This window comes from Bosea sp. PAMC 26642 (assembly GCF_001562255.1).
Lineage (GTDB): Bacteria > Pseudomonadota > Alphaproteobacteria > Rhizobiales > Beijerinckiaceae > Allobosea.
In genome coordinates this window covers 3,814,459-3,870,450 of sequence record NZ_CP014301.1, presented here as the reverse complement: position 1 = coordinate 3,870,450, position 55,992 = coordinate 3,814,459, and the positions used below count along the sequence as shown (strand labels likewise).

51 protein-coding genes (2 of these 51 cut by a window edge) are annotated in these 55,992 nt (G+C 64.9%); 34 read left to right on the top strand and 17 right to left on the bottom strand.

The genetic code is table 11. From position 1 onward, the window contains the following. The 4 genes from AXW83_RS18630 to AXW83_RS18615 form a co-directional block, all read left to right on the top strand. Nucleotides 1-884, top strand: the 3' portion of a protein-coding gene (locus AXW83_RS18630) for a heme/hemin ABC transporter substrate-binding protein (protein ID WP_082767235.1). The gene continues 73 nt to the left of window position 1, outside the view; the window shows 884 of its 957 coding nt (coding positions 74-957); the start codon falls outside the window, past its left edge; the stop codon is at nucleotides 882-884. 26 nt (nucleotides 885-910) lie between these two features. After that, nucleotides 911-1,990 (top strand): FecCD family ABC transporter permease, encoded by a 1,080-nt coding sequence (locus AXW83_RS18625; RefSeq protein ID WP_066620801.1) that lies wholly within the window; start codon nucleotides 911-913, stop codon nucleotides 1,988-1,990. A gap of 43 nt (nucleotides 1,991-2,033) precedes the next feature. Further along, the gene (locus AXW83_RS18620) at nucleotides 2,034-2,897 is read left to right on the top strand and encodes a heme ABC transporter ATP-binding protein (protein ID WP_236841713.1); all 864 of its coding nucleotides are present in this window, start codon (nucleotides 2,034-2,036) and stop codon (nucleotides 2,895-2,897) included. 153 nt (nucleotides 2,898-3,050) lie between these two features. Next, nucleotides 3,051-3,578 carry a L,D-transpeptidase gene (locus tag AXW83_RS18615; RefSeq protein ID WP_066620795.1) on the top strand — a complete coding sequence of 176 codons (528 nt, stop codon included), beginning with the start codon at nucleotides 3,051-3,053 and terminating at the stop codon, nucleotides 3,576-3,578. Between the two features lie 10 nt (nucleotides 3,579-3,588). Here AXW83_RS18615 and AXW83_RS18610 read toward each other — a convergent pair whose 3' ends face one another. Next, entirely contained in the window at nucleotides 3,589-4,536 is a 948-nt protein-coding gene (locus AXW83_RS18610; protein ID WP_066615831.1) for an NAD(P)-dependent oxidoreductase, read from the bottom strand. Between the two features lie 214 nt (nucleotides 4,537-4,750). Between AXW83_RS18610 and AXW83_RS18605 the strand changes: the two genes are divergently transcribed. After that, a complete protein-coding gene (locus tag AXW83_RS18605) occupies nucleotides 4,751-5,068 on the top strand; it encodes a DUF2853 family protein (RefSeq protein WP_066615829.1) in 318 nt (105 codons plus the stop codon). Nucleotides 5,069-5,132: 64 nt separating this feature from the next. Here AXW83_RS18605 and AXW83_RS18600 read toward each other — a convergent pair whose 3' ends face one another. Further along, a complete protein-coding gene (locus AXW83_RS18600; RefSeq protein WP_066615826.1) occupies nucleotides 5,133-6,437 on the bottom strand; it encodes a class I SAM-dependent methyltransferase in 1,305 nt (434 codons plus the stop codon). A 146-nt stretch (nucleotides 6,438-6,583) separates the two neighbouring features. On the opposite strand from AXW83_RS18600, the gene AXW83_RS18595 reads away from it, so the two are divergent. After that, nucleotides 6,584-6,952: a type II toxin-antitoxin system RelE/ParE family toxin gene (locus AXW83_RS18595; protein WP_066620792.1), complete on the top strand. Its 369-nt coding sequence runs from the start codon at nucleotides 6,584-6,586 to the stop codon at nucleotides 6,950-6,952. A 44-nt stretch (nucleotides 6,953-6,996) separates the two neighbouring features. After that, entirely contained in the window at nucleotides 6,997-7,290 is a 294-nt protein-coding gene (locus AXW83_RS18590) for a helix-turn-helix domain-containing protein (RefSeq protein WP_236841712.1), read from the top strand. Between the two features lie 39 nt (nucleotides 7,291-7,329). On the opposite strand, the gene AXW83_RS18585 is transcribed toward AXW83_RS18590, so the two are convergent. Beyond that, nucleotides 7,330-7,551 (bottom strand): DUF1674 domain-containing protein, encoded by a 222-nt coding sequence (locus tag AXW83_RS18585; RefSeq protein ID WP_066620789.1) that lies wholly within the window; start codon nucleotides 7,549-7,551, stop codon nucleotides 7,330-7,332. 107 nt (nucleotides 7,552-7,658) lie between these two features. On the opposite strand from AXW83_RS18585, the gene htpX reads away from it, so the two are divergent. The 6 genes from htpX to AXW83_RS18555 all read left to right on the top strand — a co-directional run bounded on the left by htpX (nucleotide 7,659) and on the right by AXW83_RS18555 (nucleotide 14,218). Next, the gene (htpX, locus tag AXW83_RS18580; protein WP_066615821.1) at nucleotides 7,659-8,585 is read left to right on the top strand and encodes a zinc metalloprotease HtpX; all 927 of its coding nucleotides are present in this window, start codon (nucleotides 7,659-7,661) and stop codon (nucleotides 8,583-8,585) included. Nucleotide 8,586: 1 nt separating this feature from the next. Then, nucleotides 8,587-9,963: an RsmB/NOP family class I SAM-dependent RNA methyltransferase gene (locus AXW83_RS18575; RefSeq protein ID WP_066615819.1), complete on the top strand. Its 1,377-nt coding sequence runs from the start codon at nucleotides 8,587-8,589 to the stop codon at nucleotides 9,961-9,963. A gap of 138 nt (nucleotides 9,964-10,101) precedes the next feature. Beyond that, the gene (locus AXW83_RS18570) at nucleotides 10,102-11,769 is read left to right on the top strand and encodes a heparinase II/III family protein (protein WP_066615816.1); all 1,668 of its coding nucleotides are present in this window, start codon (nucleotides 10,102-10,104) and stop codon (nucleotides 11,767-11,769) included. 92 nt (nucleotides 11,770-11,861) lie between these two features. After that, nucleotides 11,862-13,454 (top strand): bifunctional phosphoribosylaminoimidazolecarboxamide formyltransferase/IMP cyclohydrolase, encoded by a 1,593-nt coding sequence (purH, locus tag AXW83_RS18565; RefSeq protein WP_066615814.1) that lies wholly within the window; start codon nucleotides 11,862-11,864, stop codon nucleotides 13,452-13,454. A gap of 21 nt (nucleotides 13,455-13,475) precedes the next feature. After that, nucleotides 13,476-13,754 (top strand): hypothetical protein, encoded by a 279-nt coding sequence (locus AXW83_RS18560; RefSeq protein ID WP_066615812.1) that lies wholly within the window; start codon nucleotides 13,476-13,478, stop codon nucleotides 13,752-13,754. Beyond that, nucleotides 13,751-14,218: a YbaK/EbsC family protein gene (locus tag AXW83_RS18555; protein ID WP_066615810.1), complete on the top strand. Its 468-nt coding sequence runs from the start codon at nucleotides 13,751-13,753 to the stop codon at nucleotides 14,216-14,218. Before AXW83_RS18560 ends, AXW83_RS18555 begins: the two co-directional genes overlap by 4 nt. A gap of 175 nt (nucleotides 14,219-14,393) precedes the next feature. Here the strand turns inward: AXW83_RS18555 and AXW83_RS18550 are convergent, their stop codons facing one another. After that, on the bottom strand, nucleotides 14,394-15,206 hold the full coding sequence (locus AXW83_RS18550) for a DUF72 domain-containing protein (protein ID WP_066615809.1): 813 nt from the start codon (nucleotides 15,204-15,206) through the stop codon (nucleotides 14,394-14,396). A 310-nt stretch (nucleotides 15,207-15,516) separates the two neighbouring features. Here AXW83_RS18550 and AXW83_RS18545 point away from each other — a divergent pair, with 310 nt between their 5' ends. Next, entirely contained in the window at nucleotides 15,517-16,545 is a 1,029-nt protein-coding gene (locus tag AXW83_RS18545; protein ID WP_156640175.1) for a hypothetical protein, read from the top strand. Between the two features lie 130 nt (nucleotides 16,546-16,675). Here AXW83_RS18545 and AXW83_RS18540 read toward each other — a convergent pair whose 3' ends face one another. The 3 genes from AXW83_RS18540 to AXW83_RS18530 all read right to left on the bottom strand — a co-directional run bounded on the left by AXW83_RS18540 (nucleotide 16,676) and on the right by AXW83_RS18530 (nucleotide 21,833). Next, entirely contained in the window at nucleotides 16,676-19,072 is a 2,397-nt protein-coding gene (locus AXW83_RS18540) for a GH12 family glycosyl hydrolase domain-containing protein (protein WP_066615805.1), read from the bottom strand. A gap of 236 nt (nucleotides 19,073-19,308) precedes the next feature. Beyond that, nucleotides 19,309-20,592, bottom strand: coding sequence for an O-antigen ligase family protein (locus AXW83_RS18535; RefSeq protein ID WP_066615803.1), 1,284 nt, complete (start codon nucleotides 20,590-20,592; stop codon nucleotides 19,309-19,311). A gap of 143 nt (nucleotides 20,593-20,735) precedes the next feature. Beyond that, the gene (locus tag AXW83_RS18530; RefSeq protein ID WP_168166121.1) at nucleotides 20,736-21,833 is read right to left on the bottom strand and encodes a GNVR domain-containing protein; all 1,098 of its coding nucleotides are present in this window, start codon (nucleotides 21,831-21,833) and stop codon (nucleotides 20,736-20,738) included. A gap of 1,172 nt (nucleotides 21,834-23,005) precedes the next feature. Here AXW83_RS18530 and AXW83_RS18525 point away from each other — a divergent pair. The 5 genes from AXW83_RS18525 to AXW83_RS18505 all read left to right on the top strand — a co-directional run bounded on the left by AXW83_RS18525 (nucleotide 23,006) and on the right by AXW83_RS18505 (nucleotide 30,226). After that, nucleotides 23,006-24,124: a glycosyltransferase gene (locus AXW83_RS18525; protein ID WP_082767230.1), complete on the top strand. Its 1,119-nt coding sequence runs from the start codon at nucleotides 23,006-23,008 to the stop codon at nucleotides 24,122-24,124. Nucleotides 24,125-24,283: 159 nt separating this feature from the next. Beyond that, nucleotides 24,284-25,663, top strand: coding sequence for an MATE family efflux transporter (locus AXW83_RS18520; RefSeq protein ID WP_156640173.1), 1,380 nt, complete (start codon nucleotides 24,284-24,286; stop codon nucleotides 25,661-25,663). Next, nucleotides 25,660-26,679: a glycosyltransferase family 2 protein gene (locus AXW83_RS18515; protein WP_066615795.1), complete on the top strand. Its 1,020-nt coding sequence runs from the start codon at nucleotides 25,660-25,662 to the stop codon at nucleotides 26,677-26,679. Before AXW83_RS18520 ends, AXW83_RS18515 begins: the two co-directional genes overlap by 4 nt. A 380-nt stretch (nucleotides 26,680-27,059) precedes the next feature. Beyond that, nucleotides 27,060-27,824, top strand: a complete 765-nt coding sequence (locus AXW83_RS18510) for a WecB/TagA/CpsF family glycosyltransferase (RefSeq protein WP_236841711.1) — start codon at nucleotides 27,060-27,062, stop codon at nucleotides 27,822-27,824. 110 nt (nucleotides 27,825-27,934) lie between these two features. After that, nucleotides 27,935-30,226, top strand: coding sequence for a beta propeller repeat protein (locus AXW83_RS18505; protein ID WP_066620783.1), 2,292 nt, complete (start codon nucleotides 27,935-27,937; stop codon nucleotides 30,224-30,226). 86 nt (nucleotides 30,227-30,312) lie between these two features. Here the strand turns inward: AXW83_RS18505 and paoC are convergent, their stop codons facing one another. The 6 genes from paoC to AXW83_RS18475 form a co-directional block, all read right to left on the bottom strand. Next, the gene (gene paoC, locus AXW83_RS18500) at nucleotides 30,313-32,520 is read right to left on the bottom strand and encodes an aldehyde oxidoreductase molybdenum-binding subunit PaoC (protein WP_066615793.1); all 2,208 of its coding nucleotides are present in this window, start codon (nucleotides 32,518-32,520) and stop codon (nucleotides 30,313-30,315) included. A 3-nt stretch (nucleotides 32,521-32,523) separates the two neighbouring features. Continuing rightward, the gene (locus tag AXW83_RS18495) at nucleotides 32,524-33,474 is read right to left on the bottom strand and encodes an FAD binding domain-containing protein (protein WP_066615791.1); all 951 of its coding nucleotides are present in this window, start codon (nucleotides 33,472-33,474) and stop codon (nucleotides 32,524-32,526) included. Further along, nucleotides 33,471-34,106, bottom strand: a complete 636-nt coding sequence (gene paoA / locus AXW83_RS18490; protein WP_066620780.1) for an aldehyde dehydrogenase iron-sulfur subunit PaoA — start codon at nucleotides 34,104-34,106, stop codon at nucleotides 33,471-33,473. Before paoA ends, AXW83_RS18495 begins: the two co-directional genes overlap by 4 nt. 204 nt (nucleotides 34,107-34,310) lie before the next feature. Then, a complete protein-coding gene (locus AXW83_RS18485; RefSeq protein WP_066615790.1) occupies nucleotides 34,311-35,543 on the bottom strand; it encodes an SAM-dependent methyltransferase in 1,233 nt (410 codons plus the stop codon). Continuing rightward, a complete protein-coding gene (locus AXW83_RS18480) occupies nucleotides 35,540-36,343 on the bottom strand; it encodes a DUF1365 domain-containing protein (RefSeq protein ID WP_066615788.1) in 804 nt (267 codons plus the stop codon). Before AXW83_RS18480 ends, AXW83_RS18485 begins: the two co-directional genes overlap by 4 nt. Continuing rightward, nucleotides 36,340-37,677 carry an NAD(P)/FAD-dependent oxidoreductase gene (locus tag AXW83_RS18475; protein WP_210179718.1) on the bottom strand — a complete coding sequence of 446 codons (1,338 nt, stop codon included), beginning with the start codon at nucleotides 37,675-37,677 and terminating at the stop codon, nucleotides 36,340-36,342. The genes AXW83_RS18480 and AXW83_RS18475 overlap by 4 nt, the downstream gene beginning before the upstream one ends. 145 nt (nucleotides 37,678-37,822) lie before the next feature. Between AXW83_RS18475 and AXW83_RS18470 the strand changes: the two genes are divergently transcribed. The 6 genes from AXW83_RS18470 (at nucleotide 37,823) to AXW83_RS18445 (ending at nucleotide 41,916) form a co-directional block, all read left to right on the top strand. After that, entirely contained in the window at nucleotides 37,823-38,425 is a 603-nt protein-coding gene (locus AXW83_RS18470) for a hypothetical protein (protein ID WP_236841710.1), read from the top strand. Nucleotides 38,426-38,453: 28 nt separating this feature from the next. After that, nucleotides 38,454-38,822 carry a DUF2147 domain-containing protein gene (locus AXW83_RS18465; RefSeq protein WP_066620776.1) on the top strand — a complete coding sequence of 123 codons (369 nt, stop codon included), beginning with the start codon at nucleotides 38,454-38,456 and terminating at the stop codon, nucleotides 38,820-38,822. A gap of 109 nt (nucleotides 38,823-38,931) precedes the next feature. Beyond that, on the top strand, nucleotides 38,932-39,474 hold the full coding sequence (locus tag AXW83_RS18460) for a sigma-70 family RNA polymerase sigma factor (protein WP_236841709.1): 543 nt from the start codon (nucleotides 38,932-38,934) through the stop codon (nucleotides 39,472-39,474). Beyond that, on the top strand, nucleotides 39,471-40,094 hold the full coding sequence (locus tag AXW83_RS18455) for a ChrR family anti-sigma-E factor (RefSeq protein WP_066615784.1): 624 nt from the start codon (nucleotides 39,471-39,473) through the stop codon (nucleotides 40,092-40,094). Before AXW83_RS18460 ends, AXW83_RS18455 begins: the two co-directional genes overlap by 4 nt. Further along, nucleotides 40,091-40,894, top strand: coding sequence for a DUF1295 domain-containing protein (locus tag AXW83_RS18450; protein WP_066615782.1), 804 nt, complete (start codon nucleotides 40,091-40,093; stop codon nucleotides 40,892-40,894). Before AXW83_RS18455 ends, AXW83_RS18450 begins: the two co-directional genes overlap by 4 nt. Continuing rightward, nucleotides 40,891-41,916, top strand: a complete 1,026-nt coding sequence (locus AXW83_RS18445) for an SAM-dependent methyltransferase (RefSeq protein ID WP_066615780.1) — start codon at nucleotides 40,891-40,893, stop codon at nucleotides 41,914-41,916. Before AXW83_RS18450 ends, AXW83_RS18445 begins: the two co-directional genes overlap by 4 nt. Nucleotides 41,917-41,926: 10 nt before the next feature. On the opposite strand, the gene AXW83_RS18440 is transcribed toward AXW83_RS18445, so the two are convergent. Beyond that, the gene (locus AXW83_RS18440) at nucleotides 41,927-42,340 is read right to left on the bottom strand and encodes a DUF2177 family protein (protein ID WP_082767522.1); all 414 of its coding nucleotides are present in this window, start codon (nucleotides 42,338-42,340) and stop codon (nucleotides 41,927-41,929) included. A 296-nt stretch (nucleotides 42,341-42,636) separates the two neighbouring features. Here AXW83_RS18440 and AXW83_RS18435 point away from each other — a divergent pair, with 296 nt between their 5' ends. Continuing rightward, nucleotides 42,637-45,117, top strand: coding sequence for a methyl-accepting chemotaxis protein (locus AXW83_RS18435; RefSeq protein WP_066615777.1), 2,481 nt, complete (start codon nucleotides 42,637-42,639; stop codon nucleotides 45,115-45,117). Between the two features lie 273 nt (nucleotides 45,118-45,390). Then, nucleotides 45,391-45,912, top strand: coding sequence for a hypothetical protein (locus tag AXW83_RS18430; RefSeq protein ID WP_066615775.1), 522 nt, complete (start codon nucleotides 45,391-45,393; stop codon nucleotides 45,910-45,912). Here AXW83_RS18430 and AXW83_RS18425 read toward each other — a convergent pair. Beyond that, the gene (locus AXW83_RS18425) at nucleotides 45,862-46,707 is read right to left on the bottom strand and encodes a hypothetical protein (RefSeq protein WP_066615774.1); all 846 of its coding nucleotides are present in this window, start codon (nucleotides 46,705-46,707) and stop codon (nucleotides 45,862-45,864) included. The genes AXW83_RS18430 and AXW83_RS18425 overlap by 51 nt on opposite strands. A gap of 482 nt (nucleotides 46,708-47,189) precedes the next feature. On the opposite strand from AXW83_RS18425, the gene AXW83_RS18420 reads away from it, so the two are divergent. The 6 genes from AXW83_RS18420 to AXW83_RS18395 all read left to right on the top strand — a co-directional run bounded on the left by AXW83_RS18420 (nucleotide 47,190) and on the right by AXW83_RS18395 (nucleotide 53,809). Beyond that, nucleotides 47,190-49,397, top strand: coding sequence for a mechanosensitive ion channel domain-containing protein (locus AXW83_RS18420; RefSeq protein WP_168166120.1), 2,208 nt, complete (start codon nucleotides 47,190-47,192; stop codon nucleotides 49,395-49,397). A 14-nt stretch (nucleotides 49,398-49,411) separates the two neighbouring features. After that, entirely contained in the window at nucleotides 49,412-50,575 is a 1,164-nt protein-coding gene (locus tag AXW83_RS18415; RefSeq protein ID WP_066615769.1) for an alpha/beta hydrolase, read from the top strand. 38 nt (nucleotides 50,576-50,613) lie between these two features. After that, nucleotides 50,614-51,057, top strand: coding sequence for a hypothetical protein (locus tag AXW83_RS18410; RefSeq protein WP_066615767.1), 444 nt, complete (start codon nucleotides 50,614-50,616; stop codon nucleotides 51,055-51,057). Between the two features lie 68 nt (nucleotides 51,058-51,125). After that, entirely contained in the window at nucleotides 51,126-51,668 is a 543-nt protein-coding gene (locus AXW83_RS18405; RefSeq protein ID WP_066615763.1) for a transporter suffix domain-containing protein, read from the top strand. Then, entirely contained in the window at nucleotides 51,658-52,773 is a 1,116-nt protein-coding gene (locus AXW83_RS18400) for an HlyD family secretion protein (RefSeq protein WP_066615761.1), read from the top strand. Before AXW83_RS18405 ends, AXW83_RS18400 begins: the two co-directional genes overlap by 11 nt. Then, nucleotides 52,763-53,809, top strand: coding sequence for a DUF2955 domain-containing protein (locus AXW83_RS18395; protein WP_066615759.1), 1,047 nt, complete (start codon nucleotides 52,763-52,765; stop codon nucleotides 53,807-53,809). The genes AXW83_RS18400 and AXW83_RS18395 overlap by 11 nt, the downstream gene beginning before the upstream one ends. Here AXW83_RS18395 and AXW83_RS18390 read toward each other — a convergent pair. Together AXW83_RS18390 and obgE are read right to left on the bottom strand one after the other, a co-directional pair. Continuing rightward, nucleotides 53,782-54,114 carry a hypothetical protein gene (locus tag AXW83_RS18390; protein ID WP_066615757.1) on the bottom strand — a complete coding sequence of 111 codons (333 nt, stop codon included), beginning with the start codon at nucleotides 54,112-54,114 and terminating at the stop codon, nucleotides 53,782-53,784. The genes AXW83_RS18395 and AXW83_RS18390 overlap by 28 nt on opposite strands. A 78-nt stretch (nucleotides 54,115-54,192) precedes the next feature. After that, complete coding sequence (gene obgE, locus AXW83_RS18385) at nucleotides 54,193-55,236, bottom strand: GTPase ObgE (RefSeq protein ID WP_066615754.1); 1,044 nt, start codon at nucleotides 55,234-55,236, stop codon at nucleotides 54,193-54,195. Between the two features lie 209 nt (nucleotides 55,237-55,445). Here obgE and AXW83_RS18380 point away from each other — a divergent pair, with 209 nt between their 5' ends. Beyond that, nucleotides 55,446-55,992, top strand: partial view of a hypothetical protein gene (locus AXW83_RS18380; RefSeq protein ID WP_066615752.1) — the start only. 632 nt of this gene lie beyond the right edge of the window; 547 of the gene's 1,179 nt are visible here — the first part of the coding sequence; the start codon lies at nucleotides 55,446-55,448; its stop codon lies off the right edge, out of view.

Below are 55,992 nucleotides of genomic sequence, written 5' to 3'. Positions count from 1 at the left end.
GGCTGAGCCTGCTTGCGGTTGCCGGTCTCGTCGCGCCGTCGGCCGTCATCACCCGCGCCGTCGCGCAGACGCCCGACCGCATCGTCGCGGCCGGCGGCGTGATCACCGAGGTTCTCTATGCGCTTGGCCTGCAGGATCGCATCGTCGGTGTCGACACGACCAGCCAGTTCCCGATCGACGCCCTGCGCGACAAGGCCAGCATCGGCTATGTGCGCGCCTTGTCGGCCGAGGGCGTGATCTCGCTCAAGCCCTCGCTGGTCATCGCCATCCAGAGCGCCGGTCCGCCGGATGCGATCTCCCTGCTGAGCGAGGCCGGCGTGAAGCTCGCCCGAATCCCGGAGGACCTGACGCCTGAGGGCATCGCGTCCAAGATCGAGGCGATCGGCACGCTTGCGGGCGCCGCCGAGCCGGCGCGGCGCCTCGCCGCCCAGACGACCGAACGCTTCGACGAGCTGGCGCGCCTGCGCGACGGGCTCAGGACACGCCGCCGCGTCCTCTTCGTGCTGTCGCTGCAGAACGGCCGCGTCATGGTCGGCGGCCGCAACAGCACGGCCGATGCCATCATCGGTCTCGCCGGCGGGATCAATGTCGCCAGCGCGATCGAGGGCTACAAGCCGATGACCGACGAGGCGATCATCGAGGCGGCTCCTGACATCGTCCTGATGATGCGCAACAGCGGCAGCCCCAACACGACGCCGGACGTGATGTTCGCCATGCCGGCCTTCTCGTCGACGCCGGCTGCGAGCCGCAAGGCACTCGTCGCCATGGACGGACTCTATCTGCTCGGATTCGGCCCGCGCGCGCCCCTGGCGGCCCGCGACCTGATGGCGGCGATCTATCCCGACGCCGCGATCCCGCCTTTGAAGACAGCCGCCATCCCGTGATGCTCGCCGCCAATCCTGATGCTGCAATGGCGTCCGCCGCGCTTGCCGCTTTCGTGGCGGGCCGCCGGCGGCGGGCCATGCTGGCCGTTGGCTGCCTCGTCCTGCTCTGCCTGGCGCTCGCTGTGATCGCGATCGGCCAGGGCGCGGTCGCGATCGCGCCGCAGCGCGTCGTCGCGATCCTGAGCGCGAGACTGACAGGCGATCCAGCGCTGCTCGAAGGGCGCGACGCCCTGGTCGTTCTCAATATCCGGCTGCCGCGCGTCCTGCTCGGTCTGCTGGTCGGCGCCTCGCTCGCGGTCTCGGGCGCACTCATGCAGGGGCTGTTCCGCAACCCGCTCGCGGATCCTGGCCTCGTCGGCGTCTCCTCCGGGGCAGGCTTGGCGGCGGCGGCGACGATCGTGCTCGGCGACCGGCTCCTCGCAGGCACGGCGATAAAGCTGCCCTTCGCGCTCCTGCCTGTCGGCGCTTTCTGCGGCGGCCTGATCTCGACACTGATCCTCTATCTCATCGCGACCCGCCAGGGCCGCACCTCGGTTGCTACCATGCTGCTGGCGGGCGTCGCGCTCGGCGCGCTGGCGGGCGCCCTGACCGGCCTTCTCGCCTACCTCTCAGATGATCGCCAACTGCGCGACCTGACCTTCTGGTCGCTCGGCAGCCTCGGCGGCGCGAGCTGGACCAAGCTCTCCGTCGTCGCCCCCATCGTTTTGCCGATGCTGCTCGCAATGCCGCTTCTGGCGCGCGGGCTCAACGGCCTGATGCTGGGCGAGGCCGAAGCCTGGCATCTCGGCCTGCCGGTCCAGCGCATCAAGGCGCTGGCCATCCTGCTGGTGGCGCTTGCCGTCGGCGCGAGCGTCGCCTCGGCCGGCGTGATCGGCTTCGTCGGCATCGTGGTGCCGCATCTGATCCGGCTCGCCATCGGCCCCGACCACCGCCTGCTGCTGCCGCTCGCGGCGGTGGGCGGCGCGACCCTGCTCGTCGGTGCCGATATCGTCGCGCGGCTCATGGTGGCACCGGCCGAACTCCCGCTCGGCATCGTCACGGCAGCGATCGGCGCGCCCTTCTTTCTGTGGCTGCTGCTGCGACGCTCGACGGCGCTCGATGTCTGAGATCGGCCCAAATCCCACGAGCCGTCATCCTGAGGAGGCCGCTTTGGCGGCCGTTTTGGAGGATGAGGACTCGAATGAGAAGGATCAGGAGATCAATCCAATCGTCTCGGCGCGCGGTCTCGGTTTCATGGCGGGCGGGCGGGCGCTCGTCGCGGAGGCCTCGCTCGACCTGATGCCGGGCAGCGTCACGGTCCTGGTCGGCCCCAACGGCGCCGGCAAATCGAGCTTGCTGAAACTCATGACCGGCGAGGCCAAGCCGTCCGCTGGCACGATCGCGATCGAGGGGGAGCCGCTCCACGCCGTACCGCCCTGGAGCCTTGCCTGCCGTCGCGCGGTGATGGCGCAGCACGCGCGGCTCGCCTTTCCCTTCAGCGTCTATGAGGTGGCACGGCTGGGGGTCGATGGCATCGGCCGGGCTTTGCCAAAGGCGCGCCGCGAGGCGGTGGTCGCCGACGGTCTTGCCGCCGCGGGCGTCCTCGACCTGGCGCCCCGGCCTTACCAGACGCTGTCGGGCGGTGAGCAGCAGCGCGTCCAGTTCGCCCGCGTGCTCTGTCAGCTCGAGGCTGGCCGCAGCGTGAGTGCGCGTCAGGCGTTGTTCCTCGACGAGCCGATCGCGAGTCTCGACCTCTGCCATCAGCTGGCTTTGCTCGACATGGCCAGGACCGTCGCCGCGCGCGGGGTCGCGGTGCTGATCGTGCTGCACGACCTCAACCTCGCCGTGACCTTCGCCGATACGCTGGTGGTGATGGATCAGGGCCGCATCGTCGCCAAGGGTGCGCCGTCCGAGACGCTGAGCGACAGACTGCTCGCCGACGTTTTCAAGGTCGGCCTCAGTCTCGGCCGCGCCCCGGCACATGGCCTGCCCTTCCTGTTGCCGCAGCAGCACCGGGAACGCCCGTCGGCTTGACCGCCTCCACATGACTGGCACGGGCGCTGGCTGCGCCCTGGGGCGGTTTACCCGCGATTCATCCTGAATCGGCGCTTCACCATATCGCTCAACCGCGGCTTCATCCCGCCGGCGCGAGATTCCCGCAACCATTCCATGCGGGAGACCATCGCAATGAGACGCCATGCCCCGATCGGGTTGCTCTTCGCCGCAGCGCTTGCGCTGTTTGCTGCGGCCTTCGTGAGCCATCCCGTGCTGGCCCGCGAACTGGTCGAGACCCTCGATCCGCGCTGGCAGCCGGGAATGATCGTGATCCGGACGGCCGAGCGCCGGCTCTATTTCGTCAATGCGCCGGGCACGGCGATCCGCTACCAGATCGCCGTCGGCAAGTCCGGCAAGCAGTGGCGCGGCGTGAAATACGTCGAGGAACTGCAGGTCGAGCCGGCCTGGAGCCCACCGGCTTCGGTGAAGCGCGACAAGCCGTCCTTGCCCGATCTCATTCCCGGCGGTTCGCCGCGCAACCCGATGGGCGCCCGCGTGATCGGGCTCGGACCGGGCGGCGAATACGCGATCCACGGAACCAACATGCCCGGAACCATCGGGTCGGCCGCGTCCTATGGCTGCTTCCGGATGCACAACCAGGACGTGATCGATCTCTACGAGCGCGTCCGCATGGGAACGCCGGTCGTGGTTCTGCCCTGACGGCACCGGTTCACAGCGGCACGCCGGAGGGCAACGGCTTCCCGGAGAAGAACGCGGCGAGGTTGCGCAGCAGGAGGTCCTGCTGGGCAAGCTGAGCGCTGTCGGCCATGGCGGCGATGTGAGGGGTCAGGACCGCGTTGTCGAGCGCCTTGAGGCGGTCGGGAACGTTGGGCTCGCTCTCATAGACGTCGAGGCCCGCCCCGGCGATCGTGCCGGTTTCGAGCGCGTCGCACAGAGCCTGCTCGTCGATGGCGAGGCCACGCGAGATGTTGACGACATGGCCTGCCGGTCCAAGCGCCCGCAGCACGCCGGCATCGACAGCGTGGCGGGTCTCGGCACTCGCCCTGACGGCGACCAGCAGAACATCCGCCCATTCGGCAAGCCCGAGCAGGCTGCCCTGGTAGAGGTAGGGCAGCTCCGAACGCTGCGAGCGGTTGTGGTAGCCGATCTCCATGCCGAAGGCCGTGGCGAGCTTCGCGATCCGGGCTCCGATGGCGCCGAGTCCGTAGATGCCGAGCCGGCGGCCGCCGAGGCCAGGCGCGATGGGCATACGTTCGATGGCGTTGCTTCTCCAGCGACCGGCCCGGATGAAGCGGTCGCCCGCGCCGATCTTGCGGACGCTCGCCAGCATCAGGCCCATGGCGAATTCCGCCACCGCGTCCGCATTGGCATCGGCGGCGTTGCTGAGCAGGATGCCGCGCGTCTTCACATATCCCTGGTCGACACCTTCGATACCGGTGCCGTAGCAGGCGATGAGCCCAAGATTCGGCAGGGCATCGATCAGCGCGCGGTCCGTGCGCCAGCCTCCGACCGTCAACAGAGCGCGGGCATCGCCTGCCGCCGGAGGCAGCGCATCGGGTGCCGGATGGTCCATGGGCCCCAGTACCTCGTAATGCTCGCGCAACCGCGCGACGAGCGCCGCGGGCATCGGGGGAGCCATCACAATTGTCGGCTTCATGGCTCGTCTTGTCCTGCCTTAGGTGCTGCATCGCAGCATTTTCGACCGAAGGGCTCAACCCGCAGGCCTGCGGAGGCGGCATCCCGCTCGCGCATCGCGGAAAAAGCCAACCGGCTGTCCCTCGCCTCTCGCCTGCGACAAAAAAGCGCGTTAACGTTTCGTTGCGGTATCACACACGCCCAGCGCGAAACGCCGGGCACAAGAGGGGCTACAGATGGATCATCTCGCCGACGTCAAGAAATTCGCCAGGAAGCCGCTGAACGAGGCCGCCTTCGCCGGAATGTCGAAATCCTATGCGCTCGTCATGGGCAAGCCCGACACACGCTACGTCGCCTGCTCTGACGCTGCCGAGCTCGAACGTGTCCGCGAGAATTTCCTGAAGAAGAAACTCGGCCTGAAATCCGCCGACCTCGATGCCTCCATCAAGGCGATCTGCGAGCATATGAAGGCAGACAACACCAAGTCGCGCCTGACCTTCTATTACCTGCTGGCGGAGCATTACGGAAAGCTGGACCTCTTCGTGAAGAAGTGAGGCAAGGCAGTCGGCAACAGGCAGTCGGAACAGCAAGGCACCCCGACTGCCGATCGCCCACTCCCTACTGCCCATACAGATCCGCACGCGTCAGCGGCAGTTCGGACGCACCCTTGCGGCGCTTGGAAACCAGGGTCTGGTTGACGAGCGCCCCGCCGCGCTCGAAGGCAAGCGAACACCCGGCAAGATAGAGCAGCCACATCCGCGTGCGCTCGGGGCCGATCTCGGCCTCGGCTTCGATCTGGCGTGCGTTCAGCCGCTCCCACCACAACCGCGTCGTGCGGCGGTAATGCTCGCGCCAGCCCTCGACATCGTGCACCTCGAAGCCGTTCCGCTCGAGATTGGCGATCGACATGCCCAGATGATCGAGCTCGCCGCCCGGAAAGATGTAGCGCACCAGCGCCCGGTACTCCGCCGGCATCCGGTTGAAGGCCTTGTCGGTCTTCTTCGCCCGGCGCGAGATGCAATGGTGCAGATAGAGACCGCGCGGCCGCAGCAGCCGGTTGACCGCTCGAAAATAGGTCGGATGGTTGGCGATGCCGACATGCTCGAACATGCCGATCGACGAGATTTTGTCGAATTCGCCCTCCATCAGGGTGAAGTCCTTGAGATGCAGCGTGACGCGGTCCTGCAGCCCGAGCCGCGCGACCTTCTCTCGTGCCAGAGCGAGCTGTTCCTCGGCCAGCGTCACGCCATGCGCCTCGACGCCGTAATGCTGCGCGGCATGGCAGACCAGCGCACCCCAGCCGCAGCCGATATCGAGGAAGCGATCGCCCGGCTTGAGCCGCAGTTTCCGGCAGATCATGTCGAGCTTGTCGCGTTGCGCCCGCTCGAGATCATCGTGATCCTCGGTAAAATAGGCGCAGGTGTAGGCCATCTCCGCATCGAGGAAGAGCCGGTAGAAGGCGTTCGAGACGTCGTAGTGATAGGCAATATTGGCCTTGTTGGTCGCGGGCGCGCCATCGCGCGCGATCTCGTCGCCCTTGATATGAGCGACCGCGCTCGGCGCCGTGCCTGGCGCAAACAGGAAGCGCCGGGCGACCTCGAAAACTGCGGCCTTCGGGATCGTCCGCGCCAGCCGGCCGATTTTGCCCTCCGGCCGCGCCGCCGCCAGATCGAAGATCGAGCCATTGAGCAGGGCAAGCCTGTCGGTGACGTGCAGGTTCAGCAGCGTGTCGAGTTTCGGCTTGCGCAGCAGGGCTGCGACGACGCCCGCATCGCGGATCGCGATGGCGAGCCCGTTCTCTGGCCAGTCAGCCGGCACGGACGAGCCGTCCCAGAGCCGGAAGCCGAGCCTGAGCCCGAGCTTGCGGTGCGCCTCGTCCAGAAGCCGCCGCAGCGCGGCAAGGCGCTTGTCGTCTCGGTTCATTTGTGAAGGTCCCGCGCGTGTCACGCCGTGTTTGGCGGCAGGACGAAATCTTGGCAACAGGTTTGGCCATCAGCTCCTGGACACACGGAGCAAGACGGCCTTGCCGAATTATATCCGTTTAGGTATGTTACATCATGCCTTCGGGAATGGATCGCTTCGCCGAAAGGCCCCTGCATTGGGTAGGTTCATCCAAAGCGGATTTCACCGCCTTTCCCGACATGGTCAAGAGCAGCATGGGTTACGCGCTGGGTGTTGCCCAACTTGGTGGAAGGCATCCGCACGCGAAGCCTTGGAAAGGCGAAGGGCCTGGTATTCTGGAGATCGTCGAACGCAACGACGGCAATGCGTACAGGGCCATCTACGCGGTCCGCTTCGAGGATGCGATCTACGTGCTTCATGCCTTTCAGAAGAAGAGCCCGACCGGGATCAAGACGGCACGGGCAGATGTCGAGATCGTTCGGGAGCGCTTGAAAAGAGCCCGCCTAGATTACGAAACCAAAGGCAGTCGGACATGACAGATCGTGACATGACCCATGATGTGACCCATGGTACCGGCAACGTGTTTGCCGATATCGGCTTGCCCGACGCCGCAGACCGGCAAACCAAGACCAGGCTGGCGATGATCCTCAACGGCATCCTGCAGGATCGGAAGCTTAAGCAGGCCGAAGCTGCACGGCTACTGGATGTTCCCCAGCCGAAAATCTCCGCGCTGGTGAACTACCGGCTCGACGGCTTCTCGGTCGAGAAGCTCATGGCCTATCTGACCTCGCTCGATCAGGACGTGGAAATCAGGATCCAGCCAAGCCACGCAAAGACCGGATCGGGGCGAATATCGGTGTTGGCCGGCAGCTGAAATCCAGCCAGACGTCGCAGGCTATCACAGACACTGCCCTTAAAAATCGCTCGCGATTCCCTTCACCTCCCAATCGTCGTAGCGCACTGGCTCCAGCCCCCCTCGCCCATTGATCTCGCGCTCCCTGGTGGCGGCCTCGGCACGGGCGTCGATGGCCGCGCGCCGGGCCTGCGCCTCCGCCAAGGCACGTTGTGCAGGCGGCGTAAGTGGCCTCGCGGCCGCAGGATCGGCCTCTGGCTCGAAAGGGGTTTTGCTCGACATCGGCAGCAGGCTCTCTTGCAGGATCGACATGCACTTCACCACATAAGGCGGAAATCGGCGTTTCGGGAGGGTACGAGCCGCTGATCGGACGATAAAAGGGGAGCTTTATGAACTACATCCGCACCGGCATGCTGATGGCCGGTCTCACCGCGCTCTTCGGCGTGGTCGGCTACCTGCTGGGCGGCGCGAGCGGCATGCTGGTGGCGCTGGCGATCGCGGCTGCGACCAACCTGTTCAGTTACTGGAACTCCGACCGGCTGGCGCTCGCCGCCCATAACGCACAGGAGGTCGACGCCTCGACCGCGCCGGAACTCTACGGCATGGTCCGCGATCTCGCGGCGCGCGCCGACATGCCGATGCCGCGCGTCTATCTGATCCAGGAAGACCAGCCCAACGCCTTCGCCACGGGCCGCAACCCGAAGAACGCGGCGGTCGCGGCGACCACAGGCATCATGCGCACGCTGAGCTATGAGGAGCTGTCGGGCGTGATGGCGCATGAGCTCGCCCACATCAAGAACCACGACACGCTGACCATGACGATCACCGCGACCATGGCGGGCGCGATCTCGTCGCTGACCACGTTCGGCATGTTCTTCGGCTCGCGCGAGAACCGCCCGAATTTCATCATCCAGATCCTGATATCGGTGCTGGCGCCGCTCGCCGCCATGGTGATCCAGATGGCGATCTCACGCTCGCGGGAATACGAGGCCGACAGGCTGGGCGGCGAAATCGCGGGCAATCCGGTCTGGCTGGCGGATGCTCTGGCCAAGATCGCGGGCGCCGTCGCGCATATTCCAAACGAGACGGCGGAGGCGAAGCCTGCTACGGCGCACATGTTCATCATCAATCCCCTGAGCGGACGCGGCATGGATTCCCTGTTTTCGACCCACCCCGATACGGCCAATCGCATCGCGGCCCTGATGGAGCAGGCCCGCGCCATGGGCGTCGGCCAGACTCCGGCCAGCGGCGGGTTCACCTCTCAGGCCGGTCAGGGCCCATGGGACGGCAACCGCCAGTCCGGCCCCTGGGGTTGAGATGACGGATCAGGAACACAAAGCCGGCGCTCAGAGTGACGCGCAGCCGCAGAAGGCCGAGAATGTGCCGGGCCTGCCCGCGCGCCGGCTCGCCGCCACCCTCATCGACGAGGTGCTGAAGGCGCGCCTCGCGCTTGACGAAACCTATGAGCGGCTTGCGCCAAGCTTCGGGCTCGATGCAGCAGATGCGGCCCTGGCCCGCGCCATCGCGATCACCGCCTTCCGCCGGCTCGGCACCATCCAGCACGCGATCAATGCGCGGCTGGAGCGCGGCAGCCCACGCAATTCCGGCCCGTTCGAGCCGATCCTGGTCGCGGCAGCAGCCCAGATCCTGTTTCTCGACGTACCCGACCACGCCGCCGTCGATCTCGCCATCCGCCATCTGCACGAGGATGCGCGCTCGTCGCGCTATGTCTCGCTCGGCAACGCCCTGCTGCGCCGGCTCGCCCGCGAGCGCGACGCCATCCTGGGCGAGGCGCTCGACCCCTTCCTTGACACGCCGGAATGGCTCGGCGAAAGCTGGATCGCGCGCTACGGCGCCGAGACCGCCGCCGCCATCGCCGTCACCCATCGCGACGAGCCGCCGCTCGACATCAGCGTCAAGGACGATGTCGAAGGCTGGGCGGAACGCCTCGGCGGGCTCCTCCTGCCGACGGGCTCCATCCGCCTGCGCGAGCGCGAGAGCATCACCGGCCTGCCCGGCTTCGACAAGGGCGCCTGGTGGGTTCAGGATGCGGCCGCCGCCCTCCCCGTGCGGCTGCTCGCGCCCAAACCCGGCGAACGCATCGCCGACCTTTGCGCCGCGCCCGGCGGCAAGACCGCGCAGATCGCCGCCAGCGGCGCGCATGTCACGGCGGTCGATCGCTCCGGCCCGCGCCTGCGCCGGCTGAAGGCCAATCTGGAGCGGCTGGGACTTGCAGCCGAGATCGTCACGCAGGACGCCGTCGCCTGGCAGGAGAAGGGGGGCGACGCCCTCTCCTTCGACGCGGTCCTGCTCGACGCACCCTGCAGCGCGACGGGCACGATCCGCCGCCATCCCGACGTCGCTTGGACCAAGACGCCGGAGGACCGTGACAAGCTCGTCGCCCTGCAGGCGAGGCTGCTGGAATCGGCGGGCCGGCTCGTCAGGCCCGGTGGACGCCTCGTCTACTGCACCTGTTCGCTCGAACCGGAGGAAGGCGAGCAGCAGGTCGCGACCTTCCTCTCCGAAAATCCCGGCTTCGCCCGCGCCGCCGTCACGTCCGACGAGATCGGCGGCCTGACCGAGGCCATCGACGACCAGGGCGATCTGCGCACGCTGCCGCACCAGCTCCGGGGCGAAACGCCACGGCTTTCGGGATATGCCGGATTTTACGCAAGTCGCCTTGTCAGGCTATGACGAAGCCGGGATTCGCAGCGCCTGATGACGGCCTGTGCATGGACGGGGCAAACGGAACCATTGAGCGGCTGGTCTGAGCGAACTGGACTTGCCCAGGCTGCGATCGGGCGCGCAACGCGCCGGACGCGGGGCCAGCTCGTGGGTGCCGCGCGCCGGCTGTGGCCGTTCGGTCGTCCCCATGCGACGCGCCTGCTCTTCGCACCGCATGATCTGCGTACGGCCGACCCGACGACGGCCACCGATATCTATTCCGGTTATTTCGCCTTCGCCGGGCGCACTCTCAAGACGCATGGCGAATCGCCCTTCGAGAGCGAGCCGCCGAGCGAGGCCTGGGCCGAGGCGCTCTACGGCTTCGGCTGGCTGCGCCATATGCGCGCCGCCGACACCGCCATCGCCCGCGCCAATGCCCGCGCACTGGTCGAGGACTTCATCACCCGCCGCCGCGACCGCACCGAGATCGCCCGCCGGCCGGCCGTTGCGGGGCGGCGGCTGATCTCGTTCCTGTCGCACTCGCCCCTGCTGCTGGAAGGCGCCGACCACGCCTTCTACGAGCGCTTCCTGCGCCACGTTGCCCGTCTGATGGACAAGCAGATCCTGGCTCTGGCCGGCGCCGTCGAGGGTGTCGCGCGGCTGCAATGCCTGACGGCCGTCACCTTCGCTGCCATCTGCCTCGACGGGCAGGAGCGTAGGCGCCGGCGCTTTGAACTCGCTTTGTCGGACGAACTCGACCAGCAGATCCTGCCCGATGGCGGCCATCTCAGCCGCAACCCGCGCGTCCTGATCGAATTGCTGCTCGATCTCCTGCCTTTGCGCGAAACCTTCGGCGCACGCGGACTGGAGCCGCCGCGCGGCGTGATCATGGCGATCGAGCGGATCATGCCGCATCTGCGGCTGTTCCGGCACGGCGATGGGGCGCTGGCCCTGTTCAACGGCATGGGCATCACCCCGCCGGACCTGATGGCGACGCTGGCGGCCTATGACGATGCCCGCGCCCGCCCGATCGCGCAGGCTGGCTATTCGGGCTACAGCCGCCTCGTCGGCGACCGCAGCATTCTTGTGGTTGATGCGGGCGCTTCGCCGCGCGGCGCCCATTCGGCCGAGGCCCATGCCGGCTGCCTCGCCTTCGAGTTCTCCAGCGGCCGAGAGCGCATCATCGTCAACTGCGGCGCCAGCCGCTACGGCCCGCCGGAGCTTCGGCTGGCGACGCGCAGCACGGCGGCACATTCCACCGTCACCCTTGCTGAGCGGTCGAGCGCGAGCTTCGGCCTCGTGCTCGGCGAGAGGCGCATCATCGCGGGACCGTCGGATGTCCGGATCGCCCGCCAGGACACCGAAACCGGCCAAGAATGGGTCGCAAGTCATGACGGCTATCGCCGCAGCCTCGGCGCGGTCCATACCCGCCGCCTGCAACTCGCCAATGACGGGGCGACGCTGACCGGCGAGGATGAGATCACACTTGCACGCACAGCAGAGCGCCTGCCGGCCGTGGCGCGCTTCCATCTGCATCCGGGTGTCCGGCCGAGCCTGATCCGCGAGGGCGAGGGCGCACTGCTCGCTCTGCCGTCCGGGGAGATCTGGGCGTTCGAGGCCGCGGGCCTGCCCGTCGTGATCGAGGAGAGCATCTTTCTCGCCTCGGCCGATGGTCGTCACCGCAGCGAGCAGATCAGCATCAGCTTCGACGCGGTCGCGACGCCGCAAATATCCTGGCGGCTGTCGCGCCTCAGTGCCGCGACGCCGCGCGGCACACGCGCCCAAGCCGCCCCGCACGAGGCTGAACTGCCGCTGGAACCGCCCGCCGAAGCTTAACGGCCCGGCGTCTGCAATCTTTGCTTTGCGCAACGCAGCATGATAGCCCGCCCGCGACCGCCTTTCCGTTTTCAAGCCCGGACCTGTTCCAGATGCCGACAGAGCTTCGCCGCGTCGAACGCGCGCTCCTTTCCGTTTCAGACAAAAGCGGCCTGATCGAGTTCGCCCGCGCGCTCGACAAGCTGGGTATCGCACTCGTCTCGACCGGCGGCACAGCCAGGGCGATCGCCGAGGCGGGGCTTGCCGTAACCGACGTCTCCGACCTCACGGGCTTCCCCGAGATGATGGATGGCCGCGTCAAGACGCTGCATCCCAAGGTCCATGGCGGGCTCCTGGCGATCCGCTCCCATCCCGAGCACCAGGCCTCGATGATCGGCCACGGCATCGCCCCGATCGACCTTCTCGTCGTCAATCTCTATCCCTTCGAGGCGACGGTCGCCGCCGGCAAAGGCTATGACGATTGCATCGAGAACATCGACATCGGCGGTCCGGCGATGATCCGCGCCGCCGCCAAGAACCATCAGGACGTCGCCGTCGTGGTCGAGCCGTCCGACTATGCCGCCGTCCTGTCCGAGCTCCAGGCCCAGAAGGGCGCGACGACGCTGACGCTGCGGCGCAAGCTGGCGCAGAAGGCCTATGCCCGTACCGCAGCCTATGACGCGGCGATCTCGAACTGGTTCGCGGGCGAGCTTGGTGAGACGGCCCCGGCCTATCGCGCGCTCGGCGGCACATTGGCCGAGCCGCTGCGCTATGGCGAAAACCCGCATCAATGGGCCGCCTTCTACCGCACGCCGGAGCAGCGGCCGGGCGTCGCCACGGCGCGGCAGGTGCAGGGCAAGCAACTCTCCTACAACAACATCAACGACACCGACGCCGCCTTCGAATGCGTCTCGGAGTTCGATCCGACCGGTCCGGCAGCTTGTGCCATCATCAAGCACGCCAACCCGTGCGGCGTCGCGACGGGCGCCGATCTCGGCGAGGCCTATGCGAGAGCGCTGGCGTGCGATCCCGTCTCGGCCTTCGGCGGCATCATCGCCTTCAACAGGACGCTCGATGGGCCGACCGCTCGCGAGATCGTCAAGATCCTGACCGAAGTGATCATCGCGCCCGATGCCGACGAGGAGGCTATCGCGGTGATCGCGGGGAAGAAGAACCTGCGCCTGCTCCTGACCGGCGGCTTGTCCGACCCGCGCGCGACAGGCCTGTCCTTGCGCACCGTCTCCGGCGGATTCCTCGCCCAGGCCCGCGACAACGCGGTCGTGGACGACATGGAGCTAAACGTCGTGACGAAGCGCCAGCCGAGCGAGGCCGAGCTTGCCGATCTGCGCTTCGCCTTCCGCGTCGCAAAGCACGTCAAGTCGAACGCCATCGTCTATGTGAAGGACGGCGCCACCGTCGGCATCGGCGCCGGCCAGATGAGCCGTGTCGATTCCTCGCGCATCGCCGCCTGGAAGGCCGGCGAAGCCGCCAAGGCTCTGGGATCGACGCAGAGCCTCGCAAGGGGCTCGGTCGTGGCCTCCGACGCCTTCTTCCCCTTCGCCGACGGCCTGCTGGCCGCAGCCGAGGCCGGCGCCACCGCCGTGATCCAGCCCGGCGGCTCGATGCGCGACGACGAGGTCATCAAGGCCGCCGACGAGGCTGGCCTCGCCATGGTCTTCACGGGCCACCGACATTTCCGGCATTGAGTCATCCAGGGAGATGATGGCATGCACACGATCAAGGTCATCGGCGGCGGTTTCGCTTTGCTCGGGCTGCTCCTGGTGCTGATGCCGCGCTTGTCGATCTCGGGCGCCGATCCGATCGCCTTCGCGGTGAAGGTCTTCATCCCGCTCTGGCTGGTCGCCACGTTGATCAACCTCTGGGTCGGCGTCAGCAAGGCCGGCTACACGGTCGCGGAGGAGGCGCCGATCGGGCTCGTCGTCTTCGGCGTCCCGGCCATCGCCGCGCTGCTGATCCTCTGGATCGTCGGCAGGACAGCCGGATGAGCCTGGACTCGGTGCGCGCCTTCTTCGCCGAAAAGGCGCCGGACATCGCCATCATCGAGACGGAAGGCAGCAGTGCCACGGTCGCGCTGGCGGCTGAAGCCCATGGCGTCGAGCCTGCACGCATCGCCAAGACGCTGTCGCTAAGGATCGGCGATCGCGTCGTGCTGCTGGTCGCGCGCGGCGACGCCCGGCTCGACAACAAAAAGGCCAAGGCCGCTTTCGGCGGGAAGCCGCGTATGCTCGATCTGGAAGAAGTCGTTACGATCACCGGCCATCCGGTTGGCGGTGTCTGCCCCTTCGGACTGGCTGCGCCGCTGTCCGTGTACTGCGACGTCTCGCTCAAGGCCTTCGACGAGGTCGTCCCCGCTGCAGGCTCGACGCAGAGCGCCGTCCGCATCAGCCCGGAGCGCATGGCCGCGCTGACCAATGCCGAATGGGTCGATGCCTGCCAGGACATCGCCTGACGCCACCTCCGTCATTCCGGGGCGACCCGCAGGGTCGAGCCCGGAACCCATAAGCACCGGTGATGCGGAGAAGAGCGCCCGCGCCGTGCGCCTTCTCTCCGGTTGGCAGTGTTTATGGATTCCGGGCTCTTGGCTGCGCCAAGCCCCGGAATGACAGTGGTTGTTCCAGCAGTGATCAGCCCTTGCCGCCGACCCGCTCGATGAGCGCCATGGCAGCTGCCGGATTGCGCACCTTGTCGCCGCTGATGACATAGAGAAAGACGTCCCGCGCAGCCTTGCCGGGTTGGGGCGGCACGACCGTATCGAGACCCTCGGGCGTTCCACCAGAGGCCCAGTTCCGGGCACGCTTCGCCCAGAGATCGAGCGCGGCATCGGAATAGCCGTTTGGCTCAGCCTCCTTCGCACCCATGATCCGGGCATAGACAAAAGGCGCCGTGACATCGGCGATCTGGGTGTAGTGCGAGTCTGCCGCCGTTATCGAAGCGGCGCCGTAGTCGCGCAGCAGCGCGATGAAATCGGGCGAGCGGAAGCTGTCGTGCCGGACCTCGACGGCATGGCGGATCGCGATGCCGTCGACCGTCTTGGGAAGGAGGTTCAGGAAGGCCTCGAAATCGGCCGGATCGAACTTTTTCGTACCCATGAACTGCCAGTTGATCGGCCCGAGCTTCTCCTTCAGCTCGGTCACGCCGCCCGTGAAGAACTTTTCGATAGAGGGGCCAGCTTCGGCTAGCACGCGCCGATTGGTGATGTAGCGCGAGCCCTTCAACGCGAAGACGAAGTTATCGGGCGTCTCGGCACGCCATTTCGCGAAACTCTCGGGCTTCTGGGAGCCGTAATAGGTGCCGTTGATCTCGATCGAGCTCAGCTTGCCGGAGGCATATTCGAGCTCGCGCTTCTGCGGCAGCCCGTCTGGATAGAACGCGCCGCGCCACGGCTCGAACACCCAGCCGCCGACACCGATATGGATCTTGCCAGAATTGGCGCTCATCGCATGTCCCCGTGGTCGTGGCAAAGGCTGTGGATCTTATCGCCGCTTCGGCTCGGGGAGACCACCCGATTTCGGTTTCTGCAGGAAGGTCGCGACAATCAGAGTCAGCAGGTGTGCGTGGCGCGACGCGAGGACGCCGACAGCGTATGCAACGTTCCATTGCCACCACAGGTGGTTGACTCAGGACACCTTGGTGCCGATAAAACCTCCCCAAGACCCCGTCAAATTGTTAACCACGAATTCCCCTGCGTAGATCGACAGATACACTAAAGTAAGGCTTGGCGCTTACCTGTGCCTCCATTGTATTGACATGCCACGCCCGCAGCGGACTGAACTGATGAACGCATTTGTGGCGGGGACGACGATACGCGTCCAGCGATCCACTTTCATGAAAGTCGACAGGCGCAAATGGGATCTGTTTGCCCAGGCGTGCGACGCTTCGTTCAAATGCTCCGCCTATAATTTCGGGGCAAACCTCACACAGTTCCTGTTCGGCAAGCGCCAGTTCTTCGTATTCTATGCCTGCAATGACGGCTTCGAAACCAAGGTCGGGCAGTGCGCGCTTCGTTTTTTCGACGGCGCATACCATTTCGAGGACCGGTTGCAGCTTCTCCCCGACTTCGACGACTACTGGACGGCATGTATGCGGGCCTTGCTGTCGCAGATCGGAAGCGGACGTTTCCATTACGGCTCTCTGTGGAGCATGGATCGGGACCGGCTAGGCCAGTTGGAGCCCATCGAGGGCACCCGGCTCATCGACGCGACCCGCTTCCGGATGCAGTATGTCGATTTCTCCACTACGGAAGACTGGGACGCCTACGCTCGCTCGCTGCACAAGAACGTGCAGCGGAATTTGAAGAAGGCGGCGTTGGAAAATCCTGATGTCCGGATCGACATCCGTCGCGGTCCGTCTGCCATCGGCCTGCTCAACCGGTCCAATGCCGTCCGGAAATTGCTGTTCGCCGCGAAAGGAATGGCGTTCTCGAAGTCGAGCGCGCTGGTTCGTGGCACTTTCAGGATCCTGACCTTCCGGCACTATTCGGTGAATGCTGCGGTGATGACCGGTACCAAGGTTGTCGGTGTCTTCTCCGGGACGCAGTTCGGCAGGTCGATGTTTTATATCGACGGCGGTTCGTTGCCCGGCAATCGCGGCCTGTCATGGACGCTGCTGATCGCGATGATCAGGATGGCTTATACCGCCGCCCCCACAGGTTTCTTCGTCTTCGGCTATGAAATCGAGGGCAGCACGGAAGCCAAGGAACTGATCTGGTCGCGCCAGCAATGCAACATTGTCGAGCGGCCATCGAGCCTCTTCGAGTTCGCCTACAAGATCCCGTAGCCCCGATGGCCGGCGCCTTGGCTATGACCGCTCCGCCGAACGCGCGTGCCCGGCGGCGCCTTTGCATTCCGCTCCGCCAACGCGGACGACCGCGTTCGCAGGGGCACCTTCCAGAAAGGCACCGGCGCCATCAAATCACGAAGAAATCCGTATTCGTGATGTGAGGGTGGTTCTCGAGAACGGCGAACTGGACCGGCTGATATTGGCTTCCCGAGCCGTCCTTGTCGTAATAAAGCTTGCCGGTCGATTCATCGTAGACGATTTTCTGGGCTGCGGTCACGGCGGCAGTACCCGCGCGAAACGCGCCGGCCGCCAGAGTCCCCGACGGCAGACCGGCAAAGATCAGGTCATCCAGACCGATCTTGTCGTTGGCGGACTGGAAATCCGTGATCTTGTCGATGTTCGATCCGCCGACCTTCGTATTGAAGACGAAGGTGTCGTAGCCGCCGCCGCCCGTCATCGTGTCGGCGAAGGCACTGCCGGCGAGCGCGTTGTTGTACTGCGAACCGCGCAGCGTCACGCCCGCATTGGAGCCCGATGCATCCACGTCTTCGAAGCCCATGACATAGGCCGAACCGCCGGGAACCATGCTGCTCCAGAAATTCCCAAGCTCGACCGTCGCCGCCTTTTTGAGCACGAGGGTGTCGACGCCTGCGTCGCCGGAAACGACGACATCCGCGGCATCATAGACGATGCGATCGTTGCCGGCCCCGCCATAGAGGTAGTCTGCCTGGCCGCCGCCGACCAGCAGGTCGTCGCCGTCTCCGCCCCGCAGTGTATCGGCAAAGGCGCTTCCGGTGAGCGTATTGTTGGATTGCGAGCCGTTCAGCGTCACTGCCCCGGTCGAACCGGACGCATCGACGCTTTCGAAATTCTTGACATAGGCCGAACCGGTCGGGACCTGACTGCTGGTTGAATTGCCCAGCTCGACGGTCGCGCGCTCGTTCAGGACGAGAGTGTCGTGCCCTGCGCCTCCGTCCACGAGCGCTGCCTTAGAGCTGTACGCGACCCGGTCGTCGCCGGTGGGAGCCGGGGTCGTCGGTGGCACCTCCGGAATCGGCGGTGGCGTCACCGATGGGGAAATGTCGGTGAAGGTCGTGCCGGCGCCGGTCACGCTCATCAGCGTCTCGTGGCCATTCGCTCCATAGGTCTGGACCTTCAGATCCAGATTGTTGATCGTCAGCGATCCGGTGCCGGCAACGACCTCCGCGCCCAGTTCGACGGACGCCACATATTCATTGGCCGAGACGATCCCGAGGCTTTGCAGCTTGTCGAAGATCCCGCCGATATCCATCTCGCCGCGAGGCAGGTCCTTGTCCAGAATAACGGCCGTATAGGTCCAGGCGTTGCTGTGGGAAACGTAGATCTTCCCGGTCACGTCGCCATTCTGGTAAGTTCCGACGAGGTCGCCATAGGGCGGCAGGCCACCCTTGTGGACCCAGATCATGACCTCGTTGGTGACCGTGCTCGGGCCGCCATTGGGGACGTTGGTCAGCCAGATGTCGAAGGACACGTTGAAGCCGTCGGTGTTCCCCTGATAGCTGACGTCGTAATCGGCCTTGAAATCCGACAGGGCGCTGACCTTGACGGGAAAGACCCCCGCCACGTCCGTGACCTTCTTGCCGCCGCTCATAGGAGCGGGGCCGAAAATGACCTCCGGATAGGCCAGGATCGGCCGATAGGCATCGGTCGACAACGGAAACGACCAGTTGAAGGTCGTCTTCGCCGTCAGGTCCGAAGCGGTGTACGAGCTGTCGATGGAGTAGTCCTTGCCGTAGACCAGCGTCCCCGGGTTCCAGACGTTGTTGAGGACATACCAGCCTTTCGCGCTGTAGGCGGCGCCTGGCCCGGTCAATTGCGAGTATCCCGACGGCAGAGGAGCCGCGTCGGGCTTCATTCCGAAATCATTGGCGGCGAGTGTCGACAGCGCGACGTCGCGGACGACGAGCTTCTCGCCATTGGCGAAGCTGAACACGACATCGGACCCGGACTGGGCCGCGAGCGACTTCAATTGGCTGAAGCTCGAAACCCCGTAATTGTTCAATTGAATGACGTCGTGGCCGGGCTTGAAATTCATGATGGCGTCGGAGCCGTTTCCGGCCGTGACGCGGAAGAGATCCGCTCCGCTTCCGCCGACGAGGACGTCGTCTCCGCCCAGACCGTCGAGGGTTGCTGCAACCGTTCCTGCAACGATGACATTGTTGAGCGCATTGCCCGTGCCGGAATTCGCGCCGGGGGAGTTCAAGAACAGGTTTTCGATATTGTCGGGAAGCTTCACCGCACCCCAATAGCGGCTGTCGATCGTGTCGGTCCCTTGGCCGGCCAATTCGACCATCGCCGGTCGATCATCCCACAGCACATAGGTATCGTCACCCGCTCCGCCGATGAGCTTGTCGTATCCCAAGCCATGGAAGATGTCGTTCCCCGCGCTGCCAAGCTGCGTCTCGCTGCCGGTGCTGCTCGACGGCCAGTTGTTGGTTGGCCCGGATGTCTTGAGCTGAAGGCCCTTGGCATTGATATACGCCATGCGCTGTATTCCCCCCGAAGATCGAGTCATCCTCCTGACCGAACTGATGGTATGAGCCGCTAATGTGAAGTCTTGGTAAACGCTACCTTGCCACCTTACGTTAGAGAAGGTGGTTGTTGCGGGCGCTTGCCGGTTTGATGGGCAGCGACGCACAGGCGCTGGGCAATCCGGCGCGCGGGTAGGCAAGGCGGCAGGGACGGGGGATCTGCTTGCGGCGAGTCGCGAGCTCAAGCGGCTCAGGCCGCGGGCATCTCGTCGCTCGCTTTCGTCATGCCGATCAGGGCGACGGTCAAGACGAGGTAGAACTGCAGGAACGAATCCCTGTCGAGAATGGTCGATTCCGTCAAATTATGGCAGGCGCAGAAGATCAGCGACGCGATGAGAAGCGATCCACGCTCCTTCGAAACAGTCTGATTGGCCAGCAACGAGAACAGGGGCTGGACGACCAGGACATAGGATACGGCTATCGCGCCGGGCAGGCCGATCTGCGCCGCGATGTCGAGATAGCCGTTATGTCCGCTCGCGACCAGGGCAAGCCAGCTTCCGCTCTTAATATAGCGATAGACCGGGCTGTCCTCTCCGACGTTCCAGAACGCGCCATAGCCCGAACCGAGGAGCCAGTTGTCAGAAATATAGGCGCCCATGACGAGCCATATCTGCGACCGTCCGGTCAGGGTATCCTCGCGACGGAGCGGAGCGATCAACTCTTCCCAGTGGAAGGTCGCGTAGGCGAAGGCTGCGAAGGCGATCAGGACGATCAAGAAGATCGTCACGGCCCAATAGCGCCGGTTGTACCCGCGGTAACCCCACCCGACGAGGAGGGACAGCCCGACCAGGCCGAGCGAGGTCTTCGAACCGGTCTGCACCAGGAAAAAAGCTGTCGCGGCGATGATGACGAGGCTCAGCTTGGCCGACACGTTCCTGGTGTCGAACAGGAAGAGGATGATCGTGATGGCGCAGACCGCTCCGGTGGCGTTCTTCTCCGGAAACACGCCGCGCCAGCCGCCGATCAGACTCGGATCGCCGCCGGGCTCGAACTGGTGCACGCCGATCTGCGGAAACAGGGCGACCGCCAGGTAATTGGCCACCAGCGTCGCGACGAGAATAAGCCGCAGATATTTGAAGATCTGCGCCGCATCCATGCCCCTGGCGGCAATGAACACTCCGCATATGATCAGGGTCGTCAGCGTCAACCGGCGGACCGCGATGCTCGGATCGACGGCCCAGAACACGCTCGCCCAGCACCATAGCAGGACGAGGCCGAGACCCAGCGGAAGCATCCGGAGCTTCCTGAAGTCGTGAAAGCCGCCCGCTGCATAGAGCATGACGAGGAAGGCCGAGAGATATCCCAACTGCCGCGCCGAATTCCCGCCTCCGGTCAGTGGCGCTCCTGTGGACACCGTCACCAGGGGAGCCGTGACGACCATGGCCGCCGTGACCGCGAAGGCGGCTCCAAACAAGCCAACGCGCGGCAGCCACTCCGGACGGCTCGCCGAACTGATATCGGCGCGTTGGTTCATGACACCGGCCCGGTAGGGCGGAGGCGCTTCGCCGCGTGAAGCGAACCGTGACCCGTCATGCCGGTATCATCGCATGTCTCCATCGCGGGATCGCCTGCTTCCTCGATGGCACTTTCCGCTACTTCGCGGGCAGCGAAGTTGGACTAGGCCTGCCGCGACGATACCTGACCCGGCCCTCTGTCGCGCGCCACCGCCATGGATGCCACGAGCGAGGGCCGATGCAGGACGGGTCGTGCGCCGGCCGGCTGGTCGTTGGCAACAGGCGCAGGCGTCGCGCTTTGGGAGCGGCGCTCCACCAGCGGAGCGGTGGAGTCCGCGCTCAGGCTCTCGATCAGGAGCGTCACGGCGAGACCGAGGATCGTGCCGAACACAAGTCCAAGAGCGGCAAAGATGGGCCCGTTGGGGAACACCGCCTGCAGGGGCACGAGCGATCCCTGGATGACGCGCACATTGGACAGCTTCGCCGACCTCAGATCAGATTCGATCTGCTCTTCGACTGTTCGCTTGGCGTAAATTTCGGCGTTGTATGTCGCCAATGCGACATCCCGCTTCAAGCGCTCGAACTCGGTCTGGCTCGCGGCAAGTGCGGCGAGTTCACCATTGATCTTGGCAACCTCGGCCTCCTGCTGGGTTTGCATGTCCCTGATGCCGGCTAGATCGGAGTTCAGCTTGAAAAGGGCGGCAATGCCGTCCTGATAGACCTTGATCATCAGCAAGGGCGGCTCGCCTTCGATCGACCCCCCGCGCGATGGGCTTCTCGGAACCGGTCCGACAAGAGCCTTGCCCCCGAGGCTATCGACGAGGGTAGAGACGAAGGGTGACTGCGTGACGGGCTTCAGCAGCCGCAATTGGGCGGTCAGAGCCGCGGCCTGACCCTGTTTTTCGGCTAGCTGGCCGCGCGTCGCACTCAACGCTGCGGCGAGTTCGCTCGAACGCCGCAGCAGCAGCGTCCGCTGATCGTCGACCGAATAGGTCATCTGCTTGGTCACGAACGTATGAAACAATGCCGACTGGCGCTCGACCTCCGCGTCGAAGCGGCTCGTCTGGACCCGAAAGAAGTCGACCGCGCCCGGCCGATCGAGCAGCTTGATCTGACGCTCGATGAAGGACTGGGCAAGGGCGTTGGCGAACTGCGCCGAGACCACCGGATCGCGATGGCGAAACACGATCTTGAGAACTTCGGAATTAGGTTCGGTCCGCACCGAGACCGATTTGCTCAGCTGCGCCGCCGCCTTGTCCATATCCGAGATGATCGGCCCGTCATTCGCCTCTTCGCCCCGAACGAGAGCCCGGATCTTGCCTCCGACCCCCTTCAGCAGCCCCGAAGACTCGGCGATCTGGAGTTTCTCGAGGCCGACCCGCTCGATTGCCGGTCGAATGACCTCCTCGCTCTCCGCAATACGCGCGAGCGAAATCATCGTTTCCGCCGGCGCCCTCGCAGTGGCCAATCGATCGGTTCCCGCTTGGCCGACCAGCAGCGACGTCGACGATTCGTAGACGGGCGGAATCAGAAAATACGCGACGATGAAGAGCGCGAGACCACAGACCAGAGTGCTTGAAAAAGCCGCCTTATGCTTCCAGGCAGCACCGACGACGGTCCCTAGCGAGGGATCCAAGGCTCTGAAACGGGGCATTCTTGACTCGCAGATCCCGGATTGATGCGCCGATCGCCAAGCTCATGATCGAACTGGAAATCACGCCATTTCGACGACGAACGCACCGTATCGCAAACCACCTCGAACTGTAAAGGAAACCCCCGGCGAATGTCGGCCAAGGCCGGTTGGAATCCTGATGTATATTGAAGTATAGCCAATATATTTAGCAGTTTTCAAAATATATGTGATTTTTAAATTGATTAATTAGATTAATATTCGAGGGTATTGGAAATTTCGGACGAATCCGTCGGATTTTAACCACGGCGGGTGCCAGAAGACGAAAGCAAAGTTGCCGAATTTGGATTCCATATGATTTCAATACTGAAATCTGACGCTTTGCCCGACGAGCATCGATTGTCCTGACAGCGCGCACCGCCCGTCACATGCGAGTGCGGTTCAACGTCGCAGACCCTTCGTGGTTACCGAATTCTTCATGGTTTTCGGGACAGGCGTTTTCCCGATTGAAACGGCAGGTCGAGCGCGAATGGACGATCTGAAGCCCGCGCAGGCGATGTCGGAACGGACGGCCAGCGACGGGACGCGCTCCATCACGCCATTTTCCCGGCTCTGTCTAACAGAGCCTTTCGAAGGGACGACCATAGATCGATGTATATGCCTCCCCGTGAGTAAAGGGTGAGCCTCTGGACAAATTAGATCGAGAATGGCAGCCTGCAAGGCACCATTTTCTCCAAAAGAGACCGCGCGAAGCGGGCAGTAGATATGAGCGCTAGTATCATCATATATTTTCAGATCGAAGAATGACCGACAGTACTTCATCTATCGTCTTCATGGTATCGCATTCATCTCCTGGCGGCGCACAGGAGATATGGGCTAATATTGCCGAGGGTTTCAGCGAACTGGGGTTCAGCGCCAAGTTGTGCGCCCTGTACCCGTTCCAGGGCAAAATGGTGGAAGCCCCGGCGAAGTTGCCCTGGACCCATATTGTCCCCAGGCGCCCGACCTCGATTGCCGGGCGGATGCAGCTCCTCGCGGCATTGGTTCGTTTTTTCCGCAAGGAGCGGCCGGATTTCGTGCTGACCGCCATGCCCGCGGCCAATGTGATCGTGCCTTTGGCTGCGAAGCTTGCCGGCGTGAAGACGCGCTGCGTTATCTCGCACCATACCCCGGTCATGACATATAATCGGCTGCTAAACGCGGCGGACGGCATCATCGGCCGTCTCGCCAACGTTCAGACCATCGTCAGCGTCTCGGACACCGTCAGCAGGTCCCTGGACGGAAAATCGGCCGGTTACAGGGCCAAGCGGCGCACCATCCACAACGCGCTCCCGCCTCGGATCGAAGCACGCCTTGCCGCGCTTGCCTCGACGCGCAAACCGGCGAGCCCGCGTCACAAGCTCGTCGCGACGGGACGCCTTGCCGCGCAGAAGAACTATCCCGTGCTGATCCGGGCGATGGCTCTCCTGCCCGATGCCATAGCCTATATCGTCGGCTCCGGCCCCGACGAGATCGAGCTCAAGGAGCTCGCCGCCAACCTCGGCGTGACGGATCGCATGGTGTTCCTGGGTCAACTGCCGCGGGAAGAGACCTTGTCAGTCCTTGCCGGCGGCGACGTCTTCGTCCAGCCGAGCCTTTTCGAGGGACACAGCCTTGCGCTCATCGAGGCTGCGGTCTTGCGCCTTCCCTTGGTCGTGTCGAGCGTGCCGGTTCAGGTCGAAGGCGTGACGAGTGAGGATGGACAGCTCTGCGGCATCGTGGTCGATCCTCATGATGAGGTCGGGCTCGCGAACGCCATCCGATCGCTCCTGGAAGACGATGCCCAATACGATTCCTGGACCGCCAAGGCCGGCCATCTGGCCTCGACGGCCACATTCGACAGGATGATGGCGGCTTACGGTCGCGTCGTCGGCCGAGAATGAAGCGCCGCCGGAACGGCTTTTCTCCCTCCGACACGGCCTGCCGCACCGCGAAGACGAAGCTGACATGGGCGCCTGCCGCCTGATAGGGAGTACCGGCATCGTCGAAGGATCTGCAGGCCAGTCGATCCTCTCGACATCTTCGGAGCGGCGAGCCACCTCATGAGCGGTCCAGCACAGCAAGACCATCGATCCGCTCCGGCACAGGCCCGCTTCGGCAGGTTTTTGCGCTACGGCATGGCCGTCGTCGGCCCGGTGGGCTCTGCCGCGGCCCAGTTCGTTCTGGCGCTCCAGATGCTTCATGCGCTGACGCCTGCCTCGTTCGGCGCATTTTCCTTCCTGCTCGTCACCTTCCAGTTCAGCCTGGGGCTTTGGAGCGCCTTGTTCTGTGCGCCCCTGCCGATCGTGCTGACCGAGCCCGACACGCAGCGCCGCGAGAGCATGGCGAATGCGTTCTTCGCGATGAACCTGCTGCTTGGAACGCTCGCCTTCGGGCTGTTCTGGCTTATCGGTGCCGCCGTCGGACTTGAATCGATCGCGGCAGCTTTGTTTGCAGCCTATGTGGCATTCGCCCTGTTGCGCTGGTTCGCCCGTGCCTACGCCTATGCGATGGGTGCGCCTCTGCAGACGGTGACGTCGGATATCGTCTACACGGTCGCCTTGTTCGCAGCGATCGGGCTGATGATGGTCTGGCGTAGCGAGACGGTGACCGCCCCCTGCGCCGCGCTGCTTGCGAGCACCGTCGTGGCACTCTTGCCGTTCGGGCGCCGGTTTCTTGCGCGCCAGTTCGTCCACCTGTCCTGGAAGGACGCGCCGCGATATCGGGACGTCTGGACGCAACATGCGCGCTGGTCGCTGGCCGGGGTCGTCAGTACCGAGGCCACCGGGAATGCCCATGCCTATATCGTGACGCTGTTTGCCGGGCCTGCCGCCTTCGCGACGCTCGCGGCCAGCGCCCTGCTCATCCGGCCGATCGGCGTTGTGATGAATGCCCTGTCCGAATTCGAGCGGCCTCAGATGGCCCGGCAGCTCGCAAAAGGTCGGCTCGATCTCGCCTTGCGCGCATTGATCGTCTTCCGCGCGGTGCTCGTCGCGGTATGGGTGGCGAGCGCGGCACTCGGCACGGCGATCCTGATCCTGGCGCCGCATGTGCTGTTTCCGGCGCGCTATGAGCTGAGCTACATCGCGACCGGCGCCGCCCTGTGGATGGCGGTCGCCTTCGTGCGGCTTCTTCGTATGCCGGAAAGCACCTTGCTGCAGGCTGCCGGCGTCTTCCGGCCGCTGGCCTGGGCGAGCGTGGTCTCGGCCTTCGCTTCGCTTCCCGCCGTGACCCTGCTCCTGCTCGCGAAGGGCCCGCTCTGGTCGATCGCTGGCGTTCTGATCGGCGAGGCCGTATTTGCGGTCTGGATCTGGCGACAGACCAGGCATTGGCGCATACGAATGCTGACGGAAGCGGCCAGGGCAGCGTCCCCGGCGATGGGTGATGAAGAGCTTGCTGCCGGCGCGGCAGGCGAAGGTGGGAAAGTCGAAGCTGGACCATGAAACTGACGATCGGCATCAAGGCGCTCAACGAAGAGAGGCATATCGCGGCGGCATTGGGCAGCGCCGTCGAGGCCGCAGGTGCCGTGGGCGGCGAGGTGATCCTGGCCGATAGCGGGTCGGTCGATCGGACGATCGAAATCGCCGGCCGGTATCCGGTCCGGATCGTCCAGCTCGCCGATCCGAACGAACGTTCCTGTGGAGCCGGTGCGCAGCTCGCCTTCCAACATGCGCAAGGCGAATATTTCTATCTGCTGGACGGCGACATGGTCATCGAGCCCGGGTTTCTCCCGGCCGCGATCGCATTCATCGAAGCCAATCCCGATGTCGCGGGCGTCGGCGGCCATGTCCAGGAGATGCACACGCAGGCCCAGGAGTTCCAGATCCGCGCCGAGAGCGTTCGGCGCGAAGCCAACTGGCTGCCCGGCACTGTCGACAGACTGGATTGTGGCGGCCTCTACCGAGCTTCGGCCATCCGGGAGGCCGGATATTTCGCGGATCGGAATCTCCACGCCTTCGAGGAGTTCGACCTCGGCGCGCGGCTGCGCGCCCGCGGCTGGAAGCTCGCGCGGATCGACGTTCCAGCGGTGAAACACTACGGCCATGCGATGGATGGCTACCGCCTGATGTGGAAGCGGTTCAGGTCCGGCTATTCCGGAGCGACCGGCGAGGTTCTTCGTGGGGCCCTCGGACGCGAGCATTTCAAGCTCGTCCTGCGCGACCTCGGCCATATCCGCAACGGCATCGTCGTCATCCTGTGGTGGGTGTTGCTGATCGCGCTTGCCTTCGCGCCGGGGCTGAGCCCCGCGGGACGACTGGGCCTGATCTTGGCGGCGCTGCTCGTGCCGATCGGGTTCCTTTCCGTCCGACGCCGCTCGATCCGGCTCGGACTATACTCTTTCGTATCCTGGAACGCCGGTGCAGCGGGTTTGATCGCCGGTTTCTTCCGCAAAAGGGTGCCGCCGCGCCAACCCCTGGCATCGGTGACGGTCGGCGGCGAGCAGATGACCGCGCGCTGATGTCCGTGATATCGAAAGTCCGACTTGGCGGTTGACCTCTCAGCCGACACGGGCGATATCGCAGGCGTTAACATCCAGGCTTGTCGATGAACCGGCGCTTGAAGGTCTGCCAGTAAAGCGGCGCATCCGATTGGCGCTCCACGAACGGAACAGCGAGCCTTTGAACTGATCGTAACCGGCTGTATGGCTCGAATCTTGCTCAGATGTATTCGAAAGAGTAGAGCCTCAGGGACTGTTGCCAAAGGACATGCATATGACCCTTGGGACTGGACCGGCATTTCGGATTGAGATTTGGCGGGAACTGCGTCACGATAATTCTTGTGGCTGAAAATGGCGAGTGCGCGATCGTGCGTCACATATGGCTGGAGGTCTGAGGTCACATGCAGGCCTTCGAAACGGTGGTTGTCGGCGGCATTACGACCGCCCGCCTGACGCGCTCGGAGTTGGCCCGGCAGATGGTGCAGGATTGCCGGCTCTCCAGAGCGGGTGAACTTACGGTTCCGCGGGTCGTGATCGCATCGAACGGCGCCTCGATCGCCACCTTTCATCGCGAAGCCAGCTTTCGGGACCTGCTCGATCAGGCCGACATCATCGACGCCGACGGTATGCCGCTGGTCCTTGCGACGCGCCTGCTCTGCAAGCGTCCGCTGCAGGAGCGGGTCGCGACGACCGATTTCATCCATGATGCATCCGATGCCGCAGTCGAAAACGGGTTGCGGTTCTTCTTCCTCGGCGCGCTGCCCGGCGTGGCGGCGCTTGCGGCCAAGGCGCTGACCGCGCGCCATCGCGGCCTCGAGATCGTCGGCATCCGCGACGGCTATTTCAACAAGGAGGACGAGCCCGCGATCTGCGAAGAGATCGTGGCGAGCGGAGCCGACGTGCTCTGGCTGGGCCTCGGGACGCCGCATCAGGAGGCGTTCGCGATCGCCAACCGCCATCGCCTGAGTGGGCTCGCCTGGATCAGGACATGCGGGGGCCTGTTCGATCATTGCGCCGGGCTGCGGCGCCGGGCACCGGCCTGGATGCAGACGGCCGGTCTCGAATGGCTGCATCGGGCGGCGCTCGAACCGAGGCGCCTGGGAACCCGGTATCTGAAGACCAATCCGAGCGCGGCCTACCATCTCGCCACCAAGACGCACGACTAGTGGCGGAGCTGCAGGCGCAAGCCCCGAAAAAATCTGTCCAATGTGAGCGGCCCATGCAACGACGAGGCGAGGCGATCCGAAGCATCGTTGCCGGTCTCGCAGCTGTTCTCATGCTGTTGGGACAGACCGCGGGGACGGCCAGGGCACAGACATCGCCGGTGACGCCGGCCAGCACGGAACGCTATCTCTGGAAGCCCGTGGCCATCGGCGGCGGCGGCTTCATCACGGGCTATGACGCGGACAGGAGCGGGGCGACCCGCGTCATTCGCACCGACGTGTATGGCGCCTATCTCTGGATCGCGGACGGCGCGCGCTGGGCACAGCTTGTCACGGCCTCGACGATGCCGGAAAGCGATCGCGTCCAGAATGGCGCCGCCGACGGTGTCTACGAGATCGCCGTCGCGCCATCGAAGGCGGAGCGAATCTACATGGCCATCAAGGGCCACGTCTATCGCAGCGACGACCGCGGAACGAGCTTCGTCCGGGCCTCGCACGCCAAGCCCTTTCCCATGAAATTCGACCCCAACAGCGAGTTCCGGCACTACGGCTCGTTCATGGCCGTCAGCCCTGTCGATCCCGATCTCGTCTTTCTTGGAACTCCGGAAGACGGCCTGCTTCGATCGCAGGATGCAGGCGTGACCTGGCAAAGCGTGGCCGGTATGCCGAAGGGGCAGGATCTGCGCCCCGCCGCCGGCGTCCAGAGCCCGGGCGTTCTGCCCTGGTTCGAGCGTGTCGCTGGGAGCCGCTATTCCGGGCGTATTCTGGCGATGTCTGCAGGCAACGGCCTGTTCGTATCGAGCGACGCCGGCCGCAGTTTTGCGCCGCTCGTCGCGGCCGATCGGCCGCAGCCGAAGACGCTCAAGCACGGCGCCTTCGCCCCCGACGGTACGTTCTATGGCGTCGACATCGAAAGCGGCACGCTCTGGCGCTTGCGGGACGCATCCTGGACCAACCTCACAGAACATCGCGGCCTGACGACGGGGCGTTTCGCATCCGTCGCGATCAATCCGCGCAATGGCCAGATTTTCGTCTTCGAGGAAAACGGCCGCGCATTTCGCTCCGGCGACGGCGGCGAGCGCTGGGTCAGGCTGTCGCATCGCTCCCGGGTCGGCGAGGGCGACCCGCCATGGCTGCGGGTCGCCAACCAGTCCTATTTCGCCACCAGCCGCGTCGTCTTCGATCCGGTTCTGCCCGACCGCATGATCAACAGCGCGGGCACGGGCGTCTATGTCGCCGACATGCCGGAAACGGCGCAGGAAATCGTCTGGACGAGCCAGACCCGCGGCGTCGAGGAACTCGTCGCCAACGACGCCGTCCACCCGCCCGGTCGCGCGCCCCTGTTCGCATCCTGGGATTTCGGCATTCATCTCAAGACCGATCTCGACGCCTTCTCGACGACCTACGGGCCGAAGGAGCGCGTCCTGATCGCAGCGCAGCAGGTCGACTGGAGCGCATCCGATCCGAACTTCCTCGTCACCAACGCATCCGACACCCGGATGGACTGCTGCTCGCAGGATGGGCAGTCGGTTCTCGCAGGCTACAGCCTCGACGCCGGGCGCAGCTGGACGCGGTTTCCAAGCCTGCCCCAGCCCCCGGGCACGCAAGCCAGCGACCCCTGGCGCATGTCGTTCGGCAGCATCGCCGTCTCGTCCGATGATACCAAAAACATCATCTGGCTTCCCAGCTTCGATCGTTCCCCGTTCTATACAATGGATCGCGGCGCGAGCTGGACGCGAGTCCAGCTCCCTGGCGAGACTCTCCCCAATACGGGCTCGCACGCACAGTATTACTATGTGCGCCGCACGCTGACCGCCGATCGCGTCAGCCCGGGCGTGTTCTACTATTTCCATTCCGGCGAGGGCCGGAATGTGGCGCTCAGGGGTCTCTGGCGGACACAGGATGGCGGAGGAAGCTGGGCGCGCATCTACGATCGGGAGATCGCGCCCCATAGCGGCTTTAGCGCCAAGCTGCGCGCCGTTCCTGGCAAGGAGGGCCACCTCTTCTTCACCTCAGGTGTCGCGGAAGGCCAGGATCTGCGTCTTCGCCGCAGCATCGACGGGGGAGCGAGCTGGACACAGCTTCCAAACGTCGATCACGTCGACGATATCGGCTTCGGAAAGGCAGCGGAGGGTTCGACTTACCCGACCATCTTCCTGTCGGGACGTGTCTCGGGCGGCTACGGGATCTGGAGATCGACGGATGACGCATCGAGCTGGAAACAGGTCGCTGGCTTTCCGCTCGGCACGCTCGACCAGGTTTCCGTCGTCGAGGCCGACAAGGACCGCTTCGGCCGGGTTTACGTCGGGTATAAGGGCTCGGGCTGGCGCTATGGCGAACCGGCGACATGCAATGCCGCTCCATACCGCTTTCCGAACGCAAGCGAATGCACCGACGTCCGGTAGAGTACGAGTTCGGCGTCTCAGGCGTCATCCGCGGTGAATTGAGCGTAACGACCTGAGGCGCCGGGATACTTTCTCGCAATGGAGCCCTATGCGGCATCCGGCATACGGTTCAGCAATTTGTCGAGCGTGATCGGATAGTCGCGTACGCGCGCGCCGGTGGCGTTGTAGATCGCGTTCGCGACGGCGGCGCCGACACCGCAGATGCCGAGTTCTCCCACGCCTTTTGCCTTCATCGGCGAGGACATCGGGTCGGTTTCGTCGAGGAAGACGACATCCTGATGCGGGATGTCGGCATGAACAGGCACCTCATAACCGGCAAGATCGTGATTGACGAAGAAGCCGCGGCGGGTATCGACGGCCAGTTCTTCCATCAAAGCGGCTCCTGCGCCCATCGTCATCGCGCCGATGACCTGACTGCGGGCTGTCTTGGGATTGAGGATTCGACCGGCCGAGCAGACCGCGAGCATTCGCCTGATCCGTGTCTCGGCGGTGGCCGCATCGACACCAACTTCGACGAAATGCGCGCCGAAGGTCGATTGCTGATGTGTCTCGTCGAGATCTCCGTATTCCATCATATCCTCGCCGACCAACGGACCTGCCTCGACGGCGCGAACAAGCGGCAGGCTGCGATTGCCCGCGCGAACCGTGTCATAGGCGAAAACCGCCTCGGTGGAGTTGATGCCGAGTTTCTGGGCGACGGCTTCGCGCAGCCTGACGCAGGCTGCATAGACGCCGGCTGTCGAGCTGTTGGCGCCCCATTGCCCGCCCGACCCCGCCGACACGGGAAACCGGGAATCACCCAACCGCACGACAACCTTGTCGAGAGAGACGCCGAGCATCTCCGCCGCGGTCTGGCCGATGATGGTGTAGCTGCCGGTACCGATGTCGGTCATGTCCGTCTCGACCGTGACCGTACCGTCGGCCTCAAGCCGGACACGGGCCGCCGATTTCATCACCAGGTTGTTGCGGAAGGCGCTTGCAACGCCGATTCCGACCAGCCAGCGGCCATCCCGCATCTGGCCCGGCCGTGCAGCCCGCCGCTCCCAGCCGAAGCGCTCGGCGCCCAGCCGAAAGCATTCCTCGAGGCGGCGCATCGAGAACGGCCGCTCCGGCTTTTCCGGATCGACCTGCGTGTCGTTGAGGACCCGAAACGCGATCGGGTCGATGCCGAGCTTCTCGGCCATCTCGTCCATCGCCATTTCCAGGGCCATGAGACCCGGCGCCTCTCCCGGCGCGCGCATGGCGTTGCCCTCAGGCAGGTCCAGAACGGCCAGGCGCATCGCCGTCATGCGGTTTGCGCCAGCGTAAAGCAGCCTCGTCTGCTGAACCGCCACTTCAGGTCCCCCGACGGCAAGGTCGCCTGACCAGCTCTCATGGCCGATCGCCGTGATCCGGCCGTCCGTGTTCGCCCCGATCCGGATACGCTGGATCGTCGCCGGTCGATGCGTCGTGTTGTTCATGATCAGCGGCCGCTGCAGCGCCACCTTGACGGGACGCCTGGCCGCTCGTGCTCCCAGCGCCGCCAACAGCACATCCGAGCGCAGGAAGAGCTTGCCGCCGAAGCCCCCGCCGATGAACGGGGAGACGATACGGATCTTCTCCTTGGGGATTCCCAGCGTTTGCGCCATGTCGGCAACCCCCCAGGCGACCATCTGGTTGGAGGTCCAGAGCGTGAGGTTGTCGCCCTCCCAGGCCGCCAGCGTCGCGTGCGGTTCCATCATCGCATGGCTTTGATCGGGCGTGCTGTAGGTTTCATCGAGCTGGACCGAAGCCTTCGCAAAGGCACCGGGGAAGTCGCCGACATGCGTGTCGGCCAGACTTGGATCGTCGCCCTCGGGTTCGGCAGCCCCGCTCTTCGCGGCATCGAGATCGAACGCGCCTGCGGCAGCAACATACTCGACCCGGATGAGGCTTGCGGCAGCACGGGCTTCTTCGAAGGTCTCGGCTACGACGAGCGCCACCGCTTGATGGTAGTGTTCGATATCCGGTCCTGCGAGCAGGCGCGCCGTGTTCCGTTTGCCCTTTGCAAGTTTGCCGGCCTCCGTGGCCGTGATGACGGCGAGAACGCCCGGTGCGTTTCGGGCCGCATCGAGCGCGAGCGATGCGATTTTGCCCTTGGCGATGGTCGAGCCGAGGACGTAGCCATAGGCCTGGTTCGGCACGACATCGTGCTGCTCGTAGGCGTAGCGCGCGCCGCCGGTAACTTTCAGCGGTCCGTCGAGGCGGTCGTGGGGCTGGCCGACGATCTTCAGCTGGTCGATCGGGTTCTCTGTTGCGGGCTTGTCGAATTTCATGGGTCAGGCCCTCGCTTCGGCCAGGACTGCGCCAAGCGTGCGCTCGACCAGCGGCAACTTGAACGCGTTCTCGCGGGTGGGTTTGGCACCATCCAGCAGCACCGCCGCCGTAGCCTTCGCGCCACGCGACAGCTCCGCCTCAGCCTGCTCGCTGCGCCAAGGTTTGGGAGCGACGCCGCCAAGTGCCACGCGTCCCGATCCGTCCCGTTGCACAATGGCAGCGACCGAAACCAGGGCGAACGCGTAGGATGCCCGGTCGCGTACCTTTCGATAGATCTGCGTCCCACCAACGGGCTTCGGCAGTGTGACCGCGGTAATCAGTTCGCCGGCTTCCATGGCCGTCTCGATGTGCGGTGTCGTCCCCGGCAGGCGATGGAAGTCCGCGATTGTGATCGAGCGCTTGGTCCCGTTCGGCTTGAGGGTTTCCACCGTCGCATCGAGCAGACGCAGCGCGACGGCCATGTCGGATGGATGCGTGGCGATGCAGGCTTCGCTGCTACCGACGACGGCGAGCTGCCGCGTGAAGCCGCCGATCGCCGAGCAGCCGCTACCGGGCTGGCGCTTGTTGCAGGGTTGGGCGGTATCGTAAAAATAGGGACAACGGGTCCGCTGGAGCAGATTTCCAGCTGTCGTCGCGCGGTTGCGCAACTGCCCCGACGCACCTGCCAGGATCGCACGGGACAGCACGCCATAGTCGCGGCGCACGCGCTCGTCGGATGCCAGCGCCGTATTACGGACCAAGGCGCCGATGCGCAGCCCCCCGTCGGGCGTCGATTCGATGGTGTCGAGGTTGAGGCCATTGACGTCGATGAGATGTGTCGGTGCCTCGATCTGCAGCTTCATCAGGTCGAGCAGATTGGTCCCGCCGGCGATGAACTTCGCCGCCGGGTTGGCGGCCGCGGCCGCCGCGGCCGCCGTCGGAGAGCCGGCGCGCTCGTAGGTAAAAGCTCTCATGCCCGCCTCCCGGAAACTTCCATCATCGCGTCGACGATGTTCGAATAGGCTCCGCAACGGCAGATATTGCCGCTCATGCGTTCGCGGATTTCCTCCTCCGTCACATCGGGCGGCGCGGTCAGGCTGGTGCTGACATGGCTGGGAACGCCGGCCTTGATTTCGTCGAGCATCGCGACGCCGGAACAGATTTGACCCGGCGTGCAGTAGCCACACTGGAAGCCGTCATGCTTGACGAAGGCTGCCTGCATCGGGTGAAGCTTATCGACGCTGCCGAGGCCCTCGATGGTCGTGATGCTGGCGTTCGGGTGCATGACCGCGAGGGTCAGGCAGGAGTTGAGGCGCTGGCCGTCGACGATGACGGTGCAGGCGCCGCATTGGCCGTGGTCACAACCCTTCTTGGTGCCGGTCAGGCGCAGATGCTCTCTCAATGCATCCAGCAGCGTCGTGCGAGTGTCGACGTTGAGGACCTGGTTTTCGCCGTTCACGGTGAAAGAAACCTCGGCCTTCACCGGTTGACCCGTGGGAGCAGGCTGAGAGCGCGCGCTCGTGCTAATGACGGGCAAGACGGCGCATGTACCGGCGGCGGCCATGAGATCTCGCCTGTTCAATTTCAGCTCGTCTGGATTCGGCATATCCGCCTCCGGTTCATGTCTGCGCGGCACGATCGCCATTTTGGGGGATCGTGTTGCGTTGCGAGGAGGAACGGCCCAGTCGGCTCCTAGTTCATTCTCGTTCTAAAAATCGGGACACACGAATTCGTCAGCCCTGCCGCGAGACCGGATGAGCGGACGGATAAAAGACCCGTGCCCACGTCGGTGCTCAGGTGATGGCGCGCCTCAACGTGCTTGCAGGGCGATTAGGCTGACATCGATCGTTCGAGCCCGAAAGCCGGCTTCGCAATAGCAGAGATAGAATTCCCACATACGGCGAAACGGATCGTCAAAGCCGAGTGGCGCGATCTCGGACCAGCGCTCCTGAAAGCGCCGACGCCACTCCTTCAGGGTCACGGCGTAGCTCGCCCCGAAATCGAGCCGCTCGATTGTCGCAAGACCGGCTCCGGTCGCCTCGCTCTCCAATGCAGGTACGGATGGCAGGCAGCCGCCGGGAAAGATGTAGCGCTGGATGAAATCGGTGCCCTGCTGATAGGCCTCGAAGACACCGTCGTCGATCGTGATCGCCTGCAGCACAGCCCGACCGCCGGGGCGGAGCGAACGGCTCAATGTCGCGAAATAGGATGGCCAATAGGCGCGCCCGACCGCCTCGATCATCTCGATCGAAACGATGCGGTCGAACTTGCCGGAAATGTCGCGATAATCCTGCAGATGCAAGCTGACCTGCTCGGCGAGGCCGGCCTCGGCCACACGCCGCTGGGCCGCATCCAGCTGCGCCGGCGACAAGGTGATCGCGGTCACGCGGCAGCCTTCGTGTGCCAGCCGCTCGGCCAGCGCTCCCCAGCCGCAGCCGATCTCGAGGACGTGCTCGCCGCCCGAAAGATCGAGCATGGCGACGATCCTGTCGAGCTTGCGCTGCTGCGCCGCTTCGAGCGACTCCGTGGGCGCGTCGTAGAGTGCCGACGAGTACATCATGCTGTCATCGAGCCAGTGGCCATAGAACTCGTTGCCGAGATCGTAATGCGCCATGATGTTGCGGCGGCTGCCGGCGCGGGTGTTGGCGTTGATCAGGTGACGCAGACGATTGAGCAAGCGCGCCGGCCATGCGCCCGAGACCAGCTTGCGCAACGTCGCGTCGTTGCGCGCGCCGAGCTCGATCAGCGCGGTCAGATCCGGGGTCTCGAGATCGCCGTCGCGATAGGCCTCGGCCAGGCCGATGTCGCCATCCAGCAGCAACATTCTCAAGGGGCGCCAGCTCTTCAGGACGATCATGGCCTGCGGGCCGGGCGCGGCATGTCCGCTATAGAGACGCTCGCCCTCGGGTGTGACGACGGTCAGGCGTCCGATAGCGATCCGCGACAGCATTCGGCGCAGGAACCAGCGCGACAGTCCGATTCCGCGTGGCGAGAGCGCTTGCTCGGCTATCGCAGGATGCTGCTCTGTTTCGGGCAGGCTCATGGCTCCACCGGTCCTCTATCATGCGATGCCCCGGCACTGCCCAGGCTGAACGGACGTGCCGGCGGCGCCGGATGCGGCCGCCAGGGAATGCGCTTCGCCAGCAAACGCAGCGCGTGCCAGTGGATGGCGGCAGTGACTTTCAGCGTGAGCAGGGGATGGGTTGCCAGCAGCCGCAAGAGCGCCGCGTCACCAAGCTCGACGCGGTTGCCGCTCATCGTCGCGGCGATCAGGCGGCCTGCGGCGTCGTGGCCGTCGATCGAGACGGAGACATGCTCGTCAGGCGGCACGATCTGGAAGGCGTAGCGCATCGCAAGCCCCATAAAGGGCGAGACGTGGAAGAGCTTGCGGGCCTCCTGGACGAACGGTCCCGCCTCGGCACCGACGGGCGCGACGTAGTTGTGGGTCTCGCCGAAGGTGTTGTGCACTTCGTAGACGGTCGCGCACAGGCTTCCGTCGAGCCGATAGCAGAAATAGGTGCTGATCGGGTTGAACGCGTAACCCAGAATGCGTGGCATCGTCAGGAGCCGGATCGGGCCACCGTCCCAGGCGATGTCGGCGCTTGCCAGGATTTCGCCGATCTGCAACCGCAAAGGCCGCCCGCTTCGGTCGCCGTAATCGGTGTCGCGAAAGGCGTAGAGATTGAAGCGATTGCGGGAGAAGAGACGCAATCCCGCCGCCAGCCGGTCGATCTCGTCGAGGTCGAGCAGCATCCAGAAGACGCGGTAGGCCAACGCGTGGGGCTTCGGCCGGAACCGGTGGTGCCGCACCCGCCCGACATAAAGGGCAGAGGTCCAGTTCATGCTGCCTGCTTCCGCGGTGCGGGCAGCGGGATGCGACCGGACTCGTCGCGAACGCTCCAGGGACGTCGGACACCGCCGAGCGCCTCGGCGACGGCGAGCCCTGCCTGAAGTCCGTCCTCGTGGAAGCCCGCGCCAAAATAGGCGCCGCAGAACCAGCTGTGCCGCGCGCCTTGCAGCGACCATAGCCGTGTTTGCGCATCCAGTGCCGCAGCATCGAACAGCGGATGCTCGTAGATGTCCTCATGCAGGACAGCCTCCGCGCGCAGCCTGTCCGGCGGGTTGAGCGTCACGAAAAGCGGCCGCGCTTCCGGCAAGCCCTGGAGCCGGTTCATCCAGTAGGTGACAGCGCAAGCAGCCTCCGGCCGGCTTCGCTCCCCGATATGATTCCAGCTCGCCCAGGCGCGCCGGCGCCTCGGCATCAGCGCCGGGTCGCTGTGCAGCACCGCACGATTACGGCTGTATCGGAAGGCGCCGAGCGCCTCGGCTTCCCTCGTACCGGGATCGGCGAGCATGGCCAGCGTCTGGTCGGCATGAGTGGCGAAGACCACTTCGTCGAAACGCTCGCTCCAGCCGTCGCCGAACAGAACCACTTCGTTGGCGGCACGACTGACCTGCCTGACCGGCGTACCGGTCCGGACCGTGCCGGAAAAGGCGTTGCGCAACCGGTCGACATAGACGGCGCTGCCGCCGGTCACGGTGCGCCAGGCCGGTCGATCGGTGAGCTGGAGCAGCCCGTGATTATGGTGGAAGCGCAGGAAAGCGGCAGCAGGATAGGACAGTATCTCGGCACACGGTGCCGACCAGATCGCAGCCGCCATCGGCAACAGGTGGTCGTCCCGGAAAGCAGCTCCGTACCCGCCGGCGGCGAGATAATCGCCTAACGAAACGTTTTCTGCATCGCCGGTCAGCGCATCCTTCGAAGCGTTACGATAGAACCGGGCGATGTCCTGCAGCATCGCCCAGAAGCGCGGGCGGAACAGGTTGCTGCGCTGGGCAAACAGTCCAGCGACGCTGGTGCCGCTGTATTCCAGGCGCCCTGCGTCGAGCGATACGGCGAAGGACATCTCGGTCGGCTGCGTCGCAACGCCGAGGTGCGCCATCAGCGCGATGAAGTTGGGATATGTCGCCTCGTTGTAGACGATGAAGCCGGTGTCGACCGCCGTCCCTGCGTCATCGCCGCCGAGTCGAACCGTGTTCGCGTGTCCGCCGAGCCGTGTGGCGGCCTCGAACAGCACGACATCATGCGCCTGTCCGAGCAGCCAGGCGGCCGAGAGACCCGAGATTCCGGCGCCGATCACGGCGACCCTCATCGGTTTCCCCCGCACCCGCTCCATCGATGCAATTTCGCTGTTCATGACGGGTATACGCGGCGGGAGCCCGACTGGATTTACCGTCCGGCGCCCAAAAATTGCCCCGGGGTGACCCGCCGCCGAGCCTGCTGCGTAAGTGAAGGGAGAACAGAGTTTCCGCAGAGGTTGAATGATGCCGGTCGACGGGTTGAAACGGGCCATCGCAGCGATCGGTGCCTATGCGGCGCATCCCGATCCGCGCGCGGCGATCGCCAACACCGTCGCGCTCGTGATCGTCTCTAACCAGCCATTCTATCCGCTGTATCTTTATTGGGCGGTCTCGCCGGTCATCTCGCCGTCCTACATCACCTTCTTGTCGACACCCCTCTTCGCAGCCGTTCCGGCCGCGATGCGGCGCAGTCCGCTGCTCGGACGCTTGCTCCTGCTCATCGCCGGCATTGGCAACACGTTGCTCTGCCGCTTTGCTTTCGGTCCGGGCTCAGGCGTCGAAGTGTTTCTGTTTCCCTGCATCGTGCTCGCGCTGCTGCTGTTTCGACGCACCGAACGCGCCTTCGCGTTCGGCTTCGCAGCGCTGGCCTTCGTCGCCTACCTGCTGCCGGCTCAGATGCCGGGCTTTCCGCTGCACGTCTATGAGCCGGGAGAGTATGCCGCCCTGCAGCGTCTCAACTTTCTCAGCGCGGCATCCCTGACCGCGTTGATCGGCTGGCTTTTCGCCACCCGCCTCGCCATGAATTCGCATCTCGATGAAACCGACGATGCCCGCGGAGCGTAAACAGGCATTCGCGGATAAGGACATCGCCATGAGCCGTTCTCTGCTTGCCGTCGGATTCGCTTCCCTCTCGGCTGCGAGCGCAGCCGCCGCGGATCTCGACGGGACATGGTTGCGCGATGACGGCAATGCGCGTGTGCGCATCGCGCCATGCGGCGACAAGATCTGCGCCACCAACCTCTGGATCGGCGATACCAGCACGGGCGAGGCGGCCGGGGACAAGCTCATCATGACCCTCTCGCGCCAACCCGACGGGACCTTTTCCGGAAGCGCCTACGATCCCAAGCGTGACAGGACCTTTTCGATGACGGTTACGGCCAAAGCGGGCGCCCTCGTCACGCGCGGTTGCATCGTCAGGCGCCTGATCTGTCGGGACGTCGGCTGGAGCGCCGCGCAGTGATCCGGGGCTGTCGCCTTGGCGTATCTTGCATATGGTTGCCGCGCTATCACTGACTGTCGATGGCGTGCGCAAGGCGAGAGCCGCAGCGCAGGGAGGTCGGTTCTTCGTCTTGTTCGACCCCAATGAATTGATTGCCGCGATCGCGCGCTCGGGCGACCGGGCAGCCTTCGTCGCGCTGTTCGACCATTTCGCTCCGCGCGTTAAGGGTCTGCTCATGCGTGGCGGAACCTCGGCCGAACTCGCCGAGGAAATCGCCCAGGAAACGCTGCTGGCCGTGTGGCGCAAGGCAGCGCTGTTCGACCCCGCGAAAGCGAGCGCATCGACCTGGATCGCAACGATCGCACGCAACCTGCGTATCGACATCGCCCGCCGGGAAACCCGGTCGCGGCTGTCCCAAGTTTACGAGATCCTGGATGAAGAAACACCCGAACAACCTGATGCGACACTGTCCGGGGCCGAGCGCGATGCGCGGGTGCGGGCTGCGATGACACGGCTCTCCGCCGACCAATATCGCGTCGTCGAACTCGCCTTCCTGGAGGGCTTCAGCCACCAGGACGTCGCCCATCGCCTCGCCATCCCCCTCGGCACGGTGAAGTCGCGGCTGCGGCTGGCGCTGTCGCATCTGCGCGATCGGCTGGAGGATCTGCGATGAGCACCGTTTATCGCCCGTCCGATGAGACGCTCGCCGCCTTCGCGGCGGGACAGCTCGACGAAGGTCTTGCACTCGTCGTCGCCTGCCATGTCGAGGCCGATCCCGAGAGCCGGCAGCGGCTGCGGGACCTGCAGGCCGTGCAGGGTGCATTCCTCGACTCCGCCGAGCCGGTTGCCATGGATGCTGGCCCGCGGGATTTGAATGCTGTCGATCAGGCCGCTTCGCAATCGAGCAGTCCTTCCACGCCCGAGGCCGGCACTCCACGAGTTCTGGTCCCCTATGGCCTCGGCCCGTGGCGCCCGATCGGCATCCGCGTCGCGATGCGGCGCGTCGAGGTTCCCGGCGCGCAGGCGCGCGTCTTCATGCTGCGCGCCGGGCCCGGCATCGCATTGCCTCGCCACAAGCATAGCGGGCTCGAATGGACCACGATCCTGTCGGGCGCCTATGAGCACGAATACGGGCGCTATGCGGCCGGCGACTTCGACGAAGCCGACGCCGATCATTACCACACGCCGCGCGTCGATCCGGTCGAGGGGTGCACCTGCATCGTCGCCTTGACCGGGAATGTCCTGTTCCAGGGCTGGCTCGGGCGGCTCTTGCAACCTTTGGTGCGGCTGTGACCATCGCGTCCTTCGCCGCCGCCGTGGTTTTCGCGGCCGTGGCGATGTCGGCCTTCATGGCGCTCGCGACGCTGATCGAACGCCGCTCCGGCAATTCCGGCTGGATCGACGTGGTCTGGACCTTCGGGCTCGGCACGACCGGGATTGCCGGCGCGCTGCTCCCGTTCGGGGCAGGGCCGATGTCGCGACGGCTGCTGGTGGCAGGGCTTGCGCTCGCCTGGGCGCTCCGGCTCGGCCTGCACATTGCGCGCCGGACGAGCGGCATCGCCGAGGATCCGCGCTATGCGAAGCTCAAGCGCGACTGGGGCAGCGATGCGCCGCGCCAGATGGCGAGACTGCTCCAGATGCAGGCGCTCGTCAGCATCCCGCTGGCGCTGGGGATCGTTCTGGCGGCGCATAACCCCGCGCCCGCGCTGGGCTGGCAGGATCTCGCCGGCGTCCTCGTCTTCGCTGCCGGCCTCGCGGGCGGCGCCATTGCGGATGGGCAACTTCGAGCCTTCGCCCGCTCGGGCAGCGGCGGGGTCTGCGATCGCGGCCTGTGGCGCTGGTCGCGGCACCCCAACTACTTCTTCGAATGCCTGCTCTGGTGCTCCTATGCGGTGATGGCTGCTGCAGCCGGCCATGCCTGGGGCTGGTTTGCAGTGTTGGCGCCGGCCTGCATGACGCTGCTGCTCACACGCATCTCCGGCATCCCGCCTCTGGAGGAGCACATGATCGCCAAGCACGGGCAGGCCTATCGCGACTACCAGAGCCGAACCAGTGCGCTCGTTCCGCTGCCGCCGAGAGGGGCGACGCCATGACGATCATGCAGAGGCTCTCGAACTGGGGCGAAGGATTGCCCGTGCCCGATGCGATCAGCCGCATGGTAATCGCCTCGCTGGTCGGGCGCACGGACCGTTCGCTCACAGCACAATCCACAGACGCCGCTACCTTCGCCCGCGATATGGTGGACTTCCCGATCGCGCTTCACACCGACGCGGCCAACGCCCAGCACTACGAAGTGCCGGCCGCTTTCTTCGACGCGGTGCTCGGCCCGCGACGCAAATACTCCTGCTGCTATTACGCCAATGCCGGGGACACGCTTGCGGTGGCGGAAGAGACCGCCTTGGGGTTGACGGCGGAGCATGCCGATCTCGCCGACGGGCAGGATATCCTCGAGCTCGGTTGCGGCTGGGGCTCGCTGTCATTGTGGATGGCAGAGCACTATCCACATGCGCGCATCGTCTCGGTCTCCAATTCGGCCTCGCAGCGCGCCTTCATCGAGCAACAGGCCAAGCGGCGGAACCTCGTCAACCTGCGGGTCGTCACGGCCGACATGAACGATTTCGTCACGGAGGAGCGCTTCGACCGTGTCGTCTCGGTGGAGATGTTCGAGCACATGGCGAACTGGCGCACGCTTCTCGGACGCATCCGCGGCTGGCTGAAGCCCGACGGACGGCTCTTCATCCATGTCTTCGCCCACATGCAGGGCTGCTACCGCTTCGATGCCGGGGATACGGGCGACTGGATCGCGCAGCATTTCTTTACGGGCGGCCTGATGCCGAGCGCGACGCTGGCGCATCAGTTTCCCGACCTTTTCACGGTCGAGGCGGAATGGCGCTGGAGCGGCGCGCACTACCGGGCGACCGCCGAGGGCTGGCTGGCGAACTTCGATCGGAACCTGGCCGCGATCGATCCGATCTTGCGCCAGGTCTATGGCGCGGAGGCGCCTTTATGGCGCCGGCGCTGGCGCCTGTTCTTTCTGGCCACGAGCGGATTGTTCGGCCATGACGGCGGCGATGCTTGGGGCGTCCATCATTACAGGCTGCGCGCCGCTGGCTGACAGGTCGATTTCAGACCCAGCCCCAGCCGGTGGCGAGACGGACCGCGCCATAGGCGATCCAGGTACACAGGCCGACGGCAACCGTGCCGTAGACGAGATCCGCGAGCGTTATCGTCAGCGTCCAGGGGCGCAGCGTGGCGTAGTTCGTCAGGTCGTAGGTGGCATAGGCCAGCAGGCCGATCAGCGCGCCGTTCAACAGCGCTGAGGTCGGGTTTCCATCCCGCAGGGCCGGCATGAGCGCGAAGTGAACCACGCCGAGCGGGAAGCCGAAATAAAACAGTGCCGCGGGTGCGTAGCGCACCTGTTCGACGATCAGGTCGCCCAGCGCCGGCCGGTACAATTTGGCCGCCATCGTACCGAGCCAGATGGCATCGCAGATTCCGAAGGCAACGAGGAAGGCGATGTAGCCGGCGACGAACTGCATGATGACCTCCATGGCAATTCATGGAGATACGCCGGGTGTTTCGAACTGGTTCAGTATCGCGGCCGGATGCCCGAACCGTCCAGGTCGCAAATCCGATCGGCCAGGCCGGGATTGCGAGCGGCCAATTCGCCCCGGCGGCGTCGATGAGCAGTCCGGCCCGCCATCCGGAATTGCGGCCGGCTTGAACGAATTTTAACGGATGCCGTCGCAAGATTGCACGATCGAGGCGAGGTCAATGCCGCTGCCCGGTCGAAATGGTCGTCGTATCGGCCGATGCAGTTCGAAAGCGACCCGAGATGTTCTCGACCTCGATCAAGCACTATCTGCTCGCCACGATGGCCTGCATCTGCATTCCCGGCGTCGGCGCCTTGACCTATCTGGCGCAGGATACCGTCGTGGATGTCCAGACCAATACGCGGCTATCGACGCTGGTCGGAGCAGATCGCGCCCTTCTCCTGGCAGGCAACGCCATCCGGACCAATCGCGGCCAGGCCCAGACCAGCGTCCAGGCCAGCGACGATGCGACGGCCATCATCAAAACCGTCGAACAGGCCAACCGTAAAGAACTTGCGAACGCGGTCGCGAAACTGCAGGCAACCGACCTGCCTGACAGGATCGCGCTCGCGGACGGCATTTCCGAGCGGGAGAAGCAGACCGAAACAAAGCTCCCCGAGATGTATGCCGAGGCCTCCAAGCCGAAGCCGCAACGCACTCTGGCCGCAACGATGCCCTGGTACAATGGCGTCGGCGACATCGAAAGCGCGATCCTCAAGGCATCTGACGCCACGTCGACTGCGGTGCGGCTGGCCGATCCCGTGCTGGCCGACCTGCAGGCGTTCAAATCCGCCGGCTGGCGCGTCCGTTCGAGCTACGGCACGCAATGCTCGGTCCTGCGGCCCGCGCTTGGCTCCGGAAAGGCGCTCGAACCGGCACAGCAGCGCGCACTCGGCGAATTGCGCGGCGCGACCAATGCCAGCCTCGCCCAGTTGAAACAGCTCGGCGCACGCGCCGGCGTCTCGCCCGAACTCGCCCGCAAGGTCGGCGTCATGGCCAGCGAGGTCGAGGCGGCGAATACAGCGATGGACGGCCTCGTCGGAAAACTCGGCCAGGGCGCCGGATCGGTGATCGGGGCGGAGGAGTGGACGAAGCAGTGCAATGCGCCGTTCACATCGATCGTGGCTGCCGTGGTGCAGTCGCTCGACGATATGGAGACCGTCGCCAGCAGCCAGCTGAGCTGGGCCTGGACCAAGCTTGCGGTGATGGGAGGCCTGCTCGTCGGGCTGCTGATCCTTTGTGTCATGAGCTGGCGCGGCGTGCAGCGGCGCATCGCCAGGCCGCTGGTGTCGCTGAATGCGGCGCTGGTCGGGATGCAGGCCGGCGACTTCTCGCAGCCGGTTCCGTCGGCTCCCTATGCCGACGAGATCGGTGCCCTGAGCGGTGGGCTCGAAAGCTACCGCAGGAGCGCGCTCGAACTCGAATCCAGCCGGCAGAACCGGGAAACGGGTCTGCGCGCCGACGCCGAGCAGGCAGCCAATACGCAGGCGCTGGTCCGCGACGTCGCCACGATCGTGGCCGCCGCGCGCGCCGGCGACTTTTCACAGTCGGCCGATGCCGGCGCGGTCGAAGGCCCGCTCAAGGAACTTGTCGAAGGCATCAACGAGATCAACGCGGTGGTCGACAGTGCGACGAGCGAGTTCGCATTGGCCTTGCAGGCTGTGGCCGGCGGCGATCTGACGAGCCGGATCGAGACAGGCTACCTCGGCAAGTTCGCCGAGCTTAAGGGCGCGATCAACGAGACGGTGGATCGGCTGTCCTCGACGGTTCGGACGATCCAGACGACCTCCTCGGATGTCGGTCTGGCGGCACGCGAGATCAACATGGGCGCCGACGACCTGTCGAAGCGCACCGAGGAGCAGGCCTCGAGCCTGGAGGAGACCGCCGCCACGACCGAGGAACTCGCGGCCTCGGTGAAGGCCTCGGCGCAGGGTGCGCGCCAGGCGGCGACGATCGCCGACGAGGCGATGCAGGCGGCCCAAAGCGGCGGCGCGATCGCGACTGAAGCCGTGGCGGCGATGGCGCGCATCGAGACGGCCTCGCAGAAGATCTCCGACATCATCCGGGTGATCGACGACATCGCCTTCCAGACCAATCTGCTCGCCCTGAACGCGGCGGTGGAAGCCGCGCGCGCCGGCGACGCCGGCAAGGGCTTTGCGGTCGTGGCCAGCGAGGTGCGCACGCTGGCGCAGCGCTCGTCCTCGGCGGCCAAGGACATCTCCGGCCTGATCTCGTCCTCGAACGAGGAGGTCACCGGCGGCGTCAAGCTCGTGCGCCAGGCCGGCGAGCAACTGGCCCGCATCCTCGAGGCCTCGCGCAAGGTCGCCTCGACCATCGCCGAGATCTCGACGGCCTCGGCCGAGCAGGCCAACGGCATCGACGAGATGAGCCAGGCGGTGGCCCATCTCGACGAGATGACGCAGCAGAACGCGGCACTCGCGGAACAGAGCGCGGCCTCGGCGGGCTCGCTCACCGGCAAGATCGGCCAGCTCAACGACCTCGTCGCGGCGTTCAGGACCGGCCAGGACGCGCCCGGCCGAAGCACCAGCCCAGCCGGCGAGCCCGAACGCCTGCGCAAGCTCGCAGAGGCCGCCTTTGCCCAACCCAGGCCGGCTCCGCCGGCAAGGGCGGCAGCCCCCGCCCGGCCCGCCCCCGCAGCATCGCCCGCCCGCAAGGCCGCAGCAGGCGGACGCGCAAGCGATGCGGGATGGGAAGAGTTCTGAGCGGCGGGCGTGGGAGATTGCTTGGCAGCGATGTCATGCACGGCATCGAGCCGGGAATTCCGGTTCGGCCGCACTGACGGCGGTCAGCGCTTTGGCAGGAGAAGCAAGCCTCGGGTCATGAAAGCCCAGCGCCCGCATTTGGACTGCGCTGCTGGTCCGGCCGTTTGACTGCACTAAAATGGCTGGCTTGAAGAGCGGGCGGTCAGCGGCCGTGCAAATCTTGCCAAAATCTTTGGGGCTGCCTACCCTCGGAGCATGAACTGCGGCTCACGCATGGCTTCGGCTGGACAGAACAAAATATACCTATTTCTATTGGCTACGCAGACCGCCGCTGCGACGTTTCTGTTCTGGGTGATATTCCCGCTGTTTCACCAGATGATCACGCAAATCGGCAAGCCTCAGGATGTGAGTCATCTCATCGAGGTGGAAATCTGCCTGGGTACGGTGGTCCTCCACGGGGCCTATTGGGCGCGATACCGCTGGGTCACGCTCCAAGCGCCTTTCCACAGCCCGTTCATCGGCCATCTCGTCCAGTTTGCCAGTCGCGTCAGTTTCTTCTTCGGCGGCGCCGTGTTTTCGGCGCTGTTTTTCCGGCACCTGCCCGAGCTGGACACATTGCCCTCGATCGACCAGACGCTGGTCAAAGGCCTGGTCGTTTTGGGGGTCCTGTTCGCCCTGTTCTGCTATTCGCTGGAGCTGGACCGGCTGGGGAAGGCTATCGAGGACACGCCGGATCGCGAAATTCTACCGCCTGGACAGCATGTAGATCGGGACAGAGAGCATGAGCTGGACTGACACGTTCGTTTTTTCGTTGACGCTCCGCGAAAGCGCGCCTGCCAACCCGAGACCGAAAATCTTGTTGTCGGCTGCGTCGTATTTTTCGACTTCCAGTGTCGCGAATATTTGCCTGACCGGCCTGGCGCGGATGATCGTCCCCAGACTGCCGCCGCCGAAGATCGCATAGCCGCTCTTGCCCGTCAGCTTCCAGCCCCCTTCCCACTGCCTGTAGGCGCCGAGGTAACCGCCATAGACCGGCTCGACCCGGCCCGGCCCCGAATTGACCGCGACATAGGTCAGGGCAACGCCACCGATCAGACCCCTCGTGCCGTCCTCGTCGAACGCGTAGTCCGCATCGATCCCCCCCGACCAGGTCGTCGTCATGGCGGTGCCGACGGGGATGTGAACAGGCCGGGATACGGAGCCCGAGACCGACAGTTCGGGCAGCAGGCGGGTCTGCTCGGCGAAGGTGTAGTCGAACCCGGTGGTGAAGCTGCCGGCGGCCAATTGAGACCAGGGCGAGGACGCGGTCGCCGTACTGCTGAAATTGCTGCCGGCATAGATGGTCAGGGCGTCCGTCACGTCGATGGTCAAGGGTACGTCCAGCGAGAGGCTTTTGCTGGCGCTGTCCGTGAGCGAGAAGAAACCGCGACGGCCGATGACGAAGCTGTTTCCCGGCGATCTCGACAGGGTCGCGGACACGTCGAGGTAAATGGCGGGGAGCGCGTTTGACGGAGGCGTCTCGGGTGCATCGGGCAGTGGCGTCTCGGCAGCAAAACCGATCCGGGGTGCAAGTAGGATTGCAACGACCACGAGCGTTCCGCGCCGCCGACATCCGGACGATTTCGCTAACCTGCCTGCTGCCATGACGGTCCGCCTCGTGATCGGTGGCCCCTGGCCCGCAACGAGCCGCTGGCGGAAAGCCAGAGGAAACCCTCCCTTTGCCCGAAACCCCAACTTGTCGACGCGGGGCCTTTAAACTAGCTTCGGCTCGACAAGGTTATCGGCCGTCCAACTCGAATTCAAATCGAAGAAACTCAAGCCGTCTCTGAGTGATGGAATCAAGGCAAATAATTTCACTTGACTGTCTAATTCGGATTTGGCGCCGTTATGCATCGATACGCAGGCATTTTCTATGGGTTGTGGCAATGAATGTAAATCAGTCATTGCTCGATGTTATGGATAAGATGGCTTTGAAGCTTGTCGACTTGATAAGTCGTTGCTTATTGCCGATCTCTCCGAGATATTATTTTAATAATCTGTCATATTTTCCGACAATATCAAAAAAGATACTCTTGCCTTTATTTTGTCTCTTTTTGTTCCTGCCCGCCCTGACAGGGCTGGCGCTCTCCCAAACTGCGGCTCCTCCTGCCGGCATCAGCAAGGAACAGTTCGATGCGCTCGTCGACGCGATCGGCCAGTCTGTCGTCGAGAAACTGAAGACAGCCCCGCCAGTCCCCGAGAAGATATCGCCTGCGGAGCCGACCTCGATCCAGACGCCCGATCCGCTTGAAGAGCGGGTCGCGCAATTCGTCGGCAGTGCCGCCGCCGCTCTGGCGGCTTTCCCCGAACTTGGCCGGCGATTGGCGGATTTTCCACGGCTTATCGTCAATGCCGGCGACGGTCGCGGATTGGCGGCCTTTCTTGTGCTCCTGATCATGTCCGTAGCCCTGGCACTGGCGATGGAGAAGGTCGTGGCCGCGCTATCCGCGGGGCTGCGGGTACGGCTCGGGCAGAGGGCCGCCTATACGCCAGGGCCGCGCGCGATCCTGCCGATCATCGGCATTCTCGCCCTGGATGTGATCGCCGTCGCGGCTGTCTGGCTCGCCAGCTACGGGGCGATCGGCATCTGGTTTTCCCGCGGCGTCGGGCAGGACAAGCTGGCCGCCGCCATTCTTGCAGGCGTCTTTGCCTGGCGGCTCTACATGCTGGCCTTCCGGTTCGTCCTGCGTCCGGGACTGGCCAGCGCGCGGCTGGCGGCAATGGACGATGCCGAGGCGATCGCCGTCTACAGACGTATCGCGCTCGTCGTGCTGCTGATCATGAGCTTGCGGATCGTGATCCGGCTGCTGATTGCGACGGGTACCCCGCCCGAGGCGGTCGCGGCCGGCCAGATCGTCGTGACCGCCACGGTGCTGAGCTTCGTCTTCTGGATGGCCCTGCGCTCGCGCGGCGCCATCGGCCGGTGGCTTGCCGATCTGTCGGGCGCACAGACCAGCTGGGGAAGCCGGCTCGGCACACATTGGCTCGGGGTGGCTGTCCCGCTGTTTCTGGCTTTGGGCCTGACGCAGATCTATGGAGCGATCGTCGCCCGATACACCGTTCCGAACGCCGTGCTGTTGACGCTCAATGCGCTGATCGCGCTGATCCTGTTTCAGACGCTGACACGCTACCTGACGCGGGCACGCCCGGCAGCCGGCTCCATCGTGGCAGAAGCGGACGCGCTTCCGGACGTAGGACCCCAGCCCGCCCGTCGCGGCCTGACCCATGTCATCGTGCGCTGCTGCAGAACGGCCATCTTCCTCGCGCTTGCGGTCATGGTCGCGCAAAGCTGGATCGTGGATGTCTTCGCTCTGGTCGACGAACAGGGTTGGCGGGCTCTGGCACGCTCGTCCCTGGCGACGGCCGTCACGCTCTTCCTCGCCTTCGTCGCCTGGGAGTTGGTGGACGTCTTCACGCGCCCGCCGTCCGCGTCGGCCATCGATATCTCGGCGGCAGAGGGGGGAGGAGGCGCCGGTTCCCGCCTCGCGACCATGCTGCCGCTGCTGAGGGTGGTGCTCGCCATCGTGATCAGCGTGCTGGCGCTGCTCGTCGTCCTCTCGGAGATCGGCATCAACATCGCCCCGCTTCTGGCCGGGGCCTCGGTGTTCGGCCTTGCACTGTCTTTCGGCAGTCAGGCACTCGTGCGCGACATCGTCTCGGGTATTTTCTATCTGAGCGACGACGCCTTCCGGATCGGCGAATACATCGATTGCGGCAAGGCGAAGGGCTCGGTCGAGGGCTTCACGCTGAGATCGATACGCCTGCGCCACCAGAACGGCCAGGTGCATACGATCCCGTTCGGGCAATTGGGGCAGATCACCAATTTCAGCCGCGACTGGGCGACGGTAAAGTTCAACCTGCGCTTCAAGCGCGATACCGATCTGGAAAAGCTTCGCAAGACGGTCAAGAAGATCGGCGACGAGATGCAGGCGGACCCCGAATTTGCCAACGACTTCATCAACCCGCTTCGGATGCAGGGCGTTGCCGACATCCTCGACAACGCGATCCTGGTGCGCTTCAAATTCACCGTCAAACCGATCCAACCGAGCTATGTTCAGCGTGTGGCGGTCAAGACCATGGTCATGACCTTCCCGACCGTCGGCATCGAGTTCGCGGATTCGATGGTTGCCGTGCAGACGCTCGGTGCGGGAGCGGATCACGCCGCCGCAGCAGCCGCCAGTTCGGCACAAAATCGATCGAGAGCGGAAATGGCGCTTTCGGCGGGGGGGGACGCCCAATGAAACCGCGTGCAACCATGTCTTTCCGACGCGCACTGGGCTGCGGCCGAGCCGCCCTGTTCTCAGTGTTGCTCGCCACTCTCGTCGCGGCCTGTGCTTCCCGGCCGGAAACCGGCTTCCTCGCCCCCGTGACAGTGGCGACATCTGGAACCGAGCACACGCTGCTCGTTGCGACGACGCGCAAGCGGGACGATCGGCCAGGCACATTGTTCGGCGGCGAGCGCGGCCGATCGCTGGACTTCGCCAAAATCGGAATTTCCGTCCCGCAGGCGCACAAGCCGGGCGAGATCGAGTGGGCATCGGCACCCCCCGGAAATGCGAACACCGATTTTGTCGTGCGGCAGGCCACCTATCTCGACGGTGAGAAGGAGTTCGTGCGCTCCCTCAATGCGCAGTTGGCGACACGTCCCCGCGGCAAACGCAAGGTCTTGTTGTTCATCCACGGCTACAACACGATGTTCGCCGAAAGCGTCTATCGGTTCGGACAAGTCGTGCATGATTCCAAGGCGCCCGCCGTCCCCGTTCTGTTCACCTGGGCCTCGCGGGGCGCGCTCACGCAATATGTCTACGATACCAACAGCGCGACGACCGCGCGGGACGACCTCGAACGCACGATCCGGCTTATCTTCGCCAGCGATGCCGAGCAGGTGAACATCCTCGCGCATTCGATGGGCAACTGGGTGACAGTCGAGGCGCTGCGGCAGATCAAGATTGCTGGCCCGCTCCCGCAGATCGGCAAGCTCGGACTGGTCTTTCTGGCGGCGCCCGATATCGACGTCGATGTCTTCAAATCGCAGATGCGGCGCTTCGGAAAGCCGCGCAAGCCTTTCTACATCGTCCTGTCCAAAGACGATCAGGCTTTGCGAGCGTCGAGCTTCATAGCTGGCGGCGGCAACCGGCTTGGAGCCGACGGGAATTATGACGAGCTTGCCGCGCTCGGCGCGGTCGTCATCGATCTGACCGACGTGAAGGCGCTCGATTCGTCGAACCACGGCAAATTCGCGCAGCTGGCCGAGTTCGCGCCCCAGCTCTCGGCGGTACTCGAGAATGGTATCGGCGGCGGTTCCGAAGACCCGGCTCTTTCGCCCGGTGCCGTGGAAGGCACGGTCGGCAAGCTGGTTTCCCTGCCGATCACCCTCATCGGCGCACCGATCAAGATCCTGACGAGCGCCAGCCGTTGATGCTTGTCCCAAAAGAACGACCACGGGAGGAAGACACCATGCTCAAGGCCATATTGTCGATCGCCATCACCGCCCTTGTCTGGAGCGGCCCTGCCGTTGCCCAGCAACGCAATCTCGGCCCCAAGAGCGGCTCCGTCAGCATCCGCCAGTTGCAGGTTGCTTTCATCGGCTCGGGCGCGATCGGCGGCGGCACCCTCAAATTCGCCGGGCGCTCCTATGACATCACCGTTGCCGGCCTGGGCGTGGGCGGCATCGGCGCGTCACGCCTGGTGGCCACGGGCCCGGTCTATGGTCTCAAGCAGGTCGACGACTTCGTCGGCCCCTATGTCCAGCTCCGCGAAGGATGGGCGATCGGCGATCAGGGGCGCGGCCGGCTCTGGCTGCGCAACGCAAAGGGCGTCACGCTGCGGCTGAACACGCAGCGGCGTGGTCTCCAGGTCTCCCTGGGCGCCGACGGTGTGGTCATCGGTTTCAAGCAGTAGCTCGCTGCCGGCCGCTCGACGAGGCGGCCCGGCTCAATCTGGTGGCAATTCGATGGGAGTTCTTTGACATGGCCAATGTGACGACCGAGACAGCTGCCTCTGACGGTGGCGGGTGGCGCTTCAAGCTTGGCATCTGCATTTTTGTCACGGCCTTCGCGCTGTGGCTGCTTCTGCCGCTCGCCGCTTCGATGAATGTGCCGGGCCCGCGCATCGCCGCGATGACGGGCGCGATCTTCATCGCGAACAAGGTCCTTCTGCTCACCTGCATCGCCGTCATGGGCAAAGCCGGGTTCCAGCAGTTGAAGGGGATGATCTTCGGCTACGCCAAGAGCCTTACGCCCTCGGGGCCGATCAGCCGGACGCGCCATGTGATCGGCCTGGTGATGTTCTGCCTGCCGCTCTTGTCGGCGACTCTGGAACCTTATGTCGACCAGTTCTGGCCGGGACTGAGGCCCAATCTCTGGCAGCTTCAGCTGCTCGGCGACGTGATGCTGATCGCAAGCTTCTTCGTTCTAGGCGGTGATTTCTGGAACAAGATCCGGGCACTTTTCGTCCGGACGGCCGTCGTCGTCGACACCCGGCAACCGGTGGAAGCGCCCCATGTCCACTGACAGCCGGACCACGTTGGCGGAGCCGGGGGCGGCCGGAAAGGCTGCGCCGGCGAACCCCCTGCGCGGGGTCGCACGGGTCGTCTTCGGGATGATCGCGGTTCTGTTTGGGCTTTCCATCGCGATGGAGAGGCTGACCCCATCGTCGTCACAAGCCGTCGTCCAGGCTTATGTCGTGCGAATGGCGCCTGACATATCGGGCCGCGTGGTCGAGGTGAACGTGGTCGACAATGCCCGCGTCGAGGCTGGGCAGCTTCTGTTCAGGATCGATGCGCGGCCTTTTGAAATCGCGGTCACCGAGGCGCAGGCTCAGGTCGAGCGCATCGGCCAGACGCTCGGCGCATCCACGGCCGCCGTCGAGGCGGCGCAGGCGCGCCTGGTCAAGGCCGGCGCGGATTTCGAGAATGTCCAGTCCCAGACGCAGCGCACGCTCGAACTCGTTCAACGCGGAATCACGGCCAAGGCGAAGGGCGACGAGGCACGCGCAGCCCTCGAGGGCGCCCGGGCGGCGGTCAACGGCGCGGAAGCCGATCTGGCAAAGGCGCGGCAGGAACTCGGACCGGCCGGCAACGACAATCCGCAGTTGCGCGGTGCGCTGGCGCAGCTCGAACGGGCTCGTCTCAACCTGCTCCACACATCGGTCGTGGCGCCGGCTTCAGGCGTCGTCACCAACCTCCAGCTTGCCACGGGTCAGTTCATCGGCGCGGGGCAGGCCGCATTGAGCTTCATCGACGCGGGCTCGATCTGGATATCGGCGAACTTCAAGGAAAACAGCCTGGAGCATATGTCGAGCGACGATCGCGCCGAGATCGTGATCGATGCGCTTCCCGGCAGCGTGTTTCAGGCGAAAGTCGAGAGCGTCGGCTGGGGTGTCTCGCAGAACAATGTTGATCCCAGCACGGGGCTCCCGACGATCCGCAACAGCAGCGGCTGGATCCGCGACCCGCAACGCTTCCCGGTCCGATTGATCTTCGACGGCGATCTGCCGGGCCGGGTCAGGTTCGGGTCGCAGGTCAATGTGGTCGTCTATACCGGCAAGAACCCTGCCGCCAACGCGCTCGGGGCAGCCTGGATCAGGATCATCTCGGCCTTGACCTATGCCAGCTGACACCGTCAGCCGGACCGCCGTCGTCGCTCGGCAGCGCCGGGTCGGCCTGAGAGTTGCCCTCGCAGTCGCTGTCGGAATGACCGTCGGCGTCGGCAGTGGAGCGGTGATCCCGTTCCTGGGCCCGCTATTCGCAGCGCAGTTCCTCCTCGGCGGTGCCCGGCCTCTGCCAGTCGCCAAGGCGATTGGCACGGTCGGGCTGATCCTGCTGCTGGGTCAGTTTTTCATCGTCATGACCGGCGTGTTCGGCAGCCGGCCGGTTCAGCTGCTCATCCTGCTGGGAATGTTCTTCTTCCTGTGCTTCTTTCTTCAGGCCTCGGGGAAGGGCGGGCCGGCGGTGTTTGTGTCGCTCGTCATCTCGGTCATGGTGCCGCTTCTCGATCTCCTGCACGGCGACCTCGATCAAAGCATGATCATGATCCTGTTTCAGGGCAGCGCGGGCGGGGTCGCCCTATCGTGGCTCGCTCATGCCGTGCTGCCGGAGCCTGCCGGCGAACCGGACCGGCCCGCCCAACAACCTGCGCCTGTCGCCGACCCGATCGCACGCGCGCTCGCCAATACGCTCATCCTGCTCGGGGCGGTCACCCTGTGCCTCACCAACAGTGCGTTCTCGTCCGCGATCGTGATCCCGATCACGGTCGCCTCCCTGTTGCTCCAGCTCGATCTTGCGGCCAGCGCGCGCGCCTCTGTCGGGCTCGTCGCGGTCAACCTGCTCGGCGGCGTGCTTGCATCGCTGGCCTTCACATTCGTCGATATCCGCCCCTCGCTGCTTCTGCTTTTTCTGACCACGTTCCTGATCGGGCTATTGCTGGGAGGACGCGCCGCGACGCCCCTGCCGATCGGCAAGGTCTATGGCGGGGCGCTGACCACGTTCCTGATCCTGTTCGGGACGGGCCTGTCGCCGCTCCCGACATCCACGCCGGAATCATTCTCGACGCGGATCGTCTTCGTGTCGCTCGCGGTCGCCTATGCCGTCCTCGCTACCGCTTTGCTGTGGTTACGCGAGCCGGTTCAGCGCAGCCTCAGCAGTGAGGGATAGCGGCGAAGGTACTTGTCGCAGACGCGGCTCTCGAGGCCCTTGGCATGGGCGGCCGTGAACTCCTTGTTGAAGTCGTCGATGCCCATCACCATGGCCCGCGATGAGATGCTTTTCGCTTTGGCGTCGCGATAGGATTCAGCCTGCGAGCCCTTGTCCGCGATCTGAAGACCCGGACATCGCAGCACGGCCTCGCTCGCCGCTCCCATCTGATAAAGCGCCTTCGGAGAGACAGTCTCAGGTGCTTGCGCCGAGGCGGGGCAGGCGGCCATCACGACGGGCAGCGCGATTGCGAGAGTCCATTTCAACGACGCCTCCTGTGGTCAACATTGTCGTCAGCGCCCGGGCGAACAAGCCCAGGACGGGCCCGAGAAGGATTCGAACCCTTAAGGCCGCCAGCCGACATCCTCGGCGGGAGCCTGCTCGCGCGCCTCTTCGCTGCGCGCCTCCTCGACATAGGAGAACAGTGCCCGCAGCGCCGCCTCGACACCCTCGCCAGACGCCGACGACAGCACGATCGGCATACGCTTGGCCGCCCGCTTTAGCCTTGCGACCTGCTCCTTGAGCAGTTTCGGAGACAGCGCATCGACCTTCGACAGAGCCACGATTTCGGGCTTCTCGTCGAGCCCCTCGCCATAAAGAGCGAGCTCGTTCCGCACGGTCTTGTAGGCCTTGCCGGCATGGTCGCAGGTGCCCTCGACCAGATGCAGCAGCACGCGGCAGCGCTCGACATGGCCGAGGAACCGGTCGCCCAGCCCGTGGCCCTCATGGGCGCCCTCGATCAGGCCGGGAATATCCGCCAGCACCATCTCGCGCCCGTCGACCCGCACGACGCCGAGCCCCGGATGCAGCGTCGTAAACGGGTAATCCGCGATCTTGGGCTTGGCCGCCGTCACCGTGGCCAGGAAGGTCGACTTGCCGGCATTAGGCAAGCCGACCAGCCCGGCATCGGCGATCAGCTTCAGCCGCAGCCAGACCCAGCGCTCCTCGCCGATCAGGCCGGGATTGGCATGGCGCGGCGCCTGGTTGGTGGCGCTCTTGAAATAGGCGTTGCCGAAGCCGCCATTTCCGCCCTTGCACAGCACGAAGCGCTGGCCGGCTTCTGTCAGGTCGGCGACCAGCGTCTCGCCGTCCTCGTCGAAGATCTGCGTGCCCGGCGGCACCTTCAGAACCTTGGTCTCGCCATTGGCGCCGTGCCTGTCGGCGCCCATGCCGTGCCCGCCGATCTTGGCCTTGAAATGCTGCTGGAAGCGGAAGTCGATCAGGGTGTTGAGACCCTGCACGCATTCGATCACGACATCGCCGCCGCGCCCGCCATCGCCGCCATTGGGCCCGCCGAACTCGATGAACTTTTCACGGCGGAAGGAGACGCAGCCCGCGCCGCCGTCGCCCGCCTTCACATAGATTTTTGCCTGGTCGAGGAATTTCATGGCCTCTCAGTAGTGGGATGGAGCCGGAAGGGCAATGCGGCAGCGCAACCGCCTTCCCCATCGCTCCTGCCGCTAAGCTCGCCGGCCATGGCTGGCCGGCCTGGTGATCCCGATGGAATTGCTTTGGTAAGCAGCCCCGGCGCCAGCCGGACTTATCCCCGCGGTCTCCACCGGCAGCACAATGACGCGCTCCAACCCGGGAGCGCGCAATGCCAGACCACCAAGGCCACCACCTGTTCGGCGCAAGCCGGCACGGCGACATCATCCACCTGCGCCGCCGCCTGATCCGCCTGCAAGATCAAGCGGGACTGCTGCGCCGCGACCTGTCGCAGCGCAAATTCAACCCCGATCAGCCCCGCATGCCCGGCGGCAATGCCACCGGCGGACAGTGGACCAGCGGCGGCGGAGGAGGGGGCGGCTCCCGGCCGGGATTTGGTTTCGACGGAGGCGGCGGCCTCGCCGAGTTCGCCCCGGACGGCGGCACGGTCCTCGATGAGAGCGGCGACGAGGCCTGGTCTTCCTACGACGAAGGCTGGAGCGATGACGGTTCGATCTTCGAACGCGACATCGTCAACCGCGACGGCAGCACCATCCAGTCCGAATACGCCGCCTCGCGCATAGCAGGCTTCGACGAGCGCCACACCGTCACGCTCGACAGCGGCGAGAAGGTCAATTTCGAGACCACGGACCGGACGCAGACGATCCGGTATGGCGGGGCAGACGGCGAAATCGTCAGCCGGACGCTCTGGACGCCCG

Excerpts from the sequence above, each read along its gene's own strand:
- AXW83_RS18440 (WP_082767522.1), bottom strand. The coding sequence starts at position 42,340 with ATGCAGTTCGTCGCCGGCTACATCGCCTTCCTCGTTGCCTTCGGAATC.
- AXW83_RS18495 (WP_066615791.1), bottom strand. The coding sequence starts at position 33,474 with ATGAGAGCTTTTACCTACGAGCGCGCCGGCTCTCCGACGGCGGCCGCG.
- AXW83_RS18515 (WP_066615795.1), top strand. The coding sequence starts at position 25,660 with ATGAAACTGACGATCGGCATCAAGGCGCTCAACGAAGAGAGGCATATC.
- AXW83_RS18410 (WP_066615767.1), top strand. The coding sequence starts at position 50,614 with ATGCTCAAGGCCATATTGTCGATCGCCATCACCGCCCTTGTCTGGAGC.
- paoA (WP_066620780.1), bottom strand. The coding sequence starts at position 34,106 with ATGCCGAATCCAGACGAGCTGAAATTGAACAGGCGAGATCTCATGGCC.
- AXW83_RS18435 (WP_066615777.1), top strand. The coding sequence starts at position 42,637 with ATGTTCTCGACCTCGATCAAGCACTATCTGCTCGCCACGATGGCCTGC.
- AXW83_RS18430 (WP_066615775.1), top strand. The coding sequence starts at position 45,391 with ATGGCTTCGGCTGGACAGAACAAAATATACCTATTTCTATTGGCTACG.
- AXW83_RS18555 (WP_066615810.1), top strand. The coding sequence starts at position 13,751 with ATGAGCCTGGACTCGGTGCGCGCCTTCTTCGCCGAAAAGGCGCCGGAC.
- AXW83_RS18530 (WP_168166121.1), bottom strand. The coding sequence starts at position 21,833 with ATGGACAAGGCGGCGGCGCAGCTGAGCAAATCGGTCTCGGTGCGGACC.
- AXW83_RS18550 (WP_066615809.1), bottom strand. The coding sequence starts at position 15,206 with ATGAGCGCCAATTCTGGCAAGATCCATATCGGTGTCGGCGGCTGGGTG.
- AXW83_RS18485 (WP_066615790.1), bottom strand. The coding sequence starts at position 35,543 with ATGAGCCTGCCCGAAACAGAGCAGCATCCTGCGATAGCCGAGCAAGCG.
- AXW83_RS18625 (WP_066620801.1), top strand. The coding sequence starts at position 911 with ATGGCGTCCGCCGCGCTTGCCGCTTTCGTGGCGGGCCGCCGGCGGCGG.
- AXW83_RS18585 (WP_066620789.1), bottom strand. The coding sequence starts at position 7,551 with ATGTCGAGCAAAACCCCTTTCGAGCCAGAGGCCGATCCTGCGGCCGCG.
- AXW83_RS18545 (WP_156640175.1), top strand. The coding sequence starts at position 15,517 with ATGCCACGCCCGCAGCGGACTGAACTGATGAACGCATTTGTGGCGGGG.
- AXW83_RS18415 (WP_066615769.1), top strand. The coding sequence starts at position 49,412 with ATGTCTTTCCGACGCGCACTGGGCTGCGGCCGAGCCGCCCTGTTCTCA.
- AXW83_RS18595 (WP_066620792.1), top strand. The coding sequence starts at position 6,584 with ATGGATCGCTTCGCCGAAAGGCCCCTGCATTGGGTAGGTTCATCCAAA.
- AXW83_RS18465 (WP_066620776.1), top strand. The coding sequence starts at position 38,454 with ATGAGCCGTTCTCTGCTTGCCGTCGGATTCGCTTCCCTCTCGGCTGCG.
- htpX (WP_066615821.1), top strand. The coding sequence starts at position 7,659 with ATGAACTACATCCGCACCGGCATGCTGATGGCCGGTCTCACCGCGCTC.
- AXW83_RS18445 (WP_066615780.1), top strand. The coding sequence starts at position 40,891 with ATGACGATCATGCAGAGGCTCTCGAACTGGGGCGAAGGATTGCCCGTG.
- AXW83_RS18400 (WP_066615761.1), top strand. The coding sequence starts at position 51,658 with ATGTCCACTGACAGCCGGACCACGTTGGCGGAGCCGGGGGCGGCCGGA.
- AXW83_RS18615 (WP_066620795.1), top strand. The coding sequence starts at position 3,051 with ATGAGACGCCATGCCCCGATCGGGTTGCTCTTCGCCGCAGCGCTTGCG.
- paoC (WP_066615793.1), bottom strand. The coding sequence starts at position 32,520 with ATGAAATTCGACAAGCCCGCAACAGAGAACCCGATCGACCAGCTGAAG.
- AXW83_RS18505 (WP_066620783.1), top strand. The coding sequence starts at position 27,935 with ATGCTGTTGGGACAGACCGCGGGGACGGCCAGGGCACAGACATCGCCG.
- purH (WP_066615814.1), top strand. The coding sequence starts at position 11,862 with ATGCCGACAGAGCTTCGCCGCGTCGAACGCGCGCTCCTTTCCGTTTCA.
- AXW83_RS18475 (WP_210179718.1), bottom strand. The coding sequence starts at position 37,677 with ATGGAGCGGGTGCGGGGGAAACCGATGAGGGTCGCCGTGATCGGCGCC.
- AXW83_RS18520 (WP_156640173.1), top strand. The coding sequence starts at position 24,284 with ATGAGCGGTCCAGCACAGCAAGACCATCGATCCGCTCCGGCACAGGCC.
- AXW83_RS18535 (WP_066615803.1), bottom strand. The coding sequence starts at position 20,592 with ATGAACCAACGCGCCGATATCAGTTCGGCGAGCCGTCCGGAGTGGCTG.
- AXW83_RS18540 (WP_066615805.1), bottom strand. The coding sequence starts at position 19,072 with ATGGCGTATATCAATGCCAAGGGCCTTCAGCTCAAGACATCCGGGCCA.
- AXW83_RS18455 (WP_066615784.1), top strand. The coding sequence starts at position 39,471 with ATGAGCACCGTTTATCGCCCGTCCGATGAGACGCTCGCCGCCTTCGCG.
- AXW83_RS18610 (WP_066615831.1), bottom strand. The coding sequence starts at position 4,536 with ATGAAGCCGACAATTGTGATGGCTCCCCCGATGCCCGCGGCGCTCGTC.
- AXW83_RS18395 (WP_066615759.1), top strand. The coding sequence starts at position 52,763 with ATGCCAGCTGACACCGTCAGCCGGACCGCCGTCGTCGCTCGGCAGCGC.
- AXW83_RS18405 (WP_066615763.1), top strand. The coding sequence starts at position 51,126 with ATGGCCAATGTGACGACCGAGACAGCTGCCTCTGACGGTGGCGGGTGG.
- AXW83_RS18600 (WP_066615826.1), bottom strand. The coding sequence starts at position 6,437 with ATGAACCGAGACGACAAGCGCCTTGCCGCGCTGCGGCGGCTTCTGGAC.
- AXW83_RS18525 (WP_082767230.1), top strand. The coding sequence starts at position 23,006 with ATGACCGACAGTACTTCATCTATCGTCTTCATGGTATCGCATTCATCT.
- AXW83_RS18605 (WP_066615829.1), top strand. The coding sequence starts at position 4,751 with ATGGATCATCTCGCCGACGTCAAGAAATTCGCCAGGAAGCCGCTGAAC.
- AXW83_RS18480 (WP_066615788.1), bottom strand. The coding sequence starts at position 36,343 with ATGAACTGGACCTCTGCCCTTTATGTCGGGCGGGTGCGGCACCACCGG.
- obgE (WP_066615754.1), bottom strand. The coding sequence starts at position 55,236 with ATGAAATTCCTCGACCAGGCAAAAATCTATGTGAAGGCGGGCGACGGC.
- AXW83_RS18575 (WP_066615819.1), top strand. The coding sequence starts at position 8,587 with ATGACGGATCAGGAACACAAAGCCGGCGCTCAGAGTGACGCGCAGCCG.
- AXW83_RS18560 (WP_066615812.1), top strand. The coding sequence starts at position 13,476 with ATGCACACGATCAAGGTCATCGGCGGCGGTTTCGCTTTGCTCGGGCTG.
- AXW83_RS18470 (WP_236841710.1), top strand. The coding sequence starts at position 37,823 with ATGATGCCGGTCGACGGGTTGAAACGGGCCATCGCAGCGATCGGTGCC.
- AXW83_RS18510 (WP_236841711.1), top strand. The coding sequence starts at position 27,060 with ATGCAGGCCTTCGAAACGGTGGTTGTCGGCGGCATTACGACCGCCCGC.